Origin of the sequence: Microbacterium sp. 20-116 (genome assembly GCF_041079415.1) — a bacterium.
Taxonomy (GTDB): Bacteria; Actinomycetota; Actinomycetes; order Actinomycetales; family Microbacteriaceae; genus Microbacterium.
The window spans coordinates 113,670-155,064 of sequence record NZ_JBFYGP010000008.1; the positions used below are offsets into that span (position 1 = coordinate 113,670).

Here is a 41,395-nt window from a genome sequence, read left to right on the forward strand (position 1 = left end):
GGCTTCATGCTCAGCGAGTACCTGAAGGCGCGCGACTTCGTCGCCGTCCAGGGGATCGTCGTGATCATCGCCGTGCTGGTCGCCTTCACCAACTTCCTGGTCGACGTCATCGCGGCGATCATCGACCCCCGAGTGAGGTACTGACATGTCGGATGCCATCACCCCCACCCTCTCCGACGACAGCGTGACCGTGCGAAAGGTCCCCCTGCGCGACCGCCTGCCGGTCATCTCGCACCTGCGGCGCAGTGTCGGCCTCCAGCGCACCATGCTGGTGCTCGGCCTCCTCATCACCGCCGTCTTCCTACTGACGGCGCTGTTCGCCCCGCTGCTGGCGCCCTACGGGTTCGCGCAGCAGGAGGCGGACGGCGTCAAGTTCGGGACGCAACAGACGCCGAGCGCGATGAACCTGCTCGGCACGACCGTCGGCGGCTACGATGTGCTCTCGCGCGTGATCTGGGGAGCGCAGACCGCTCTGCTGGTGATCCTGTGCGCGATCGCGTTCTCAATCTTCCTGGGTATCTTCTTGGGCCTGGTCGGCGGCTACTTCGGCGGCTGGTTGGATCGCATCCTCGTCGTTCTGTGCGACGCGATCTACGCCTTCCCCTCGCTGCTGCTCGCGATCGTGATGTCGATCGCGATCACGAAGGGCCAGTCGACGCTGTGGGGCGGCATCCTCGCCACCGCCATCTCGATCACGGTGGTCTTCGTGCCGCAGTACTTCCGCGTGATCCGCGCCGAGGTGGTGCGGGTCAAGGCCGAGCCCTTCGTCGAGTCGGCGCGCGTGATCGGTGTGCCGACCGGTCGCATCCTGCTCCGCCACGTGCTGCGCAACTCGACCCGTTCCTTGCCGGTCGTCGTGACCCTCAACGCCTCCGAGGCACTGCTGACCCTCGCGGGCCTCGGCTTCCTCGGGTTCGGAATCGAGGCCACCGCCGCCGCCGAGTGGGGCTACGACCTCAACCGTTCGGTGAGCGACGTGACCAGCGGCATCTGGTGGACCGCCATCCCGCCGGGAGTCGCGATCGTGCTCGCCGTGCTCGGCATCACCCTCGTGGGCGAGAGCCTCAACGACCTCAGCGACCCGCGCCTGCGCACGCGCCGCCGCGCCGGTCGGGCACCTGCGCCCGTCACCGCGGTCGACCCGTCGACGGCTCGCGCCACCGCCGCTCCCGCCGGGCCCCCGGCATCCGCCCCCTCCGATGGGAGCCCCTCATGACCGGCACCACCGCCCCCGTCGCCCGGATCGACGACCTGCGCGTCACCTTCGCCACCGACGGCGAGCCGGTCTCGGCGATCAACGGGATCTCGCTCGAAGCCCACGCCGGCGAAGTGCTCGCCATCGTGGGCGAGTCGGGCTCGGGCAAGACCGTGACCGCGAACACGCTGCTGGGGCTGCTGCCCGAGACGGCCACGCTCTCGGGCGCCGTCATCGTGCGCGGCCGCGACGGCGACCAGACCGACATCGTGCACGCGACCCGCGCCCAGCTGCGCGAAATGCGCGGGCGCGACGCCGCCATGGTGTTCCAGGAGCCCTCCACCGCGCTCAACCCCGTCTACACCGTGGGCTGGCAGATCGCCGAGGGACTCCGCTCGCACGAGAAGCTGTCGAAGGCCGAGGCGAAGACCAGGGCCGTCGACATCCTGCGCCGCGTCGGCATCCCCGACCCCGAGAAGCGCGTCGACGACTACCCGCACCAGTTCTCGGGCGGGCAGAAGCAGCGCGTGGTCATCGCGATGGCGCTCGTGCTCAACGCCGGCCTGATCATCGCCGACGAGCCGACCACGGCTCTCGACGTGACGGTGCAGGCCGAGATCCTCGATCTGCTGCGCACCTGCCGTGACGAGTTCGGCGCGACGATCGTGCTCATCACCCACAACATGGGCGTCGTGGCCGACCTCGCCGACCGCGTGATCGTCATGTACCGCGGCGACATCGTCGAGCAGGCGCCCGTGCGCGAGCTCTTCGCTTCCCCGCAGCAGGCGTACACGCGCGAGCTGCTGGCCGCCGTGCCGCACGTCGGTCGCGGCAAGAGCGCCCATCAGTCCCTCGAGACGCCGGCCCCGACCGCGCCGCCCGAGGGCAGTCTGGTCGTCGCCGAGAAGGTCGAGATCGGCTACCCGGGCCGCTTCGGTTCGTCGGGGATCGTCGCCGTGAAGGGAGTGGACTTTTGGATCGGTCCGGGCGAAGTGCTCGGCTTGGTGGGCGAGTCGGGCTCGGGCAAGACGACGATCGGTCGCGCGATGGTCGGGCTGACATCGGTCGTCGGCGGGTCGCTCAAGGTGCTCGGCACCGAGATGCGCGGAGCGAAGCCCCGCACGCTCGCCAAGACGCGCCCCGACATCGGCTTCGTCTTCCAGGATCCGGCCACGAGCTTCAACCCCCTGCTCACGATCGCGGAGTGCATCGCCGAGCCGCTCGTCGTGCACCGGCGCGTCTCTGGCGCCCGCGCCGCGCGCACCCGTGTGAACGAGCTGCTGGATGCCGTGCAGCTTCCGACCGCGTTCGGCGACCGCTACCCGCACGAGCTGTCGGGCGGTCAGCGCCAGCGCGCCTCGCTCGCCCGCGCCCTCGCGCTTGACCCCAAGCTGCTGATCGCCGACGAGCCGACCTCAGCGCTCGATGTGTCGGTGCAGGCGCGCGTGCTGCAGCTGTTCGCGCAGCTGCAGTCCGAGTTCGGCTTCGCGTGCCTGTTCATCAGCCACGACCTCGCCGTCGTCGATGAGGTCGCCGACCGCGTCGTCGTGCTGCAGCAGGGTGTGATCCGCGAGCAGGGGACCACCGTCCAGGTGCTCACTCAGCCGCGCGACGACTACACCAAGCGCCTGCTGGTGTCGCTGCCCGTGCCCGACCCGGTCGAGCAAGAGAGCCGCCGCGAGCTGTGGCGGTCGACCCGCGGGGTCTGACCGGCCCGGATTCGGGCCCTCACGCATGTTGTGTGGGGGCCCTGGTCGTTTCGGCGTGCGCGCAAGCTCGGTGATTCGCGCATCCTCCGTGGGTGTGCCGGATGCCGGCTGAGGTTGTGCAGGTCGCTGAGGTTGTGCCCCGCGGCATCCGCGCCCCCGTGTTGCGCAAGCTCAGTGATTCGCGCATCCTCCGTGGGTGTGCCGGATGCCGGCTGAGGTTGTGTGGATCGCGCAGGATGTGCCCCGCGGCATCCGTCTCCGTGTTGCGCAAGCTCAGTGATTCGCGCATCTTCCGTGGGGTGTGCCGGATATCGGCTGAGGTTGTGCAGGTCGCGGAGGTTGTGTCCGGCGGCATCCACGCCCCCGTGTTGCGCAAGCTCGGTGATTCGCGCATCCTCCGTGGAGTGCGCCGGATCTCGGCTGAGGTGATATGGATCGCCGAGGTTGTGCCCGGCGGCATCCGTCTCCGTGTTGCGCAAGCTCAGCGATTCGCGCATCTTCCGTGGGGTGTGCCGGATATCGGCTGAGGTTGTGCGGGTCGCGGAGGTTGTGCCCGGCGGCATCCACGCCCCCGTGTTGCGCAAGCTCGGTGATTCGCGCATCCTCCGGGGGTGTGCCGGATGCCGGCTGAAGTTGTGCAGGTCGCGGAGGTTACGCCCGGCGGCATCCGCCCCCGCGTTGCGCAAGGTCGGCGATTCGCGCATCCTCCGTGGGTGTGCCGGATGCCGGCTGAGGTTGTGTGGATCGCGCAGGATGTGCCCCGCGGCATCCGCGCCCCCGTGTGGCGCAAGCTCAGCGATTCGCGCATCCTCCGCGGGAGATGCCGGATGCCGACTGAGGTTGTGCGGATCGCCGAGGTTCTGCCCCGCGGGCCTCGTCCGAAGTCAGCGCCCGAGCACCGACGTCAGGATCCACCACCCCGCGACGGCGACGACGACGACGAACGCCCCGACGGGGAATCCGCGCTTGAGGCGCCGCCCCTCGCGGGCGACGCCGGCGGGCGGCGGGGTGAGCAGCGGCACGTTCTGAGCCGCGGCGCCGGATGCCGCGATCCCCGTGGCCCCCGACGACGAACCCTCGAGCCGGTCGTCGCGCCACCGCGCCCACTGCGCGAGCTTCTCGTCGATCGCGTCGACGGTGGCGAACAACCACCGCCAGGTCGCGGGGTCGAGGGTCGACAGGTCGCGCTTGGCGTAGAGGAACAGCCAGTCGTCGACGATCTCGACGTCGAGCGCCGCGGCGTTGTCGACGAACCGCGCCATGACGTCCGGGGTGAAGAGGTACAGCGCGTCGCGCTCGTACCCCTCGGGGCAGTACAGGGCGAAGTGCCTGTCGAAGTCGCCCTCGAGGCTGAGCCGCTGGTCACGACCGAACGTGATGGGCAGGTTCGAGCCGCCGAACAGACCGTTGTTGCCCACGGCATCCAGCACGATGTGGGGGAGCGGGGTGTCGAGCCGCAGCGCGACATAGCCCCAGCGGTGCGTCTGCTTGTTCTTCCCCGACCCGGTTTCGTAGGTGTAGTTGGCAACCTCGAGAGAGCGCGGCTGCTCTCGCCGCATCACGTCGTGCAGCTCCTGATTGCGGCCGAGGTCGAAGATCATGCCCGGGCGGCGGGGGTTCGAGAATCCCGGATGCCACGTCATGTCGTTCGCGCTCGCGAAGAGGCTCAGCCGGTAGCGGCGTGCCGCGGCCCCGCCGACCGCGCGGATGAACGCCCACGCCAGGAAGCCGACGATGGCGAGAACGAGGACGAAGGGAAGGAGGGCGACGGGATTGCCGCTGTCGCGCGTGAACGCTCGGGTGACGATCGTCGCGATGGTCGGGACGAGGATGAGCGCGGCCACGATCCCCACGAACGCGAACACGATGATCGCGAACGCGCGGCTCTGCAGCATCCCCTTCTCGCGCAGCGCCTTACTGAAGGCACGGACCTTCGCGCGGTCGATCGGCTGGGTCAGGGCGGTGGTGTCGACGGTCATGCTCACTGTGCCAAGAAGAAGAGGAAGCCGGCCGCGAAGGCGACGAGCGGGATGACGATGAGGGACCCGGCCACGACGAGCAGGGCGATGAGCCAGGCGTTGCTGCGTTTGAGCCTCTGACCGGGAGGGGCGACTCCGACCGGCGCGGGGGTGAACGTCATCGGCAGGGGCGCGGGTGCCGGCGCCGCGGCTGTCGGTGCAACGGCTCCCGGCGCCGCGGCGACCGGAACGGGTCGCGGCGCGGGAGCCGCCTCCTGCAGCCGGTCGTCGCGCCACCGCGCCCACTGGTCGAGCTTGTCGAGCAGCGCCGAGACGACCGCGAACGCCCACGCCCACCGGGCCGGGTCGGTCGTCGAGAGCTCCTCGGGCGAGTAGAGGAACATCCAGTCGTCGACGATCTCGACCTCGAGAGCCGAGGCGTTGTCGATGAAGCGCGCCATGACGTCGGGGGTGAAGAGGTACAGCGCGTCGCGCTCGTAGCCCTCGGGGCACGACAGGTGGAAGTACCTATCGAAGTCGCCCTCGAGGCTCAGCCGCTGCCCGCGCTCCCACACGCCGAGTTTCACGCCGTTGCCCACGGCATCCAGGACGATGTGGGGAAGAGGGACGTCGAGCCGGATCGCGATGTACCCCCAGCGAGAGGTGTGGGTGTTCTTGCCGTCGCTCGTCGTATACGAGTAGTTGCCGATCTCGACGAACCGCGGCTCACTCCCGCGCAGGATGTCGTAGCCGGTGCGGTCGCCGCCGATTCCGAACAGCACTCCGGGCAGTGGGGGAGCGGGTACCGCGGGCACGTACTCCATGCCCACGTCGCGGCTGAACCCCGCGAGGCGCCAGCGGCGGTCTTCCTGCGTCCGCTGCGCGCGCTGCCCGACGACCCACGCCAGTGCGAGCCCGCCGAGCCCCAGGACGATGGGGAAGAGGAAGAGGATGCCGAGGATGAACGACCCCTCGCGCAGCACCGGCGACAGCACGGCGGCGAGCACGATGATGACGACCCCGATGCCGCCGATGAACGAGAAGGCGAGGGCGAATCCGACGACGCCCGCGCCCGTGCCGGGGAGTCGGCCCGTTCTGCGCAGGTCGGTGGTGAACGCCTTGGCGGCCCGTGGGTCGGGCGGCGTGAGCAACGCCCGCGCGTCGAATGGTCGGATCCCTGCCATGCGGCCCCCCGCCGTCGTCTGGTCACGTCCACGCTACTCAGGTCCGATTCCTCGGTGCCACCGGCATCCGTTAGACTACGAAGGTTGTCCGGCTACGCCCATGCGCGTGTGAGCCCGCGACGACGTGCAACACACCCTCCTGCTGCCGGGAAATGCCCGTCAGCCGTTCTAGTCCGAAGGAGGTGGGTTAGTGACGCACCAGTACGAACTCATGGTCATCTTCGATCCCGAGGTCGACGAGCGCCAGGTCGCTCCGAAGCTCGATGGATTCCTCAAGGTCATCACGGCCGATGGGGGAACCATCGACAAGATCGACATCTGGGGCCGCCGTCGTCTCGCCTACGAGATCCGCAAGAAGAACGAGGGCATCTACGCCGTCGTCAACTTCGTCGCGACCAGCGAGGCCACGAACGAGCTCGACCGTCAGCTGAAGCTGAACGAGCAGATCATGCGCACCAAGGTCCTCCGTGCCGAGGAAGCGATCGCTCAGGTCGCCGCCGAAGCCAAGCGCTCCGAGGAGAAGGCCGCTCGCAAGGCTGCCGCTCCCCGCAAGGTCGAGTCCGCCGAGAAGGCTGCGAAGTAACGACGATGGCCGGCGAAACCGTCATCACCGTTGTGGGCAACCTCACGGCCGACCCCGAGCTGCGGTACACGCAGAACGGGCTGCCGGTCGCGAACTTCACCATCGCGTCGACTCCCCGCACGTTCGACCGTCAGGCGAACGAGTGGAAAGACGGCGAGGCGTTGTTCCTGCGCGCCTCGGTGTGGCGCGAATTCGCCGAGCACGTCGCCGGTTCGCTGACGAAGGGCAGCCGTGTCATCGCGACCGGTCGCCTGAAGCAGCGTTCCTACCAGGACCGCGAGGGCAACAACCGCACCTCCATCGAACTCGAAGTCGATGAGATCGGCCCCTCGCTCCGCTACGCGACCGCCCAGGTCACCCGAGCCGCCGGTGGCGGTAACGGTGGCGGCGGTGGCGGTCAGCGCCCGCAGGTGCAGCAGTCGAACGACGAGCCGTGGTCGACCCCCGGCTCGAACAACGGCGGCGGCAACAACAGCGGCGCTGACGCGTGGAGCACTCCCGGCTCCTACGGCGACGACACCCCGTTCTGATCTTCGCCCCGCTCTCGAGCGAGACGACCCCCGAAATTCCGGATGCCATGCCCCGGTCCTCGTGACCGGAACGGCGTCCGAACCACACGAAAGAAGGAAGCATGGCTGGAAAGGCCACTGGCGACCGCCGCAAGCCGCGGAAGGGCGCGAAGAACGCAGCCCCCGCGAAGGCGATCCGCGTCGGCGTCATCGACTACAAGGACGTCCCCACCCTCCGCAAGTTCATCTCGGAGCGCGGCAAGATCCGCGCCCGTCGTATCACCGGTGTCTCCGTGCAGGAGCAGCGTCTGATCGCCCGCGCCATCAAGAACGCGCGCGAGATGGCTCTTCTGCCCTACGCCGGCGCCGGCCGCTAAGGAGCACCCGATGGCAAAGCTGATTCTCACGAATGAGGTCACCGGGCTCGGTAGCGCCGGTGATGTTGTCGAGGTCAAGAACGGGTACGCCCGTAACTACCTCATCCCGCAGGGCTTCGCCGTGTCGTGGAGCCGTGGTGGCGAGAAGCAGGTCGCGTCGATTCGCGCCGCTCGCGAGTCCCGCGCGATCCACGACCACGAAGATGCTGTGGCCCTGAAGAACTCGCTCGAGTCGAACACCGTCAAGCTCGCCGTCAAGGCCGGCAACGAGGGTCGTCTCTTCGGTTCGGTCAAGCCCGCCGATGTCGCAGACGCCGTCAAGGCTGCCGGTCTCGGTGAGCTCGACAAGCGCAAGATCCAGATCACCTCTGCGATCAAGTCGGTCGGCGAGCACGAGGCGACCGTTCGCCTGCGCGACGACGTCACCGCCGTGATCACCCTTCAGGTGGTCGCCGCGAAGTAATTCGCGACGCACGATTCGGCCCCGCTCCTGCTTCGGCAGGGCGGGGCCTTTTCGTGTTTCCGGGGTCGGCGCGGCTGATCTCGCTGCAGGCGCCGGGTGCGTCCTCAGGCGGGGCGTTTCCCGAGGTGAGGCCGGGGGTGGTTCGGGGCGGGTTCGCCGGGCGCATGCGACGACGGAGGGCCCGACTGTCCGAAGGTGCGAGCCCGGCGACCCTAGGCTGAGTGCCGTGACCGACCCTCGCGCACCCGAGCGCATCGTCCGCCGTTTCGCGCGCTCGTCGAACCTCATGATCGCCGGACGCCCGTTCGCGGTGACCGGGACCGGTGCCGATGCCCTGCATGATCTGCTGGCGGGGCTCGGCGGCATCCCGAGCCCGATCCCGCATCCGGGGCGCATCGAGTTCGACCTGGATGCCGAGCAAGTGCTGCTCGACGGGAAGCCGCTGCCCGAACGCGGAGACGCCGCCGGACGCATCGCCTTCGCACGGCAGCACATGCCCGTCGCCGCCGCCCTCGCCGAAAGGCTCGACCTGACCGGCCTGCGGGTGGGCGTGGCGATGGTGCTCGAACCCAAGACCGCGGTGCTCTCGCTTCTGCTCCGTGAGCGGGGTGCCGAGGTGTCGGTGTACGCGCATCCCGACGAGACCGACGTCGCGGTCGCAGACGAGCTTCGAGCTCAGGGTTTCGCCGTGACGGCAGACCCGGCGCTCGCGGGGCCGGACGAGCGCGCCGCGGCGCTGGCCTTCCTCCGCGCGGGACTCGACGTGCTGCTCGACGACGGGGCGCACCTCATCCGCCTGGCGCACGAAGACGACCCGGCGCTGGTGGATGGGTGGATCGGCGCGTGCGAAGAGACGACGAGCGGCCTCACGCCCCTTCGGCGGATGCAGGATGCCGGCATCCTGCGTTGCGCCGTGATGGCCGTCAACGATGCGCGCACCAAGACCATGTTCGACAACCGCTACGGCACGGGGCAGTCGTGCGTCTTCGCGATCGCCGACCTGCTCGAGGAGCGGGGGATCGCGCTGACCGACCAGCCCGCGCTCGTGCTCGGCTACGGACCCGTCGGCCGAGGGGTCGCCGCGCACCTGCGCGCGCTCGGGGTCGAGGTGCGGGTCGCCGAGACCGACCCCGTCCGCGCGCTCGAGGCTCGGCACGACGGGTTGGTCACCGGCCGAGCGCTCGAGCTGGCCGGGGGCGCGCTGGTGGTCTCGGCGACGGGCGTCCCCTCGACGGTGACGCCCGAGATCGCCGCCGTCGCGCGCGTGATCGCGGTCGCCGGAGGAGTGCCGGGAGAGGTGTCGGACGCGGGCGACGCGCTCGTGCTGGGCGGCGGGGGAGCGGTGAACATCACCACCGCCGAGGGCAACCCCATCGAGATCATGGACCTGTCGTTCGCCGTGCAGCTCGCGGCCCTGGGGGAGCTGCTCGAGCGGCGTCCGGAGCCCGGTGTGCACGCGCTCGGCCCCGAGGTCGACGAGCTCGTCGCCCGGACGGCGCTGGCCGTGCGAGGTGCGGGGATCGACCCGCCGCGCGACCTCGATCCCGACGGTGTGGACGACTGGCGTTCGCCCCGCTACCGGGACTCCCGCTCATGAGCGTCGTGCTGTACTCGGCCGCGCTCGTCGTCCCCGTGACGGCGCCGCCCATCCCCGGCGGGGCCATCGCGGTGGCGGGTGGGCGTATCCGCCACGTCGGCGACCGCGAGTGGGTGCGACACGAGCTGAGCGCGCGCGGCGTCGCGTTCGACGAGGTGCACTGGCCGGGGGTGCTGACCCCGGGACTCGTGAACGCGCACTCGCACCTGCAGTACACGGGCATGGCCGAGGTCGGGCGGGGCTCGTACGCGGGCTTCGACGACTGGGACGACGCGTTCACCCCCGTCTATCGCGCCGGTCATGACTGGGCGGCGGATGCCAGGGCCGGCGCCCTGCAGATGATCGCGGCCGGGACCACGGCGGTGGCCGACATCGTCACCGACGTCGAGGCGGCCTCGGCGCTGCACGACGCACGCCTGCACGGCATCACCTACTGGGAGGTGATGAGCTGGACCAATGCGGCGTGGGCCCAGCGGGGTCGCGCCGAGGTCGAGGCCCGGCTCGACGCCCTGCCCTCGCCCCCCGGGACGGGGCTCTCGCCGCACGCGCCCTACTCGCTCGACGTCGAGCCGCTGCTCGAGATCCCCGACATCGTGCGCGAGCGCGGGAGTCGGCTGCACCTGCACCTCGGCGAAGCGGCCTTCGAGCGCGAGCACGGCGAGGCCGCGCCCTGGCAGTCGCACAAGCCCGCGAGTTTCCGCGCCCTGCGCGACGAGGGCTTCGGCACGGGGGCGACGGAGTTCGTCGACGAGCTCGGCGTTCTCGGTCCCGACTGCCATATCGCGCACGGGGTCTACATGACGGCGCGCGACCGGGCGATCCTGCGCGCACGCGGGACGACCGTCGCCCTGTGCCCTCGGTCCAATGCCGTCATCGGGCTCGACGAGCCGCCGGTCGCCGCGTATCTGCTCGAGGGCAACGCGCTGGCCGTGGGCACCGACTCGTTGGCATCCAGTCCCTCTCTCGACCTCTTGGCCGATGTGTCGGCGCTTCACCGCATGGCGCGCGCGCAGGGGTACGCGAACCGCGACCTGTCAGAGCTGCTGCTGCGCGCGGCGACCCTCGGCGGAGCGCACGCGATGGGGCTCGACACCGGGCCCGCCCGAACCGGGTACCTCGCCGTGGGGGCGGTGGCGGATCTGGCGTTCTTCGACGTGCCGGTGTCGGAGGTCGATGACACGATCGAGCGCCTCGTCGTCGACGGCGAGGGGCGTGCCGCCGCCACCTTCATCGACGGCGAGGTGCGCTCGGCATCCGCCGCCTTCACCCGAGAGACCGGAGTATCCGCCGATGACCGCTGAGCGTCCCGCCACCGCCGTCCTGCTCGATCTCGAACCGCACGCCGAGGGCGGCTGGTTCCGCCGCATGTGGACGGGGAGCGTCGAGGTCGAGACGCCCGCCGGCACGCGGCCCGCGGCCACCTGCATCCATTACCTGCTCACCGCGGGAGAAGAGAGCGCGTGGCACGTCGTGACCAGCGACGAGGTGTGGCTCTGGCACGGGCCGGGAGCCCTCGAGCTCTCGCTCGGCGGCAGCGGCGACCAGCCCGGAGACGCCCGCACCGTGACGCTCGGACCCGACCTCGCCGCGGGGCACGTGCTGCAGTACACCGTGCCCGCGGGGGTCTGGCAGGCCGCCCGGCCGGCGGGGAGCGCCGAGGTCGTGGTCAGTTGCGTGGTGTCTCCCGGCTTCAGCTTCGCCGATTGGCGCCTCGCCGAGTAGTCGCTTCCCGTGTCGCCAGGTTTCACCGGCGACATCCCCTGAAACATGCGCTCGGTACGCTGTGCACATCACAGCACTCCGGGGATGACCCCGATACGTCCACGAGGAGAAATCGTGACCGCTTCCGCACGCCTGCGCCGCGTCGCCGCCCTGACCGCCGTCGCCGCCGCCACGGTCGTCACCCTGACGGCCTGCGCCTTCGCCCCGACCGGATCCGACGCCGGTTCCGCCCCCGCCACCGAGGGCGCGCTGCAGACCGTCGCCGCCGGCAAGCTCACCATCGCCACCGGCGAGCCCGCGTTCTCGCCCTGGGTCGAGAACGACGACCCCGCGTCGTGCGAGGGCTTCGAGGCCGCCGTCTCGTGCGCCGTCGCCGAGAAGCTCGGCTTCACGAACGACGACATCGTGTGGGTGCGCTCGAACTTCGACAGCGCGATCGCCCCGGGCCCGAAGGACTGGGACCTGAACGTCCAGCAGTTCTCGATCACGGACCAGCGCAAGCAGGCCGTCGACTTCTCGTCGCCGTACTACACGACCACTCAGGCGATCGTCACCACGGGCACCTCGCCCGCGGCCTCCGCCACCACGGTCGCCGAGCTGAAGAACATCCCCGTGGGCGTCATGAGCGCCACCACGAGCTACCAGGTGGCCGCCGACCAGATCGGCACCGGCAAGCTCAGCGTCTTCAACTCGAACGACGATGCCGTCGCCGCCCTGCAGTCGGGCCAGGTCGACGCGATCGTCGTCGACCTGCCGACCGCGTTCTACCTCGCCGGGGCCGTTCTCGACAACGGCAAGGTCGTGGGTCAGCTGCCCGACTCCTCGGCCGGTGGCGACGAGCTCGCCTACGTGCTGCCGAAGGGCTCGGCGCTGACCACGCCCGTCAGCGACGCGATCGACGCGCTCCAGGCCGACGGCACCCTCGACCAGCTGCAGCAGAAGTGGCTCGGCGGCACGGCCGCCGCGCCCGTGCTGAAGTAACTCCGTGGCATCCCCCTCATCCGACACCGCGTGGCGGCCGAGCGAGCTCGAACTCGCCCGGCGCGCCACGCGGCGTCAGCAGTCGACGAAGTCGGTGCTGATCGCCCTGGTCAGCTCGGTGGTGTTCGTCGTGGTCGTCGGGTGGGCGATCCTGTCGAGCCCCGGTTGGGAGGACGTGCGCCGCAGCTTCTTCGACCTCGACATCGCGATCAAGAGCTTCCCGTCGATCCTCGCGGGGCTGTGGGTCAACATCCAGGTGCTCATCGTCGCCGCGCTCGCCGTGGCGGTGCTCGGCACGACCCTCGCGGTGCTGCGCTCGCTGCGGGGGCCGGTGTTCTTCCCGCTGCGCGCGCTGGCCACGGTGTACACCGACCTGTTCCGTGGCATCCCCCTGCTGATCGTGCTGTACCTGGTGGGCTTCGGCCTGCCCGCACTGGGCGTGTTCGGGCGGGTGCCGGTGGTGCTGTGGGGAACCATCGCGATCGTGCTCACCTACTCGGCGTACATCGCCGAGGTGCTGCGCGCGGGCATGGAAGCCGTGCACCCCTCGCAGCGGGTCGCCGCCCGCTCGATGGGCCTGACTCACGGCCAGACGCTGCGGATCGTCGTGATCCCGCAGGGCGTGCGCAAGGTCGTGCCGGCGCTGATGAACGACTTCGTCTCGATGCAGAAAGACGTCGGCCTCATCTCGGTTCTCGGAGCGGTGGATGCCGTGCGCGCGGCGCAGATCTCGGCGGCCGAGTACTACAACTTCACGCCGTACATCGTCGCGGCGCTGCTGTTCGTGGCCATGGCCCTGCCGATGATCCGCCTCACCGACTACGTCTCGGCGCGGTTGGCGAAGCGCGAACAGATGGGCGGGATCGTATGAGTGTCCTCGATGTCCGCGGGGTGCGGAAGGCGTTCGGAGACCATGTCGTGCTCGACGGCATCGACCTCGATCTCGCCAAGCACGAGGTCGTCGTGCTGATCGGCGCGTCGGGTTCGGGCAAGTCGACGCTGCTTCGCACCATCAACCTCATCGAGCGGGTCGACGACGGACAGATCCTGCTCAACGGCGACGATCTGACCGACCCGACCATCGACCAGGATTCCGCCCGGTCGCGCATCGGCGTGGTGTTCCAGCACTTCAACCTCTTCCCGCACCTGCGCGTGATCGACAACGTCACGCTGGCGGCGCGGAAGGTGCACGGGATGCCGAAGGCCGAGGCCTACGCGCGCGGCACCGAACTGCTCGAGCAACTGGGGCTCGGCGCGAAGGCGCGGGAGTTCCCGGATCGCCTCTCGGGCGGCCAGCAGCAGCGCGTCGCGATCGTACGCGCGGTGATGACCGACCCCGAGCTGCTGCTGCTCGACGAGATCACCTCGGCCCTCGACCCGCAGTTGGTCGGCGAGGTGCTCGACCTGGTTCGGGTTCTTCGCGACCGCGGCTCGACCATGCTTATGGCGACGCACGAGATGTCGTTCGCGCGAGAGGTCGCCGACCGCATCGTGTTCATGAAGGGCGGGCGGATCGTCGAGCAGGGCACTCCCGCGCAGATCCTCGATGCCCCGCAGAGACCCGAGACGATCGCTTTCCTCGAGCGCGAGCGTCGGGGCGGCGCGCTCTAGCCTGAGCGGATCGGCTGTGCTGAGCCGGTCGACGGGTCAGAGGACGGCCCCGACGAGCTCGGCCGTCGACACCGGACCGTGAGCCGGTGCGAGGGTTCGCGCCTGCCCCGGCCCGGGCACGCCGCGACACCGGATGCCGGCCCGAGGGCGTGGCATCCGGTGTCGCGTTCTGTGGGTGAACGCTCCGGGGTCAGGCGACCGAGCGACGGCGGCGCAGCAGCAGACCAGCCCCGAGGAGCAGGGTCAGCAGGCCCGCGAGGCCGAGGCCGGCGGCCGTCGAGCCGTCCGTTCCCGTCACGGCGAGGGCGCCGCGTGCGGTGCCCGTTCCGGTGGCAGCGAGGGCGCTGACCGAACCGACCGAGGCGGGCGAGCCTGCCACGGTGACGGTGCCGTTGGTGCCGTCAGTGCCGTTCGTTCCCGGTGTTCCGGGCGTTCCGGGGGTGCCGGGCGTTCCGGGCGTTCCCGGGGTTCCGGGGGTGCCGGGCGTTCCGGGGGTGCCGGGCGTTCCCGGGGTTCCGGGGGTGCCGGGCGTTCCCGGGGTTCCGGGGGTGGTGGGCGTGCCGGTGGTGGAGTCGGTGGTGGTGCTGTCACCGATCACCGAGACCGCGTTGCCGCCGATGGCGACGGGGATGTTGATCGGCAGGCCGATCACGTTGCCGCCCCCGATGGCGTCGGTGCCGTCCGTCCCGGCGTCACCGGAGCCGCCTCCGGTGGTGCCGCCGGTGGTGGTGGCGCCGTCGGTGACGCTGTCGCCGATGCCCGAGACGGCGTTGCCGCCGATGGTGACGGGCAGGCCGACCGGGAGGCCGATGACATTGCCGCTGCCGATGCCGTCCGTGCCGTCGGTGACGGTCGTGCCGGTGCCGGTCGAGCCGGAGGTGCCGCCGGTGGTGGTGGCGCCGTCGGTGACGCTGTCGCCGATGCCCGAGACGGCGTTGCCGCCGACCGTGATGGGCACGCCCACCGGAAGGCCGATGACGTTACCGCCGAGGATTCCGTCGGTTCCGTCGGTCACGGTGCTGCCGGTCGAGCCGGAGCCGCCCGTGGTGCCGCCGGTGGTGTCGGCGTCGTTCGAGACGCTGTCACCGATCACCGAGAGGGCGTTGCCGCCGACGGTGATGGGCAGGCCGATCGGGGCGTCGACGACGTTGCCGCCGAGGATTCCGTCGCTGCCGTCCGTGACGGTGCCGCCGCCGGTCGAGCCGGAGGTGCTGCCGCCGGTGGTTCCGGCGTTCTCGGTGCTGCTGTCACCGACCACCGAGATCGCGTTGCCCCCGACCGTGACCGGAGCGTCGATCGAGATGACGCCCTGGTTGCCGCCGCCGATGCTGTCGCTGCCGTCGGTGCTGGTGTCCGTCGCGGAAGCCGCAGCTTCGGGCGCGGGCGCCGAGGTGTCGGCATCCGTGCTGCTGCTGTCTCCGATGACCGAGACGGCGTTGCCGCCGACCGTGACGGGGACGTCGATCGACACGAGCCCCTGGTTGCCCGAGCCCACGCCGTCACTGCCATCGGTGATGGTGACGGGAGCGGGAGCGGGGGCGGCGGGAGCGGAGGTGTCGGCACCTTCGCTGCTGCTGTCTCCGATCACCGAGACGGCGTTGCCGCCGACGGTGACCGGAAGGTTCACCGAGACACCGACCTGGTCGCCCGAGAGCAGACCGTCGACGCCTGAGGTGTCTGCGGCATTGGCGATGCCGGCTCCGAGGACGGCGAGGCCGCCTCCGACGAGCGTGCCCAGAAGGACACGCGAGTAGATCTTGCGCATGAGAGTTTCTCCTGTAGATGAATGAGGGTGCGCGAAAGCGCGGGGTCGTCTGCCGTGCAATGCACGGTGCGACCGTCCTCAGTCAGGAGAGATGTCGGTGCCGAAGACCGGGGTGCCGGGCAGACCGTCGTCGACGACGTTCCGGCGGTCGAGAAGAAGCGGAGCGGCGAAGAGCTTGCCGCCGTCGGTTGTTGCGGCGTTCGCGCCGCCCGCGCCGGAGTTTCCGGATGCCGAAGAGCCCGAGCCCGTGCTGGCGCCCAGGTCGACGTGAACGTCGGTCGGCAGGGCTTGGAGAGCGTTCTGTGCGCTCGCGAGGGTCGCGGAGGCGTCGCCGCCCGTGGCGGCCGCGAAGAGCGTCGCCACCGGGCCCGAGGGGGCCGTGCGGGGCGACGACGAAACCGGGGAGGGACCCGTCGAGGGGGCACCGGGCACTGTCACAGCAGAGTCTGCCGCAGCCTCGACCGGCAGGGGCTCGAGGGGTAGCGCGTCGACGATCGGGGTGGTGGCCTCGCCGCCGGGATCCGTCGAGATGCCCGGAATCGCGGGGACCACGGGAGAGATCGGGGGGAGGGTGCCGACGATCACGGGGAGCGCCGCGTCGACCGCGTCGGTGACACCCGAGATGAGATCGTCGAGACCGACCGCGTGGACGACATCACCGACGACGGGGACCGACTGGACGGTCTCGACCACGGGGGTGACGACCCCGCCCACGACGCCCGAGCCTGCGATGTCGGTGACCGCGTCTCCCGCGGTGCCGACAGCGCCGTCGACGGTGGTGTTCGCGGTGTCGACGACCTCGGAGACGGTGTCCGTGGTGGTCGCGACCACCTCGGCGACGGGGGCGGGTGCGACGTCGGTGACGACTTCGGTCACGGGAGCGACGGTCTCGGTGACGTGCTCGACCGTGGGTGAGACGACGGTACCGACGACATCGTCGACGGTGTCGGTGACCTGGTTGACCGTCGAGCCGATCGTGCCGAGCAGTCCGCCCGAGCCGTCATCCGCCGAAGCCGGGGAGGCCGAAAGAGCGACCGAGAGAGCTGCGGCTCCGAGGGCGGTGGACACGCCGACGAGGAGCAACCGCAGCAGGTGCGGTGCCCCCCGATCGGACGCGTTCTCCATGATTCGCCCCCCAAAGGTGAATCTCCGAAACTCTTGGTCGGCGACGCTACGCCGCGATTCACCCGTGGGGAAGGGGGCGGGTGAAATCTAGGTAGTTCCCTGGGAACGGGCTGGTGACGGGCGACACGCCGGGCGGTGAAGAAAAATTTGACAGCGAGGGCCTTTGGTCGATACGCCATCGGCGAGTTATCCCCCGAGTTGTACACATGTGAATGCTTCTCGAGGGAACCTTCAACGTTCACTTCACACGGGATTTCCCCAGGAAACCTGTGGATAGATAAAACCCAGATCAGAAGCCTGTAACTGCTCACAATTCGGACCCATCCACCGAGTTCTCCACAGCACTTGTGCACAGATCTCGCGGCGTTTCCCGCAGGCTCTCCACAGAGTTATCCACAGGCTCGTTTGCGTGTGGAGAGCGTGGTATCTACCGTGGGTGCAGCCCCTCGGGCAGCTGAATCACGTTGCCGCGCGCGTCGATGTCGGACGTCGGTGATTCCATGCTGCCGAGGCCGCCCCGAGCCACGTTTCCGCGAACGCTTCGCGCGCGCGCGAGGCCCGGTCAGGGGTGCCCGAACTGAAGGAGAGCCCGTGTCGATCGCCGACATCGCCGAAGAACGTCTCGGAAAAGCGCCGCGCCCCGAGCGCACGCCCCCGCACGACACGCTCGCCGAGCAGAGCGCGCTCGGCGGCATGCTGCTGTCGAAAGACGCCGTGGCCGATGTGATCGAGTCGTTGCGAGGCCCCGACTTCTACGTGCCGAAGCACGAGCTGATCTTCGAGGCCATCCTCACCCTGTACTCGCACGGCGAGCCCACTGACGTCGTCGCCGTCACGGACGAGCTGATCAAGACGGGCGAGCTCCAGCGCGCCGGGGGAGCGGACTACCTGCACACGCTCACCTCGATCGTGCCGACCGCCGCCAACGCCGGCTACTACGCCTCGATCGTCGCCGAGCGCGCGATGCTGCGCCGCCTGGTCGAGGCCGGCACGCGCATCGTGCAGATGGGCTACGCCGGCGAGGGCGACCCGGTCGAGCTCGTCAACAGCGCCCAGGCCGAGATCTACAACGTCTCGGGCGATGACAGCGCCGAGGACTACATCCCCCTGACGACGGCGGTGGATGCCGCGGTCGAAGAGATCGAGGCCGCTCGAGGCCGCGACGGGTCGATGACGGGCATTCCCACGGGCTTCGCCGGCCTCGACCAGCTCACCAACGGTCTTCACCCCGGCCAGATGATCGTGCTCGCCGCACGCCCCGCCATGGGTAAGTCGACCCTCGCGCTCGACTTCGCCCGCGCCGCCGCGATCAAGTCGAACGCCCCGTGCATCTTCTTCTCGCTCGAAATGGGTCGCAGTGAGATCGCCATGCGTCTGCTCAGCGCCGAGGGCCAGATTCCCCTGCAGAGCATGCGCAAGGGAACCCTCGACTCGCGCGACTGGACCACGGTGGCCTCCACCCGCGGTCGCATCAACGACGCACCCCTCTACATCGACGACAGCCCCAACATGACGCTGGTCGAGATCCGCGCGAAGTGCCGTCGCCTCAAGCAGCGCGAGGGGCTGAAGATGGTGGTCATCGACTACCTGCAGTTGCTCACGAGCGGTAAGCGCGTCGAGTCGCGTCAGCAGGAGGTCAGTGAGTTCTCGCGTGCGCTGAAGCTGATGGCGAAGGAGCTTCAGGTTCCGGTCATCGCCCTGTCGCAGCTGAACCGTGGTGCCGAGCAGCGCGCCGACAAGAAGCCGGCCCTGTCGGACCTTCGTGAGTCGGGCTCGATCGAGCAGGATGCCGACATGGTGGTGCTGCTGCACCGCGAGGCCGCCTACGAGAAGGACTCACCTCGTGCGGGTGAGGCCGATTTGATCGTGGCGAAGCACCGTAACGGTCCGACGGACACGATCACGGTGGCGTTCCAGGGGCATTACTCGCGATTCACGGATATGGCGCCGGGGATGTAGGTTCCCGGTCGACCCGGCGAAGTCCACGGCTCTGTGACGCACATACGGTGGTTCCACCGCTCGCCGGGGAAGACCCCGAGGGACTCAAAATCCTTTCGATCATTTGACCGCGTGAGAACTGCATCGCGCTGCGCTTGATCGACCCTGGCGCGTCGTGAGGAAAGGCGTGGATCTCGCGGCTCTCAGGCGAGGTGGTCAGGCGACATTCCTCTCAAGCGGTTTCTCCCACAAAGATTTCGGCCCTTGCTAGGATCGTGCTTTTGGTTCGAAGATGAACGGGCGGAGGTCGTATGTCGGAAAGCGAGCCGAGCGACCGATCCCTCATCGCTCGAATTCGGCAGGGGGACGACGAGGCTGTCGCTCTCCTGTGGCGTCGGCACCGCCTGCCCGTCACGAAGCTCGCTGCGGTGGTGTCATCCCACTCCATGGCGGATGATCTCTCGTCGGAGGCATTCGAGCGGACCATCACCGCCTTGCGTCGAGGATCGGGCCCGGACGAACTCGTCCGCCCTTACCTGTACACCGTCGTGCGTCATCTCGCATCGCGAGAGCACCGCTACAGGCAGCATTTCGTCGACGACGTAGAGCTCGATTCCGTCGTCGGAGATATAACCGACGGCGACCCGGCTGCCATGATGGCGTCTCGCTTCAGTGCGTCCACGCTCGGGCGGGCCTTCCGAACCCTGCCGGAGCGCTGGCAAGCCGTGCTCTGGTACGTGGATGTCGAAGGTATTCCCCCGCGCCGGGCTGCTTCCGCCATCGGGTTGAAGCCGGGGGCGACGTCCTCTTTGCTCTACCGCGCTCGACGATCATTGCGGGCGGCCTGGATGCAGGCTCACCTCGAACTCGAACGGTCCCCGGAGGAGTGCCGCAGGGCCCTCGCCGTGTTCGGTGCCGTCCAGGAAGGCACCGCGTCCGCTCGAGATCGACAGGCGTTCGAGAACCACGTGACGACCTGTCGCCGTTGTTCGGCCCTCGTTGACGAGGCGCGCGCCGTCGTGGGGCTTCTGCCGTCCTTGCTGCTGCTCGTCGGAGGAGCCGCGGCCGTGGCAGCAGCGGGCACGAGCTTCGATCGTGCCGTCGTGGCGCAGAGATCCTCAAGTGGGCGCGCAGTCAGCTCTCGACGATCGTTGGCCATCGCCGCGTCGATCGTCGTCCTCGTCGGGGGTGCATCGGGGGCGGGCGCGGCGCTGACGGGGGCCTTCGATTCTTCGGAAGTGTCTGTCGCGGCGAACGAATCGGTGGCTTCGGGACCGCTCCTCAGCGAGGAGCTACCCCACGCCCTCGACACGCCCCTTCCCGAGGAGCCGGTCGCTCCGAAGGCGGATGCCGATGGACCGGTCGTGGTCGAGCTGGATCCACCCGTCCCAGCCCCCTCACGGACGACGCTGACGCTCCCGAATGTCGGCGTCACGCCCGTGGCCGGCTCAGACGTGCCGTCCGGGTCGGAACCGGCGCCGGGACGACACTCCGCCCTTCCTGAATCGACCCCCGAACCGACCACTTCCTCTGCGCCACAGGCCCCGACGGTGGACGATGCGTGGGAGCCCGCGGCGACCGAGGCGCCTGCCATCGAGGGACGAGGAACGCCGGGAACCCGCGTACGCGTTTGGCCCCAGGGGCGACCGGATGCAGCAGCCGAGACCGAGGTACCGGCGTCGGGCCAGTGGTCGATCAAGATCGATGATCTACGACCGACTGATGCGGGGGTAGCCGCGGTGACGATCGACTCCCAAGGGAGGACGTCGACGGTCGTGTCATCCGCGCCCTTCGCGTTCGTCCCGCTCATTGAAGCGCCGGCCGCGGGCACGGTGGTCGGGACGGATCCCGTGGCGTTGATCGTCCGTGGGTGGAAAGCAAGTCCACTCGTCATCCGTCTCGACGGTCGAGAACTCGCTGCCGGTTTGGAAATCCCTGCATCCGGTGTCCTGGAGCGGCGGATCGGCCGGTCGACAATGTCGGGCCTAGTCGGTCTGGCCCCGGGGGTTCACGAGCTGGAGGTCGCCTACCAACGGCTCGACGAGAGCGCCGCAGAAGCGACGCGCGTGACATTCCTCGTCATGCCTTCTGCGGAGTAGCTGCGTTCGGCAGCCGGCATTCCTTCGGCGCTGACAAGCATTCCGCCGAGGCCGCGGACCAAAGCAGAACTCCCGAAATCTTTTTGGGAGATCGCGTGATGAAACGCGCTGACTCGACTCTTTCAAGCGAGTCCCGCACCGCTTTCGTCGATGCGGGATGCGAGATCAGTTCTGCATTGGAGTCACCGTGACCTTGTTCCCGTCGAAAGTCAGACCGCCCGCATGGGTGCGCACGTCGTTGGCCGCTATGGCCGCTATCGCCGTACTTGTCGCCTCCTTCAGCCTCTCGCCCTCGGCGTCGGTGGCCGCGACCGCCCGGGCCACAACGGCATCGATCGACTCTCTCGACTTCACCAGCGCCACGGTGAAGAACGGCTCGTCCGCCGAGATCCGCGGCACCTGGTCGCTACCCGACAACCCCGCTACCCCCGCAGGATTCACACTCACCCTGCCCCCGGAGCTCACGGGCCGCTCGGACGCGTTCCCGCTGGTCGATCCCGCGGGGGCGGTCATGGGCCGCTGTCTCGTGGATCAGGCCACCCTGGACTGCAGTTTCGACGCGGACTATCTGAGTGCGCACCCCGAGAACCTTCACGGAACGTTCTTCTTCTGGGTGACGGTGCAGAACGAAGCCGCGGAGGAAGGGACCGTCGTCTACAACATCGACGGCCACACGCTCAGTATCCAGGTGGAGCCATCACCTGACCCGGGTCCCGGGACCGGTACCGAGGTGTGCACCCAGGGGTGTACCTTCACGGGCCGCGACAACGGCAAGTGGGGCCAGTACGACGCCGTCACCGGCACGATCGTCTGGGTCGTTCAGGTGGGGTCGGGTCGGAGCGGATTCTCCGGTGGCGAAACCGTCAAGGTGTCTGATGTCCTCGCAGAGAATCAGGAACTCCTCGGCGAGATGAACGGGGTGCAGTACGCCGAACTGTGGTCGTCGTCTCGCCTGGTCACGGGCGCCAATGGGTGGGAGTTCCCCAGCTACTGGGCGCCCGTCGACCGTTCCACCTACGCGGCGACGCCGGACTCCGTGACGTTCACGGCGGAAGCTGGGCACTACTACGACGTCCGCTTCGCCGCACGCGTCACCGACCAGGGAGTCGCTGGGAGCTACACGAACCGCGCCAACATCAGCATCGGGGCAGGAAACGATGCCTCCGTCACCGGTCAGGTCGTGCGCCAGGGCGGTGGCGGGACGGGAGGCGGCCAGGCTTCGACCCCTACCGTCTCGCCGACCCCTACCGTCTCGCCGACTCCGGCCGTCTCGCCGACTCCGACCGCCTCACCGACCCCCACCGCATCGCCGGTGGCGCCGTCGTCGGCGTCGACGCCTGAACCGGTCGGACTCTCAGCCCACACCGGAGGGTCTGCAGCAATGGAATCACGGTTGATGGGACTGCTCGTCTTCGCGGGGCTCACCGCTCTGGGGGCCGCCATAGCGCTTGCCGTGTTCCTGACCTACCGGTCTCGCGAGCCTCGTCGGAGAAGTGGAAGGTGACGGGTCGTCCACCCCGCCGCCGGCGTCAGTGGGGGATCGTCGGAATGCTCGCGGCCGCGGGAATCGGCGCCATGGTCTTCGGACTGCTCGGCGGCTGGCACAGCGGTACGTCGACCGGGGCACGGGACCTCACCGGAGTCGAGGTCGCCTTCGAGCCGGGGGTGACGCCACCCCCTCTCGCGGAATCGGAGGCCGTCGATGATGAGGGGACGCGTCTGCGCGTCCCCTCCCGAGGGCTCGATGTCGCTCTCGGTTCCTTGGATTCGGTCGACGGAGACATCACTCCGCCAGGCTTCACTTCGGCGTACGTCGTGCGCGACCGGAGCGTTGCGCTCGATCATGCCGAGACGGGTACGGTCATCTTGGCCATGCACGCTCTCGCGCGCGGGACAGCGCCGGGTAATGCGCTCTCAGACCCGACTACTCACGCGCCGACTCTCAGAGCGGGAGACATCGTCGAAGTCGCGTCGGTGACTTACGCCGTGGACGAGGTGCGTCGCATCCCGAAGCCCGATCTCGCCCACGACGAAGACCTGTGGACTCCCGGTCCCGCACGCTTGATCATGATTACCTGCCTCCCGCGCGAGGGGGGAGCATCACTCGACAATCTGGTCGTGGTCGCACACGCCGTTTCGCAGGGATGATCGCCGACCCGCGCGGGCGGGCGCGCTCCCGTGCGAGAGCGAGCGGCGGCGCAGCCCTCGCCGCACCCTCGCGCCTTTCGTCGCTCAGGAACCGTCGGAGGGTCTCACCCCGGGCGTTCGATGCCGCTCAGCAGAACCTCGATCGAGAAGTCGCGCCGTGCCGTCTCGTCGGGACCGGTCAGCAGGGCGGCGGAGCGTGCCACGCGAGGGAAGCTCTCGGGGTCGGCGTGCTCATAGGCGACGCGGACCCGCCCGCGTTCGTCGCCCGTGCCACCGCGACGGTGGCGGACGGTGCGTTCGACGGCCGTCGACGCGGCGAATTGCGCGATGAGGTCGACCGCGAGCGCGGCACGATCGGCGGGAATGCCGCCGGCTTCCATGAGCGCCAGCTCATGCTCCGCGAGGCGGAGCGCGCCGGGCAGAACAGGGATCGTGCCGAGGGCCACAGTGCCCAGGCCGGGGTAGCCCTCAAGCGGGTTCCGTACCTGGGTGGCCGACCACGTCGAGCTGTTCCGCTGAGGCGCCCGCGCCGGGAGGGGGCGGACGCGGAAACTCCGCGCGGTCTCCGGTAGAGCCTGTGCCCCACCTCTTCCTCGCCGACATCCTGTCGAGCACGCGGCGTCCGATTCGACCGAACGGCAGGCGCGGCCGAGCCACCGCTTTCGTACTGTCGTCCTGCGCCGCACGGCGCCGATCGAGGAGGACAGTATGGGCAGTGAGTCGCTAGTCGACGTCGCGGTGGTTTCGCATTGGATCGATGGGGCCGAGCGTGCGTCGACCTCGGGCCGGACGGCTCCGGTCTACAACCCCGCGACGGGCGCCGTACAGGCAGAGGTCGCCCTGGCGAACCAGGCCGAGATCGACGCCGCGATCGCGTCGGCCGAGGCGGGGTTCCGCATCTGGTCCGAGTACTCGATCGCGAAGCGACAGGCGGTGCTGTTCGCGTTCCGTGAGCTGCTGAACGCCCGCAAGCCCGAGCTCGCCCGTCTCGTGACCTCCGAGCACGGCAAGGTCGTCTCGGACGCGATGGGGGAGATCCTCCGGGGCCAAGAGGTGGTGGAGTTGGCCACCGGCTTCCCGCACTTGATCAAAGGGGCGTTCAGCGAGAACGCCTCCAGCGGTGTCGACGTCTACTCCCTCAAGCAGCCGTTGGGCGTGGTCGGGGTGATCTCCCCGTTCAACTTCCCCGTCATGGTTCCGCTGTGGTTCGTTCCGATCGCGCTGGCCGCGGGGAACGCGGTGGTGCTCAAGCCCTCCGAGAAAGACCCCTCAGCCGCGTTGTGGGTGGCGAAGCTGTGGAAAGAGGCCGGTCTCCCCGACGGCGCGTTCACCGTCCTGCAGGGGGACAAGCTCGCCGTGGACGGCCTGTTGAGCAGCCCGGTGGTCCAGTCGATCTCGTTCGTGGGGTCGACCCCGATCGCGCAGTACATCTACGAGACCGCATCCAAGAATGGAAAGCGGGTGCAGGCGCTGGGTGGTGCGAAGAACCACATGCTCCTCCTCCCGGATGCCGATCTCGACCTCGTGGCCGACTCGGCCGTCAATGCCGGGTACGGTGCGGCGGGCGAGCGGTGCATGGCCATCAGCGTGGTCCTCGCAGTCGAACCCGTCGCCGACGACCTCGTCGCCAAGATCACCGAGCGCATCGCGAAGCTCCGCATCGGCAATGGCGCGGGGATGGACGGTGTGGAACCCGATATGGGACCCCTCATCACCCACGTGCACCGCGACAAGGTGTCGAGTTATGTCGACATCGCCGAGCAGGACGGCGCCAAGATCGTCGTCGACGGCCGGAACATCGCCGTGGAGGGCCACGAAGACGGCTTCTTCTTCGGGCCCACTCTGATCGACGGGATCCCCACGACGTCGCGGGCCTACACGGAGGAGATCTTCGGACCGGTCCTCTCCGTCGTGCGCGTCTCGTCCTACGAGGAAGGCGTGGAGCTGATCAACAGCGGCGAGTTCGGCAACGGCACCGCCATCTTCACCAACGACGGCGGCGCCGCCCGCCGCTTCCAGCGCGAGGTCGAGGTCGGAATGATCGGCATCAACGTCCCGATCCCCGTGCCGGTGGCGTACCACTCGTTCGGCGGGTGGAAGAAGAGCCTGTTCGGCGACGCGAAAGCGTACGGCGTCCACGGGTTCGACTTCTTCACCCGCGAGAAGGCCGTCACCAGCCGCTGGCTCGACCCCGCCACCCACGGCGGCATCGATCTCGGGTTCCCCCAGAACACCTGAGTCCGTCATGCGCCGGCCCCGACCCGAGGCAGGGTCGCCGCCGGCGCATCCGTCGTTGTGCCGGGGCCCGAGATCTCGTCGCGGGCTGTCGGCCGCGGCATCCGTCAGTCCGACGTCAGGCGCAGTGCGTTCCAGAGTTCTGCCCGCCCGCCGAACTGGTCGAGGTCGAGTCCCAGGCGCTCCGCGGCGCCGTCGACGCGGGATCGCAGGGTGTGGCGATGGATGCCGAGGGCGGCGGCCGCCGTGCCCCACGATCCGTTGTGCGCGAGCCAGACCTCGAGGACGCGCCGCAGCTCGGGGTCGTCGGCGAGGGGGAGCAGCATGTGCCGTGCGACCTCGTGCGCCCGGGTCTGCTCGAGATGGCCGAGGATGCCGGCGTCGGCGAGCTCGTCGAAGAAGACGATCGGGTGCCGGGCCGATGCCCGATCGCCCGCCCGGCGCGCCTCGACGAGCGCGACGGCGAACTGATCCCATTCCACGGGTGACGACACCCCGCCCGTGGGTTGGTGGGGTGCGGCCGCGGCGAACAGTCCCGCGTCGTCGCCGTCGCGGAACACGGCGACGACGTGGTCGCCCTGCTCCGCGAAGAACAGGGCACCGGGCCGCTTCTCGGCCAGGACCTCGAGAGCGGGGATCAAGGGGTGCGAGTCGAGCCGCTGCTCGGCGTCGAGCACCGCGAGGCGGGCGACGCGGAGGGGCGCTGCCGGCAGTCGCCCCCACAGGTGCTTCACCGTGTCGCCCGCGACGTCGGTGACGCCGGCCGCCAGGAGCTCCAGGATGCCGCTGCGCAGGCGCCGACGCGCGCTGTCGAGCGTGCTGCTCTGTTCGAGCGAGATGCTGGCGAGAGCGATGACACTGTCGACGAGGTCTTGGCTGGCGCGGTCGAACGTCTCGCTCGAGATGCCGACGGCGAGGACGCCGCGGAGGTTCTCGTGCTGCCCGAGGGTTTGCAGGGTGACCTCTCCCACTCCGCCGAGGCTGACACGGGCGGCGGCGGCGCGTCGCCGCGCGAGGGCGGCGGTGGTCGCAGCCCGCACCGGCTCCTCGAGGGCGGCGGGTATGCCCTTCGTCTCGGTCACAAGCACGAGGGCGCCGGCGGCATCGAACAGGGCGACCCAGGTCTCGAGCGCGCGTTCCAGCTCGCGCAGGATGGCGCCGAGTCCATCGGGCCGGAGAGCCGCCCGAGCGACGCGGCGCTGCGCGAGCAGCGAGCGCTCTAGGCGAGCCCGCTCGTCGGCTGCCGTCGCGTCGGAGACGGCTTTGATCACACCCATGAACGGCGTCCGTCGTGACACCTCGATGAGCGGCAGGCCGTGCTGCGCGCACGCGCTGACCAGCTCGGGCGGAACGCGTTCCAGCAGGATTCCCACGGATACGCCCAGGGCGCGCACGCCCAGCGCGACCAGTCGCGACACGTAGGCGTCGGCGTCGGCGTTGTGCGGGGGAAGGAAGGGCGCGCCGTCGGTGAGCAGCAGGCCTCCCGGCTCGAGCCACGGCGTGGGGTCGGGGAGGTCGGAGTTGTGCGCCCAGGCCAGCGGCGCGTCGAGAGCGGCGTCATCGACCGCGGCCAGCGGCGTCAGGAGAAAGGCGGGTTCGGCCATGAGGGAGCGCAGGTCGGCGGGCACGCGGTGGCCTTTCTGTCTCGATGCCGGATGGTCGAAAGGCTGGCGTCGCGAACGACATCTCGGCATCCAATGCTCTCACTCTCGTCGCGATGATGGAGGCAACCGCAGCCGATCACCGGAGGACCCATGACTTTCGTCGCCGACCCCCTCGCCTCGCCGTCCAACGCCGACATCTCGAAGGCCGACCGCAGCCGCGTCTTCCACTCGTGGTCGGCGCAGGGGTCGCTCTCGCCGATGCCGATCGCGTCGGGCTCCGGATGCGTCGTGTGGGATGCCGAGGGCAACGAGTACCTCGACTTCTCGAGCCAGTTGGTGAACGTGAACATCGGGCACCAGCATCCGAAGGTCGTCGAAGCCATCCGCGCGCAGGCCGAGGTGCTCACCACCGTGGCCCCCGCCCACGCGAACGCCACGCGTGCCCGTGCGGCAGAGATGATCTGCGAGCTCGCGCCCGCCGGCTTCGAGAAGGTCTTCTTCACCAACGGTGGGGCGGATGCCAACGAGAACGCCATCCGCATGGCCCGGCTCGTCACGGGTCGCGACAAGGTCATCTCGCGCTACCGGTCGTACCACGGCAACACGGGAGCGGCGATCGTGGCGACGGGCGACTGGCGCCGCATCCCCAACGAATACGCGCGCGGCCACGTGCACGTGTTCGGTCCCTACCTGTACCGGTCGGAATTCTGGGCGACCACCGAGGAAGAGGAGTGCACCCGAGCGTTGCACCACCTCGAGCGGGTCATCCAGGCGGAGGGCGCCGCCACGATCGCCGCGATCCTGCTCGAGACCGTGCCCGGCACGGCCGGTGTGATGACGCCTCCCGCGGGCTACCTCGCCGGTGTGCGCGAGATCTGCGACCGCTACGGCATCGTCATGATCCTCGACGAGGTCATGGCCGGCTTCGGTCGCACGGGGGAGTGGTTCGCGTTCGAGGCGCACGGCGTCACGCCCGATCTCATCACCTTCGCCAAGGGCGTCAACTCCGGGTACGTGCCGGTGGGGGGCGTGATCATCTCGGATGCCATCGCGCACTACTTCGACGACACGGTGTTCCCCGGGGGCCTCACGTATTCGGGTCACCCGCTCGCCGCGGCCAGCATCGTCGCTGCCCTCGGCGCCATGCGCGAGGAGGGCATCGTCGACAACGCCAAGCGCATCGGCGCCGAGGTCATCGGCCCGCGTCTCACCGAGCTCGCCGAGCGTCACGATTTCGTCGGAGAGGTGCGCGGCAGCGGCGTGTTCTGGGCGATCGAGCTCGTCTCGGACCGCGAGAGCCGCACGCCCGTCACGCCCGCGACGATGGGCGCGATCAAGGCCGCCCTGCTGAGCCGCGGTCTGCTGCCCTTCATCGCCGACAACCGCATCCACGTCGTGCCGCCGTGCGTCGTCACCGACGTCGAGGCCCACCGCGGCCTCGACATCATCGACGCGGTGCTCGCCGACGTCGCCCTGGCGTGACGACATGACATCGGCCATCGCCCCTGCGTTCTCGCCCCACGGGATGGTGGAGTCCCCCGCCGCGGCCATCGCCTCGCGCCTGCACCGATGGAGCACCGGTCGCGGCGGTCCGTTGAGCGATGCGCGCGCACAGTTCGACGCCGCCAGCCGGCTCATCGGACTCGACCCGGCGCTGCACGCCGTGCTCTCGGTGCCGCAGCGCGAGCTGACCGCCATGCTGCCCGCTCGTCTGCCAGACGGGCGCACCGTGATGGTGGCGGGTCACCGCGTGCAGCACTCCCTGGCGCGCGGTCCGGGTAAGGGCGGCATCTTGCAGGGCGCGGGCCGGGGCGGCTCGACGGCGTCGACCTATATTCGCGCAAGGATCCGGAGAGAACGAGATCCGCGTCGTCGTAGACGACAAGACCGGCAACATCATCACCGTGACGAAGGGCTGGATCGAAAGTCGCGTTCCCGCATAACGGCGGATGTGTCTGAGCCTCGACCCACCGTGCTCCCATGCACGCACCTGGGGTCACTGTGGAACAGCTACCGCGCACCAGCTTCAGGCGGAAGAGTGAGCTACCCCGGTACGCCGTGCGGCTCGACGGGACGATGATTGGCCGCGTCGAGACTCACCACCTGGACGGAGCCAGAAGCCTCTTTTACTTCTCCCACGCACTCCACCCCGAGAGCGGCGAAGAGCACCGTCTCGAAGGCGGCATCGACTTCGAGGAACGGGTTGACGTGGTGCGCCGGTTCTGGTTGGACCCGATGCAGTTTCCTCAGCACCTGGGCATCAGGCGATAGCGTGACCGGCATGACGAACTACAACCTATTTCGCGAGAACGACAAGTGCGCTCCGACGGAGGAAGAGAAGGCAGAGATTGAGCGCTTATCGGAGACGTTCAGAGACCTTCAGCGGCAGAACGCAGTGGACGAGATTCGTCAGCTTGCGCGCCGAATCATGGCTCTCTCGCGCTCGCTCAGCGACGAGAAGACCGTAGGCCGCATCCTCTCTGAGTCCGATGAAGGGGACGCATCCACCGTGCAGCACTACGCGGAGCAGATTCACTGCAGGCTGACCGCTCCCAGGGACTCTGCGACCTCCTGAAGGCGGCCATAGGTGGAGTTCTTCGCCGCGTTCGACGGTCCGGCCTGGACCACCTTCGGTATCTCGTTAGCGGCCCTGGGAGTGTCGGGATGGGCGCTCTGGCGTGCGCGGACACCGCAACCGCACTGGGAGTTCGTGAGCGCAGGGAAGGAGTTGGTAGGTAACCCGGACTATTGGGATAGCTACGCGCAAGTTTTCCGCGCCCATTATGTGAAATGGACGGCGAACGTCAGACAAGACGGTCCTGGCACGGCTGAGTCAGTGCTCCTTTCGCGGCGCGACCCTTCAGGTGGATGGTCGGAGGAACGGGAGCTACAGGCGCTGTCCGTCGGGCGCGGCGGAAAGTTCGGAATCATCCTGTGCGAAGACGCCAAGGTCCCGGGGGAGTATGTCATCAGGATTCGTTACAGGTGTCTTCCCAATACGCGCAAACTCCGAACGTGGGAGCACACCCTCACGCTGGACTAACAGCGGTACCTCTGAGCGGCTGCATGGTCACCGGCTGTAACGCGCAGCCGTAGTTTGTCAGGCTCGATTCATCCAGAAGGTTGCTGCGTACAACCGGAATACAGACTGTCCTAGCAGGAGAACCTGATACATGGTCAGCGAGACCGTGACAGCAGACACCACATTGCTCAATAACCAGTGCGATGGCACCGCTAGCTGAGCAACCGCGAGGCCCGTCGCCACAATGCCGACCAAGACTGTCCAGAAGAGTTGAGTAGTCAGCCGGTACACATGCCAACGCTCATCGCTCGTATTGAAGCCAGGCGTCGTTTTCGCGTTGATGGCGCGGGGCCAGAACAGCATCGCCATCGTCACGCTGAGAGCGGTGAACACCGCATTGGCAGCGAGGACGGCTGCGCCGGGGTCGTCAGTCGGAGCGCTGAGACCGTATGCAAGCCCAAGGAGGGCCGCCAGAGCGGCCCAGGAAAATTGCAGGGGCTGTGCTCCCTGGCGGGCAATAGACGGCGGCGCGTCGGAGTGAAACTGGTCGCGAACCAGCCGCCAAACCGAAATCCCCTTCATATGTCCCTACCGCCTCAGCCTCCGAAGGTTTGAAGTATGTCATCGACCACCGACGCCAGGTGTTGCGCGAGGTCGCGACCGTCTTGCAGGAACTCGCAACAGGCGTCCGCGAACTCTGCTGGCGTCGGTCTGATGGGGACTCTCAAGTTCGTTTGGTCGGGTCCAACCTGATAGATGAGCGAGGGAGGTTCGTCCCCGACCCCGACCCCGAAGGAACGCTGATGCCCGCTCGGCGTCTCGAACGCCACGGTCGCGGACCATCCCGCACCTACCAAACCATCGACCGTGAGTCCGTCTTCAACCACCGGGATATCTCGCAGGAAGCCGAACACTGCCTGGCGGTCCGCGCCATCGCCACGTACAAGGCGACTCAGTCGCATATCAGCATGCGGTTTGACCGAGATTCGCACGTTGCCGCCGTAGCCGTTCGCCAACATGGCTTGGCTATCACCGTCGCGGGGAGCGTCGAAGTTAATCTCACGGACCGGAACCTGCTGCGCCCACTGCATGACAGCCGCCCACGCGACTACGGGCCGAACTTTGAACGTCATGTCCGGCGCAACGTCGCGGAACGCGCGCATGAGCCGTTGTCCAAGGTCCGAGCGTGCCGAAGCCATTCCCGCACGCTCGTTCAGCCAGTAAACCTCGTGGCCATCGCGCGGGAACACGAACATGCTCCGAACCAGCGACTCATTGTGCTCGTCGGGGCCGTAGTCCACAGACTGGCCGCTTCGTCGGTGGAGTGTGCCTTCTATCCCAGCGCGGCCCACTCCAAGTTCGACGTAGATGAACCGGTCGTTTTCAACCAGCTCTGCGACCCGCAGACCGCGTGAAGCGTCGTCACTGTTGATGGACAGTGCAGCTCCTTGAACTGACCGGAGCACTCCAAGGATGACCTGTCTGAACGAGACGCCCGTGCCGTCGATGTCGTTAATCGGTCGCCGCTCACCCGCGCGCTCATATCTCGGCGCGGCTGAGATTGCGTATGGACTCAAGCTGTAGTTCGCCACCCTGCCCCCTGGTCGGTGTTGCATTGAACTGTATCCAGCTGACTGGATGAATCGTGTGATTTTCCGCTCGGTTCGGTGAGGTGTGCCAACTAGGAACCGTCTGGCCCCTGGATTCTTCGCGTCATGCGCCTGATTTTGCGCAGAGTTCTTTTTCACCATTGGCGATTTGGCGCTTTTTCGAGGCTCCTAGCGACGCCGACCGTTGCGCTTGCGCTTGCTTCGTGGCTTACGGAAGCGCTCAGTGGTCTGGTTCAAAGCGAGAACCAGACCGGTCAGCGAAGCGAGGAACGCCGTGATGTCGTTCAGCAACGTCATCAAGCGACCCCCCTTCAGGGTGGTGCGCGCCAATGGGGCGAGCGAGGACCGCAGCGTGATGCGGCTGCGGAGCTTGGGGATGCCCGTATGCATAGAAAAAGCCCGTTCAAGGAACGGGCTTGGTTCGGGCAAAAATGTTCCGAGCAAAGTCAATGGCACGGGACCGGGTGCATGCGGGAGTGCGGACACTCTGAAGCTAGGGGGTGCAAGTAATCGCTGCGAAGACGACAAGCCGCGCGGGGAACGACCAAGCGTCTGAAATGCAAGTCACCGAGGACGCCGAAGCGGACGCCGCGTACATCACGATCGCCGCCGGCATCGCTGAGGGAGCGGCGACGCAACAGCTGCATTCCATCGCCACACCGGGAGGCCTCGGCGAGATCATCCTCGACTTCGGCAGCGACAACCGCCTGCTCGGCCTCGAAATCCTCAACGCCAGCCTTGTTCTCCCGCAGAACGTCATCGAATCTGCAAAGTCCCCCGCCTAGCTGTAGCACCCACGCACGTGACGTTGCGGGAGGTGGTTCGTTAGCGGAGCGCCCGCAGCTGGATCCTCTTTCGCGCATCCGCTGCATCGCCGTGTGGTCCGCGCCTATCGTCGTTCCGTGAAGAAAGTGTGGATCGTCTACAGGGGCGACGACGAGGTGGAGATCCTCGGCGTCTTCCTGGATCAAGACGAAGCGACGACGTACGCACAGGCCCTTGCTGAGACGCAGTACGAGGGCGAACGGATCTGGACCGGCGGCTACGCCGTGCCGTACCGCATAACCGACGACCTCCCGCGCTGACCAAGGCGAGGTCGGACCCGCATCTTGGTGCCCTTTTCGTGGCGGGTGGAGCCGGGCGCTACCGACCGGCCTGAGGCAGAAGGGCCCCGCGCGAACGAATCGCGCGAGGCCCCAGAAGCACAACGGCTCACGCCTGCAGGAACGGGTAATCCGTGTACCCGCGCTCGCCGCCGCCGTAGACGGAGGCCTGGTCGACCTCGTTCTCGTCGGCGCCCTGCTCCCACCGCGTGACGAGGTCGGGGTTCGCGATCGCGGGGCGGCCCACGGCGACGAGGTCGGCGATGTCGTCCTCCACGACCGAGACGGCCTCATCACGCGTGGTCACGCTCGAGAAGCCGCTGTTGATGATGAAGGTGCCGCCGAAGGTGCGACGGAGGTCCTGGATGAGGTCGCCGGCGGGGTCGGCGTGCAGCACGCTCAGGTACGCGAGGCCCAGGGGAGCGAGGCCCGACACGAGCGCCTCGTAGGTGGCGCGGGTCTCGGCGTCGTCGGTTTCCCAGACGTCCTGGATGTTGTGCGCGGGCGAGATGCGGATGCCGACGCGCGTCGCGCCGACCTCGGCTACAACGGCCTGCGCGACCTCGATGACGAAGCGGGCGCGGGCGGCGGGGGATCCGCCGTACTCGTCGGTGCGCTGGTTCGACGCGGGCGAGAGGAACTCGTGCAGCAGGTAGCCGTTTGCGCTGTGCAGCTCGACGCCGTCGAAGCCGGCATCCACGGCCTTGCGGGCGGCGGCGACGAACTCGTCGCGGACCGTTTCGAGCTCGGCGGTCTCGAGCGCGTGCGGGGTGGCGTAGGCGACCTTGGTGCCGTCGGCCAGGCGGGTCTCACCGTCGATCGCGATCGCCGAGGGGGCGACGATACGGTCGGTGCCCGTGATCTCGGGGTGCGTGACGCGTCCGCCGTTCATGAGCTGCATGAAGACGGTGCCGCCCTCGGCGTGCACGGCGTCGGCGACCTTAGCCCAGCCCGCGGCCTGAGCGTCGGTCACGATGCCCGGCTGACCCGGGTACGCGCGCGACTCGTCGCTCGGGAAGACACCCTCGGTGACCAGCAGGCCGATGCCGGCGCGCTGCGCGTAGTACTTCGCGACGATCGGTCCGGGAACTCCGTCGGCGCCGGCGCGCAGGCGTGTCATCGGGGCGAGCGAGACGCGGTTGCGGACGCCGATCTCTCCGACGGTGGTGGGGCTGAACAGGCTCATGGGTGTCCTTTCGTGGGGGAACAGAACCGACTCCCCCAACCCGATGACCTCGACGGGCATTCCAGGAACGCACGAATTCTCAGGCGTGCCAGAGAAAACCTCAGCCCCCATACCCCCGCACGCTCGCCGCGCCATCCGAACGCGGGTCGCTGCCGGCGTCGAGGCCACCGTCGGCGGCCACGATGACGAGGTTGGCGTGGCCGACGAGCTCGTCGGCATCCGGTGTCTCGATGATGTGCAGCCGCGTCGCCTCGAGCGAATCGCGGGCGGGGGTGGGCAGGTCGCTCTCGACGTAGATGTCGGAGGGGCGGTCGCCGTCGCGCTGTGGACCCACGACCGCGCGCGGAGCCGACACCGCCTCTTGCGCTGTAGCTCCCGCCATCGCCCGCAGCAACGTCTGCGCGTGGATCTGCGGCTGGCCCTGGCCGCCCATCGTCGCCGAGACGAAACGCAGACCCTTCGCGTCGTCGACCATGACCGGCATGAGGGTGTGGAGCGGGCGTTTTCCGGGGGCGAGGGCGTTCGGCGATGCGGGGTCGAGCGAGAAGCCGGTGCCGCGGTTGTGCAGCAGAATGCCGGTGGAGGGCTCCACGACGGCCGCTCCGAACGCGTGATAGACGCTCTGGATGAGCGACACCGACCACCCCGACGAGTCCGACACCGCGATGCCAACCGTGTCGCCGCGGGGGCGGCGGAAGCCGGGCAGCACGGGCTCGTCGCCGTGGGCGGTCGCGTCGCCGGTGAGCAGCTCGGTGACGTCTCCCGAGGTGACCCGCGGGTCGGCGAGCAGCTCGTCGCGCACGAGGTTCGCGGCGAAGAAGCGCTCCATCATGCGGCCGAAGTCCGCACCGAGGGGGTCGGCGATGCCCTGTCGCTCCAGCTCGCCGAGCACCCGCAACAGCACGAAACCATGCGTGTTGGGTGGGCTCGTCAGCACGCGATACGCGCCGAACGAGGTGGTCAGCGGCTCGACGACCTCGGGGTGGAAGAGCAGCAGGTCGGCCGCCCCGATGCGCGAGCCGAGACGCGCGAGGCCGTCGACGAAACCGGCGGTGAGCTCGCCGTCGTACAGGGCCGCGGCGCCCCCGTCGCGAATCGCCTCGAGGGTGCGGGCGAGCACGGGTTGCACGAGGGCATCGCCCTGCACGGGCAGGCCCTGCGCGAGGAACGTGTCGCGAAACCCTGCATCGAACCCGATCGCGGCCTCTTCTTCGCGGAAGGCGGCGGCGAGCGAGCGCGACACCGGGACTCCGTCGCGGGCGGCAGCCACGGCATCCGTGAAGATCTCCTCCCAACCGAGCTGACCGCCCATGCGCCGCAGCACCTCCCACCCGCGAACCGCGCCCGGTACCGTCACCGTATCGATGCCCCGATACGGCAGCACCTCGCCGTGCGCTTCGCGCATCGCCGCGCGATCGACAGCGGATGCCGCGGGGCCCGACGCGTTCACACAGCGCGTGCGCCCCGAGGGGTCGCGGACCAGGGCGATCAGGTCGCCGCCGATGCTGACGTTGTGCGGATAGACGACGCTGAGGGTGGCCGCGGCCGCGAGGGCGGCATCGATCGCGTTGCCACCGCGGGCGAACGCTCGCTCGGCGGAGCGGGTGGCGTCGGCGTGCGGAGTGGCGATGGCGCCGGTCAGGGGCGTGCGAGACATGGGTGTTCCTCGGTGGATCGTGCGGGGAGGGGAGAGGGTCAGAGGATCTTCGAGAGGAACGCCTGCGTGCGCGGGTGCTCGGGCGCGGCGAACAGCTGGCCGGGCGGGGCGACCTCGACGATCGCTCCGGCATCCATCACCACGACGCGATCGGCCACCTCGCGGGCGAAGCCCATCTCGTGCGTGACCACGACCATGGTCATGTGGTCGGCGGCGAGCTCGCGCATGACGTCGAGCACCTCGCCGATCATCTCGGGGTCGAGGGCGCTGGTCGGCTCGTCGAACAGCATCAGCCGCGGCTTCATCGCGAGAGCCCGGGCGATCGCGACGCGCTGCTGCTGACCGCCCGACAGCTTGCTCGGACGCGCGTCGGCCTTGTCGCCCAGCCCCACGCGCTCGAGGAGCGCCTGCGCCTGCGCGACGGCCTCCGCCTTCGCGACACCGCGGACGCGCACGGGCGCGTGCCAGATGTTCTCGAGCGCGGTCATGTGCGGAAAGAGGTTGAAGTGCTGAAAGACGAACCCGATCTCCTGCCGCTGCTGCCGGAGAGCCGACTTGGTGGCGGGAACGCGTCGACCGTTCGGCGCGATCCGGTAGCCCATCGGCTGGCCCGCGACCGTGAGGTCGCCGCCGTCGATGCTCTCGAGGCCGTTCATCGTGCGGAGGAACGTCGTCTTGCCGGCACCCGAGGGACCGACGAGCACGACGACCTCGCCCGGCTGCACGTCCAACGACACGTTGTCGAGCACCTGGCGCCCACCGAGTTCGCGGGTGACGTTCTTCGCGCTGACGAGGGGATCGGTCATTTCAGGACTCCCGAGTCGGAGAGGGTGGTGACGGGGGTGAGGGGCGCCGACCGACGACCCCCGAACAACCGCTGCCACGGAGACGCCGTGGTCACGATGCCCACGCGGGCGTTGAGCTTCTTCTCGATCGCGCTCTGGATGATCGTCCAGATCGTGGTGAGGGCGAGGTAGTAGATCGCGACGACGGCGAAGATCTCGAAGGTACGGAAGGTCGCGGCGCTGATGCTCTGCGTGACGAGGAACATCTCGGACACCCCGATCACGCTCAGAATCGACGTGCTCTTCATCAGCCCGTTGAACGAGTTGCCGAGCGGCGGCACCATGAGCCGCAGCGACTGGGGCAGGATGATCCACCGCATCGCCGACGTCCCCGACATGCCGAGGGCCTGCGCCGCCTCGGTCTGGCCGACGGGCACGGAGTCGAGGCCGGCGCGGATGATCTCGGAGATATACGCGCTCTCGTTCATGATGAGCCCGACGATCGCCGCTTGGATCGCGGCTTTGACCAGGATGCCGCCGAGGTCGACGTCTTGGAATCGGAACACGTTCGCCGCGGCGAAGCCCGTGTAGATGATCACGAGCTGCACGAGCAGCGGGGTACCGCGGATCAGCCAGATGTAGAGGCTCGCGATCACGCGCAGCGGTGCGAATGCCGACCGCCGCATCAGCGCGATCACCAGGCCGACGACGAGCGCCCCGGCCATCGCGAGCACCGAGATGAGCACCGTCAGCGCGAGACCTTGCAGGAAGGGCGCGCCCGGGGTGAGCAGGTTCTTCCAGAAGAAGCCCCAGTCGAAGTTCACCGTCAGTTGCTTCCGCTGTAGGCGAGGGACTCCTGCCCCCACGTGCTGAGAATCTTGGTGTAGTCGCCCGTCGAGACGAGGTCGTCGAAGGCCTTCTGGATGGCCTCGTGCAGCGCGGTGTTGTCCTTGAGGGTGGCCGCGCCGATGTCGATCGCGTCGGTCGGGTCGCCCACCATCTCGATGCCCGCGGTGCCCTGCTTCTGGTAGTAGCCGATCAGCTCGGCCGCGTCGAGGTACGCGTCGAGCTGTCCGCTGACCAGCTGCTGGAAGCCCACCGTGGCCTGGTTGTTCGTGCTGATGTCGAGGGGCTTCTTGCCCTCGGAGGTGCAGGTCGTCGACTGCCTCTCGGCGAGATCCTGAGCGGTGGTTCCGACGGTCACCATGACCTTCTTGCCGCAGAGCGAGTCGTCGAGGCCGGTGATGCCGGCATCCGCTCCCTGCTTCACCGCGACGCCGGTGGCGGAGGTGAGGTACGGCACGAAGTCGACGACCTCTTTGCGCTCGGGCTTGATGTAGAGCGAGGCCATGATGACGTCGCACTGCTTGGCCTGCAGGCTCGGGATGAGCGCCGAGAAGTCGACCGTGACGAAGTCGGGCGTGAGGCCGAGGCGACCGGCGACCGCTTTGGCCAGGTCGATCTCGCTGCCGACGAGGTTGCCCGACTCGTCGGTGCTGATGTTCGGGGGCGAGCCCAGGTTGGTGGTGCAGATCGACAGTTTGCCGGCCGACCGCAGGGCGGTGGGAGCGACGGTCGTGATAGCGGATGCCGTGTCTGCTGCCGGCGCCGGGCTCGAGGAGCACGCGGCCAGGCCGAGGGCGGCGATACCGGCGACCGCGGCGACAGCGGCGATGCGAGTGGTGGTGTGCATGGAAATCTCCGTCGATGCTCGATGCTCCGCCACCTCGGGAGTGACGTGCGGAGCAGGCTATCAAGTGATAGGTAATGCGTCTATCAATTGATAGAGGGCGCGTGTTGCGCCCGCATTTCGCGACGGAGTCGCCCCCGAGAAAAGTCGGGGGAAGGGGCGGGGACTACCGCGAGAAAGAGACCGCGCCCTCGAGGCGCGATTGAGTCGCAGAACGCACGTCCTCGAGACGGAACGGATCGACGAGCACCGCGCGCAGGATGAAATCCGACACCTGAAGGGGGCGGTGGGCGACCGGCGCCGACGCATTCGTCTCGCGCTCGCGCATGCCCTCGAATTGCAGGCCGGTGATCGCGCGCTGCACGAACTCGGCATCCATCGCCATGAACTCGCCCGCCGTCATGCCGTGCTCGACGAGGGAGCGCACCTCGTCGTGGAAGCGCGAGATCTCGCCGCGCTGGGTCTCGAATTCCGGCTCGGTGAAGATCGCATCGCTGTAATACCCCCGCGCGTCGTACGGCAGCGTCAGATAGTCGTGCGAACTGATCGTGAGGAAGTAGTGGAACCGCTCCGCCCACGACGCGTCGAGGTCGCGAGCTTCTTGCAGCCGACCGAAGGTCTGCGCGAGGTCGGCGTCGACCAGCTCGGCGAGAATGACGTGCTTCGCAGAGAAGTGGTAGAACAACGACGGCTGCCGGATGCCGACGGCATCGGCGATCTCTCGCGTCGTGGTGCCGTGATACCCGTGACGGCCGAACAGGCGGGCCGCGTGCACGAGAATCTGCTGCCGCGTTCCCCCCTCTTCCATGCGGCGATTCTATCGGTCGCTAGGCCGGGGCCCCGGCCGGGGGCGTTACCGGGGGCCGACATGTCCCTCTTTTCGGCGATCCGGTCTCTGCCGCGCCGTCATACGCTGGGGTCCCAGCCACCCACCGGAGGACCCGCGATGACCGAGAACCCCCTCGCCCACCGGCTCGATTACACGCTCGCCGAGCTGGATGACGACGCCCTCTCGGCCTCGCCTTTCGAGCTGCTGCAGCAGTGGCTGACGGATGCCGCGGACCAGCCCGAGTCGAACGCGATGGTCGTGTCGACGGTGGATGCCGAGGGCCGGCCCACCTCGCGCACGGTTCTGCTGCGCGGGATCGACGACGACGGGGCGCTCGTCTTCTTCACCAACCGGCAGTCGCGGAAGGGCCGCGCGCTCGCCGGGAACCCGGCGGTGTCGATCCTGTTCCCCTGGTACGCGCTGCAGCGACAGGTCATCGTGCTCGGTACGGCCACGCCGCTGCCGCCGGAGCGCGACGACGCGTACTTCGCCTCGCGGCCGCGCGGCTCGCAACTGTCGGCGTGGGCGAGCCGCCAGTCGGAGCCCGTGGCATCCCGAGCCGCTCTCGAAGAGCACATGGCCGAGGTCACCGCCCGGTTCGCCGACGATGAGGTCGTGCCGCGGCCACCGCACTGGGGCGGATACCGGGTCGAGCCGCGTGAGATCGAGTTCTGGCAGGGCCGGCGGTCGCGGCTGCACGATCGGGTCGTGTTCACGCGGGATGACGACGGGTGGGTGGGGTCGCGGCGGCAGCCGTGACCTGTACCGGGTCGTCGCGCAAGGGGCGCTCCCGAAAGTCCCTCGTGCCGCCCGGCCCCGTAGATTCGATCCATCCCGCACACGCGGGTCGCGACGCGAATCATCGGGGGTAGGGCCAGATCATGGCGAAGAAGAACACCGACGCGCGTCAGCTCGACGACAAGGCGTTCGTCCAGGCGACGTCCGAGGCGAAGTCGCGGTACGGCCGGTTCAACCTCGCGATCGTCGGCGCTTCGGGCGTGGGCAAGTCGTCGCTGGTCAACGCGGTGTTCGGGCGCGACTGGGCGAAGGTCGGACGCGGCTTGCCGGTCACGCGCGGCGTGCACTTCTACAGCGACGACTCGCTCGGTATCTGGGACGTCGAGGGGTTCGAGATCGGCTCGCCCGTTCCGCCGGATCAGCAGCTGCGCACCCACCTCGACGCGATCGCCGCCCACCCCGGCGACCACCAGATCTCGGTCGTCTGGTACTGCGTGCGGGCCGCCGACGATCGGCTGACCCCGGCCGATATCGCGATGATCCGCGAGCTCGACGAGCGGGGGCTGCCGGTGATCCTGGTGTTGACGAAGGTCGACTGGATCAAGAACCCCCTCACCGGGCACCAGGGCATCGCTAAAGATCTGGAGGCGTTCGTCGAGTGGCTCAACGACCCCGTCGACCCGAACACCGGGGAGCGACTGCGCATCCCCTACCGGCAGGTCGTCCTCACCTCGACCCGCGACAAGAACGGGAAGGGCAAGGGGCACGGCCTCGGTGACCTTGTCACGCAGACCCTCGAGCTCGCCCCCGAGCGCGACAAGGACGCCTTTCGCATCGCACAGCGACTCAACCTCCCGTGGAAGAGGGAGATGGCGCGGCCGATCATCGCCGCGGCGGCCGCGGCCGCAGCGGGGGCTGCGACCGTTCCGCTTCCTGTCTCGGATGCTGTCACGCTGGCGCCGATCCAGCTGACGATGATGGGCCGGATCGCCGCGATCTACGACCTCGAGGTCAAGACGATGCTCTCGGCCGGCGCGCTCGCGCAGTTCGGCGTGCAGGTCGCGGGGCGGGCGCTCGCGACGAGCTTCCTCAAGCTCATCCCCGGTGCCGGGATCGTCGTGAACGCGGCGGTCGCGGGTGCGTTAACGGCGGCGACGGGCGAGAGCTGGCTGAAGATCTGCGAGCTGCTGCACACCGGCAAGATCGACGTGCGCAAGCTCGACCAGGAGTGGGCGAAGTACGCGCCCAGCTTCATGGACGTGGCACGCAAGCTCGTGGAGCGGCGCGTCACGAAGAAGAGCTGAGAGACACGTCGAGCGGGGACGCGCCCGACCCGACAAAGAACGATGCCCGCCCCGGAGGGGGCGGGCATCGTCTCTTTAGCGACGCTCAGTTGTGAACGCGGCGGCGCTTTCCGTACAGGAAGATGCCCGCGCCAGCCATGAGCGCGAGGGCTCCGGCACCGACGAGAGGCATCACGTCGGCGCTACCGGTCACGGCCAGCTTCGACCCGGACGCGACACTCGACGAGCCGCCGACGGGGGCGGCACTCGACCCGTTGCCCGCGGGAGCGGGGGTCGGGGTCGGGGTCGGGGTCGGCGTGACGGCGGCGGGGAGGGTGAAGGACACGGTCTGTTCGCCGCGGCCTGCGCCTCCGGTGACCTGGTTGGCGGAGATGGTCTGTGCGACCGGGGCGTCATCGGGGTAGGTGCCGGTGGTGGACCACTGTCCGTTGACGACGACGGCGGCGGTGGTGCCGGGGATGCGGTTGCCGTTGGCGTCGAGGACGTTGACGGTGGAGCCGTCGGTGCCGGTGCCGGTGAAGGTCACGGTGCGGGAGTCGACGGTCTGGCCGTTGGTGGGTGCGGTGACGGTGAAGTTGCCGACGGGGGTCACGGCGGGGAGGGTGAAGGACACGGTCTGTTCGCCGCGGCCTGCGCCTCCGGTGACCTGGTTGGCGGTGATGGTCTGT

43 protein-coding genes (1 of these 43 running past the window's edge) are annotated in these 41,395 nt (G+C 68.7%); 26 read left to right on the forward strand and 17 right to left on the reverse strand.

The genetic code is table 11. The annotated features are described in order from the left end of the window. The 4 genes from AB6V29_RS14400 to AB6V29_RS14415 form a co-directional block, all read left to right on the forward strand. On the forward strand, positions 1-144 hold the 3' end of the coding sequence (locus tag AB6V29_RS14400; RefSeq protein WP_210075490.1) for an ABC transporter permease. 930 nt of this gene lie to the left of the window's left edge; 144 of the gene's 1,074 nt are visible here — the last part of the coding sequence; its start codon lies off the left edge, out of view; its stop codon occupies positions 142-144. Between the two features lies 1 nt (position 145). After that, a complete protein-coding gene (locus AB6V29_RS14405) occupies positions 146-1,216 on the forward strand; it encodes an ABC transporter permease (RefSeq protein WP_369359460.1) in 1,071 nt (356 codons plus the stop codon). Next, the gene (locus AB6V29_RS14410) at positions 1,213-2,904 is read left to right on the forward strand and encodes a dipeptide ABC transporter ATP-binding protein (RefSeq protein ID WP_369359462.1); all 1,692 of its coding nucleotides are present in this window, start codon (positions 1,213-1,215) and stop codon (positions 2,902-2,904) included. Before AB6V29_RS14405 ends, AB6V29_RS14410 begins: the two co-directional genes overlap by 4 nt. A 260-nt stretch (positions 2,905-3,164) precedes the next feature. Then, positions 3,165-3,431 (forward strand): hypothetical protein, encoded by a 267-nt coding sequence (locus AB6V29_RS14415; protein ID WP_369359464.1) that lies wholly within the window; start codon positions 3,165-3,167, stop codon positions 3,429-3,431. Positions 3,432-3,788: 357 nt separating this feature from the next. On the opposite strand, the gene AB6V29_RS14420 is transcribed toward AB6V29_RS14415, so the two are convergent. Then, positions 3,789-4,883 (reverse strand): hypothetical protein, encoded by a 1,095-nt coding sequence (locus AB6V29_RS14420; protein WP_369359466.1) that lies wholly within the window; start codon positions 4,881-4,883, stop codon positions 3,789-3,791. A gap of 2 nt (positions 4,884-4,885) precedes the next feature. After that, positions 4,886-6,046, reverse strand: coding sequence for a hypothetical protein (locus AB6V29_RS14425; RefSeq protein ID WP_369359468.1), 1,161 nt, complete (start codon positions 6,044-6,046; stop codon positions 4,886-4,888). A 190-nt stretch (positions 6,047-6,236) separates the two neighbouring features. On the opposite strand from AB6V29_RS14425, the gene rpsF reads away from it, so the two are divergent. From rpsF to AB6V29_RS14475, 10 genes are all read left to right on the forward strand, one after another. Continuing rightward, positions 6,237-6,629, forward strand: a complete 393-nt coding sequence (rpsF, locus tag AB6V29_RS14430) for a 30S ribosomal protein S6 (protein ID WP_058622540.1) — start codon at positions 6,237-6,239, stop codon at positions 6,627-6,629. A 5-nt stretch (positions 6,630-6,634) separates the two neighbouring features. After that, entirely contained in the window at positions 6,635-7,159 is a 525-nt protein-coding gene (locus AB6V29_RS14435) for a single-stranded DNA-binding protein (protein ID WP_210075480.1), read from the forward strand. A 101-nt stretch (positions 7,160-7,260) separates the two neighbouring features. Further along, a complete protein-coding gene (gene rpsR, locus AB6V29_RS14440; RefSeq protein WP_055832386.1) occupies positions 7,261-7,515 on the forward strand; it encodes a 30S ribosomal protein S18 in 255 nt (84 codons plus the stop codon). A 10-nt stretch (positions 7,516-7,525) separates the two neighbouring features. Continuing rightward, positions 7,526-7,978 (forward strand): 50S ribosomal protein L9, encoded by a 453-nt coding sequence (gene rplI / locus AB6V29_RS14445; protein WP_103207550.1) that lies wholly within the window; start codon positions 7,526-7,528, stop codon positions 7,976-7,978. A 226-nt stretch (positions 7,979-8,204) separates the two neighbouring features. Beyond that, the gene (locus AB6V29_RS14450) at positions 8,205-9,575 is read left to right on the forward strand and encodes an adenosylhomocysteinase (RefSeq protein WP_369359471.1); all 1,371 of its coding nucleotides are present in this window, start codon (positions 8,205-8,207) and stop codon (positions 9,573-9,575) included. After that, positions 9,572-10,876 (forward strand): amidohydrolase family protein, encoded by a 1,305-nt coding sequence (locus AB6V29_RS14455; protein ID WP_369359473.1) that lies wholly within the window; start codon positions 9,572-9,574, stop codon positions 10,874-10,876. Before AB6V29_RS14450 ends, AB6V29_RS14455 begins: the two co-directional genes overlap by 4 nt. Further along, on the forward strand, positions 10,866-11,297 hold the full coding sequence (locus AB6V29_RS14460) for a cupin domain-containing protein (protein WP_307314035.1): 432 nt from the start codon (positions 10,866-10,868) through the stop codon (positions 11,295-11,297). The genes AB6V29_RS14455 and AB6V29_RS14460 overlap by 11 nt, the downstream gene beginning before the upstream one ends. Positions 11,298-11,411: 114 nt before the next feature. Next, the gene (locus AB6V29_RS14465) at positions 11,412-12,278 is read left to right on the forward strand and encodes an ABC transporter substrate-binding protein (RefSeq protein WP_369359476.1); all 867 of its coding nucleotides are present in this window, start codon (positions 11,412-11,414) and stop codon (positions 12,276-12,278) included. 4 nt (positions 12,279-12,282) lie between these two features. Next, complete coding sequence (locus AB6V29_RS14470) at positions 12,283-13,149, forward strand: amino acid ABC transporter permease (protein ID WP_307457007.1); 867 nt, start codon at positions 12,283-12,285, stop codon at positions 13,147-13,149. Further along, positions 13,146-13,889 (forward strand): amino acid ABC transporter ATP-binding protein, encoded by a 744-nt coding sequence (locus AB6V29_RS14475; protein ID WP_307314028.1) that lies wholly within the window; start codon positions 13,146-13,148, stop codon positions 13,887-13,889. The genes AB6V29_RS14470 and AB6V29_RS14475 overlap by 4 nt, the downstream gene beginning before the upstream one ends. Positions 13,890-14,079: 190 nt before the next feature. Here AB6V29_RS14475 and AB6V29_RS14480 read toward each other — a convergent pair whose 3' ends face one another. Continuing rightward, on the reverse strand, positions 14,080-15,654 hold the full coding sequence (locus AB6V29_RS14480) for a chaplin family protein (RefSeq protein WP_369359479.1): 1,575 nt from the start codon (positions 15,652-15,654) through the stop codon (positions 14,080-14,082). A 78-nt stretch (positions 15,655-15,732) separates the two neighbouring features. Continuing rightward, entirely contained in the window at positions 15,733-16,779 is a 1,047-nt protein-coding gene (locus AB6V29_RS14485; RefSeq protein ID WP_369359480.1) for a hypothetical protein, read from the reverse strand. Positions 16,780-17,370: 591 nt separating this feature from the next. Between AB6V29_RS14485 and dnaB the strand changes: the two genes are divergently transcribed. From dnaB to AB6V29_RS14505, 4 genes are all read left to right on the forward strand, one after another. Continuing rightward, complete coding sequence (gene dnaB / locus AB6V29_RS14490) at positions 17,371-18,738, forward strand: replicative DNA helicase (RefSeq protein ID WP_103207564.1); 1,368 nt, start codon at positions 17,371-17,373, stop codon at positions 18,736-18,738. Between the two features lie 290 nt (positions 18,739-19,028). After that, entirely contained in the window at positions 19,029-20,816 is a 1,788-nt protein-coding gene (locus tag AB6V29_RS14495) for a sigma factor (protein WP_369359482.1), read from the forward strand. Positions 20,817-21,063: 247 nt separating this feature from the next. Further along, the gene (locus tag AB6V29_RS14500; protein ID WP_369359484.1) at positions 21,064-22,320 is read left to right on the forward strand and encodes a hypothetical protein; all 1,257 of its coding nucleotides are present in this window, start codon (positions 21,064-21,066) and stop codon (positions 22,318-22,320) included. After that, positions 22,317-22,964, forward strand: coding sequence for a class F sortase (locus tag AB6V29_RS14505; protein WP_369359486.1), 648 nt, complete (start codon positions 22,317-22,319; stop codon positions 22,962-22,964). The genes AB6V29_RS14500 and AB6V29_RS14505 overlap by 4 nt, the downstream gene beginning before the upstream one ends. Before the next feature lie 104 nt (positions 22,965-23,068). Here AB6V29_RS14505 and AB6V29_RS14510 read toward each other — a convergent pair whose 3' ends face one another. Beyond that, positions 23,069-23,650, reverse strand: a complete 582-nt coding sequence (locus AB6V29_RS14510; RefSeq protein WP_369359488.1) for a TetR/AcrR family transcriptional regulator C-terminal domain-containing protein — start codon at positions 23,648-23,650, stop codon at positions 23,069-23,071. 22 nt (positions 23,651-23,672) lie between these two features. Between AB6V29_RS14510 and AB6V29_RS14515 the strand changes: the two genes are divergently transcribed. Next, a complete protein-coding gene (locus AB6V29_RS14515) occupies positions 23,673-25,202 on the forward strand; it encodes a CoA-acylating methylmalonate-semialdehyde dehydrogenase (protein ID WP_369359490.1) in 1,530 nt (509 codons plus the stop codon). Between the two features lie 104 nt (positions 25,203-25,306). On the opposite strand, the gene AB6V29_RS14520 is transcribed toward AB6V29_RS14515, so the two are convergent. Then, a complete protein-coding gene (locus AB6V29_RS14520; protein ID WP_369359492.1) occupies positions 25,307-26,827 on the reverse strand; it encodes a PucR family transcriptional regulator in 1,521 nt (506 codons plus the stop codon). 126 nt (positions 26,828-26,953) lie between these two features. Between AB6V29_RS14520 and AB6V29_RS14525 the strand changes: the two genes are divergently transcribed. Then, positions 26,954-28,285 carry an aspartate aminotransferase family protein gene (locus AB6V29_RS14525; RefSeq protein ID WP_369359494.1) on the forward strand — a complete coding sequence of 444 codons (1,332 nt, stop codon included), beginning with the start codon at positions 26,954-26,956 and terminating at the stop codon, positions 28,283-28,285. A 561-nt stretch (positions 28,286-28,846) separates the two neighbouring features. Here the strand turns inward: AB6V29_RS14525 and AB6V29_RS14530 are convergent. Continuing rightward, the gene (locus tag AB6V29_RS14530; RefSeq protein WP_369359495.1) at positions 28,847-29,086 is read right to left on the reverse strand and encodes a hypothetical protein; all 240 of its coding nucleotides are present in this window, start codon (positions 29,084-29,086) and stop codon (positions 28,847-28,849) included. Here AB6V29_RS14530 and AB6V29_RS14535 point away from each other — a divergent pair. Together AB6V29_RS14535 and AB6V29_RS14540 are read left to right on the forward strand one after the other, a co-directional pair. Further along, positions 29,085-29,378, forward strand: coding sequence for a hypothetical protein (locus AB6V29_RS14535; RefSeq protein ID WP_369359497.1), 294 nt, complete (start codon positions 29,085-29,087; stop codon positions 29,376-29,378). The two genes, AB6V29_RS14530 and AB6V29_RS14535, sit on opposite strands and share 2 nt — an antisense overlap. Before the next feature lie 12 nt (positions 29,379-29,390). Continuing rightward, positions 29,391-29,846, forward strand: a complete 456-nt coding sequence (locus tag AB6V29_RS14540; RefSeq protein WP_369359499.1) for a hypothetical protein — start codon at positions 29,391-29,393, stop codon at positions 29,844-29,846. Between the two features lie 57 nt (positions 29,847-29,903). Here the strand turns inward: AB6V29_RS14540 and AB6V29_RS14545 are convergent, their stop codons facing one another. From AB6V29_RS14545 to AB6V29_RS14555, 3 genes are all read right to left on the reverse strand, one after another. Then, positions 29,904-30,407 carry a hypothetical protein gene (locus AB6V29_RS14545; protein WP_369359501.1) on the reverse strand — a complete coding sequence of 168 codons (504 nt, stop codon included), beginning with the start codon at positions 30,405-30,407 and terminating at the stop codon, positions 29,904-29,906. Positions 30,408-30,421: 14 nt separating this feature from the next. After that, entirely contained in the window at positions 30,422-31,417 is a 996-nt protein-coding gene (locus tag AB6V29_RS14550) for a hypothetical protein (RefSeq protein WP_369359502.1), read from the reverse strand. A gap of 186 nt (positions 31,418-31,603) precedes the next feature. After that, entirely contained in the window at positions 31,604-31,825 is a 222-nt protein-coding gene (locus AB6V29_RS14555) for a hypothetical protein (RefSeq protein ID WP_369359504.1), read from the reverse strand. 167 nt (positions 31,826-31,992) lie between these two features. On the opposite strand from AB6V29_RS14555, the gene AB6V29_RS14560 reads away from it, so the two are divergent. Further along, a complete protein-coding gene (locus AB6V29_RS14560; protein WP_369359506.1) occupies positions 31,993-32,220 on the forward strand; it encodes a DUF2283 domain-containing protein in 228 nt (75 codons plus the stop codon). A 117-nt stretch (positions 32,221-32,337) separates the two neighbouring features. Further along, a complete protein-coding gene (locus AB6V29_RS14565; RefSeq protein ID WP_369359507.1) occupies positions 32,338-32,520 on the forward strand; it encodes a hypothetical protein in 183 nt (60 codons plus the stop codon). 127 nt (positions 32,521-32,647) lie between these two features. Here AB6V29_RS14565 and AB6V29_RS14570 read toward each other — a convergent pair whose 3' ends face one another. The 6 genes from AB6V29_RS14570 to AB6V29_RS14595 all read right to left on the reverse strand — a co-directional run bounded on the left by AB6V29_RS14570 (position 32,648) and on the right by AB6V29_RS14595 (position 38,664). Beyond that, entirely contained in the window at positions 32,648-33,724 is a 1,077-nt protein-coding gene (locus tag AB6V29_RS14570; RefSeq protein ID WP_369359509.1) for an alkene reductase, read from the reverse strand. 100 nt (positions 33,725-33,824) lie between these two features. Next, on the reverse strand, positions 33,825-35,381 hold the full coding sequence (locus AB6V29_RS14575) for a gamma-glutamyltransferase family protein (protein WP_369359511.1): 1,557 nt from the start codon (positions 35,379-35,381) through the stop codon (positions 33,825-33,827). Between the two features lie 38 nt (positions 35,382-35,419). Then, entirely contained in the window at positions 35,420-36,187 is a 768-nt protein-coding gene (locus AB6V29_RS14580) for an amino acid ABC transporter ATP-binding protein (RefSeq protein WP_295843487.1), read from the reverse strand. Next, positions 36,184-36,990, reverse strand: a complete 807-nt coding sequence (locus tag AB6V29_RS14585; RefSeq protein WP_369359513.1) for an amino acid ABC transporter permease — start codon at positions 36,988-36,990, stop codon at positions 36,184-36,186. The genes AB6V29_RS14580 and AB6V29_RS14585 overlap by 4 nt, the downstream gene beginning before the upstream one ends. A gap of 2 nt (positions 36,991-36,992) precedes the next feature. Then, positions 36,993-37,859 (reverse strand): ABC transporter substrate-binding protein, encoded by an 867-nt coding sequence (locus AB6V29_RS14590; RefSeq protein ID WP_369359515.1) that lies wholly within the window; start codon positions 37,857-37,859, stop codon positions 36,993-36,995. Between the two features lie 163 nt (positions 37,860-38,022). After that, on the reverse strand, positions 38,023-38,664 hold the full coding sequence (locus AB6V29_RS14595) for a TetR/AcrR family transcriptional regulator (protein WP_289940199.1): 642 nt from the start codon (positions 38,662-38,664) through the stop codon (positions 38,023-38,025). 138 nt (positions 38,665-38,802) lie between these two features. On the opposite strand from AB6V29_RS14595, the gene pdxH reads away from it, so the two are divergent. After that, positions 38,803-39,444: a pyridoxamine 5'-phosphate oxidase gene (gene pdxH, locus AB6V29_RS14600; RefSeq protein ID WP_369359518.1), complete on the forward strand. Its 642-nt coding sequence runs from the start codon at positions 38,803-38,805 to the stop codon at positions 39,442-39,444. 122 nt (positions 39,445-39,566) lie between these two features. Beyond that, complete coding sequence (locus tag AB6V29_RS14605) at positions 39,567-40,727, forward strand: GTPase family protein (protein ID WP_103207613.1); 1,161 nt, start codon at positions 39,567-39,569, stop codon at positions 40,725-40,727. Positions 40,728-40,812: 85 nt separating this feature from the next. On the opposite strand, the gene AB6V29_RS14610 is transcribed toward AB6V29_RS14605, so the two are convergent. Then, positions 40,813-41,395 (reverse strand): LPXTG cell wall anchor domain-containing protein (locus AB6V29_RS14610; protein WP_369359520.1); only part of this gene is annotated, 583 nt, incomplete at its 5' end.

What these genes read in the sequence shown, in the direction of transcription:
- AB6V29_RS14435 (WP_210075480.1), top strand. Translation starts at nt 6,635, where the DNA reads ATGGCCGGCGAAACCGTCATCACCGTTGTGGGCAACCTCACGGCCGAC.
- AB6V29_RS14410 (WP_369359462.1), top strand. Translation starts at nt 1,213, where the DNA reads ATGACCGGCACCACCGCCCCCGTCGCCCGGATCGACGACCTGCGCGTC.
- AB6V29_RS14560 (WP_369359506.1), top strand. Translation starts at nt 31,993, where the DNA reads ATGCAAGTCACCGAGGACGCCGAAGCGGACGCCGCGTACATCACGATC.
- AB6V29_RS14535 (WP_369359497.1), top strand. Translation starts at nt 29,085, where the DNA reads ATGACGAACTACAACCTATTTCGCGAGAACGACAAGTGCGCTCCGACG.
- AB6V29_RS14495 (WP_369359482.1), top strand. Translation starts at nt 19,029, where the DNA reads ATGTCGGAAAGCGAGCCGAGCGACCGATCCCTCATCGCTCGAATTCGG.
- AB6V29_RS14420 (WP_369359466.1), bottom strand. Translation starts at nt 4,883, where the DNA reads ATGACCGTCGACACCACCGCCCTGACCCAGCCGATCGACCGCGCGAAG.
- AB6V29_RS14580 (WP_295843487.1), bottom strand. Translation starts at nt 36,187, where the DNA reads ATGACCGATCCCCTCGTCAGCGCGAAGAACGTCACCCGCGAACTCGGT.
- rpsR (WP_055832386.1), top strand. Translation starts at nt 7,261, where the DNA reads ATGGCTGGAAAGGCCACTGGCGACCGCCGCAAGCCGCGGAAGGGCGCG.
- AB6V29_RS14485 (WP_369359480.1), bottom strand. Translation starts at nt 16,779, where the DNA reads ATGGAGAACGCGTCCGATCGGGGGGCACCGCACCTGCTGCGGTTGCTC.
- AB6V29_RS14570 (WP_369359509.1), bottom strand. Translation starts at nt 33,724, where the DNA reads ATGAGCCTGTTCAGCCCCACCACCGTCGGAGAGATCGGCGTCCGCAAC.
- rplI (WP_103207550.1), top strand. Translation starts at nt 7,526, where the DNA reads ATGGCAAAGCTGATTCTCACGAATGAGGTCACCGGGCTCGGTAGCGCC.
- AB6V29_RS14595 (WP_289940199.1), bottom strand. Translation starts at nt 38,664, where the DNA reads ATGGAAGAGGGGGGAACGCGGCAGCAGATTCTCGTGCACGCGGCCCGC.
- AB6V29_RS14425 (WP_369359468.1), bottom strand. Translation starts at nt 6,046, where the DNA reads ATGGCAGGGATCCGACCATTCGACGCGCGGGCGTTGCTCACGCCGCCC.
- AB6V29_RS14525 (WP_369359494.1), top strand. Translation starts at nt 26,954, where the DNA reads ATGACTTTCGTCGCCGACCCCCTCGCCTCGCCGTCCAACGCCGACATC.
- AB6V29_RS14405 (WP_369359460.1), top strand. Translation starts at nt 146, where the DNA reads ATGTCGGATGCCATCACCCCCACCCTCTCCGACGACAGCGTGACCGTG.
- AB6V29_RS14605 (WP_103207613.1), top strand. Translation starts at nt 39,567, where the DNA reads ATGGCGAAGAAGAACACCGACGCGCGTCAGCTCGACGACAAGGCGTTC.
- pdxH (WP_369359518.1), top strand. Translation starts at nt 38,803, where the DNA reads ATGACCGAGAACCCCCTCGCCCACCGGCTCGATTACACGCTCGCCGAG.
- AB6V29_RS14455 (WP_369359473.1), top strand. Translation starts at nt 9,572, where the DNA reads ATGAGCGTCGTGCTGTACTCGGCCGCGCTCGTCGTCCCCGTGACGGCG.
- AB6V29_RS14590 (WP_369359515.1), bottom strand. Translation starts at nt 37,859, where the DNA reads ATGCACACCACCACTCGCATCGCCGCTGTCGCCGCGGTCGCCGGTATC.
- AB6V29_RS14530 (WP_369359495.1), bottom strand. Translation starts at nt 29,086, where the DNA reads ATGCCGGTCACGCTATCGCCTGATGCCCAGGTGCTGAGGAAACTGCAT.
- AB6V29_RS14480 (WP_369359479.1), bottom strand. Translation starts at nt 15,654, where the DNA reads ATGCGCAAGATCTACTCGCGTGTCCTTCTGGGCACGCTCGTCGGAGGC.
- AB6V29_RS14475 (WP_307314028.1), top strand. Translation starts at nt 13,146, where the DNA reads ATGAGTGTCCTCGATGTCCGCGGGGTGCGGAAGGCGTTCGGAGACCAT.
- AB6V29_RS14575 (WP_369359511.1), bottom strand. Translation starts at nt 35,381, where the DNA reads ATGTCTCGCACGCCCCTGACCGGCGCCATCGCCACTCCGCACGCCGAC.
- AB6V29_RS14460 (WP_307314035.1), top strand. Translation starts at nt 10,866, where the DNA reads ATGACCGCTGAGCGTCCCGCCACCGCCGTCCTGCTCGATCTCGAACCG.
- AB6V29_RS14515 (WP_369359490.1), top strand. Translation starts at nt 23,673, where the DNA reads ATGGGCAGTGAGTCGCTAGTCGACGTCGCGGTGGTTTCGCATTGGATC.
- AB6V29_RS14545 (WP_369359501.1), bottom strand. Translation starts at nt 30,407, where the DNA reads ATGAAGGGGATTTCGGTTTGGCGGCTGGTTCGCGACCAGTTTCACTCC.
- AB6V29_RS14555 (WP_369359504.1), bottom strand. Translation starts at nt 31,825, where the DNA reads ATGCATACGGGCATCCCCAAGCTCCGCAGCCGCATCACGCTGCGGTCC.
- AB6V29_RS14500 (WP_369359484.1), top strand. Translation starts at nt 21,064, where the DNA reads ATGGCCGCTATCGCCGTACTTGTCGCCTCCTTCAGCCTCTCGCCCTCG.